At 72.6% G+C, this 41,111-nt stretch carries 34 protein-coding genes (1 of these 34 only partly in view); 15 read left to right on the top strand and 19 right to left on the bottom strand.

Annotation, left to right across the window (positions count from 1 at the left end; translation table 11 throughout):
* The 8 genes from ACZ69I_RS25700 to ACZ69I_RS25665 form a co-directional block, all read left to right on the top strand.
* On the top strand, window positions 1-390 hold a 390-nt coding region (locus ACZ69I_RS25700), incomplete at its 5' end, for an alpha-glucosidase C-terminal domain-containing protein (protein ID WP_470834881.1).
* Between the two features lie 13 nt (window positions 391-403).
* Window positions 404-1,744: a maltokinase N-terminal cap-like domain-containing protein gene (locus ACZ69I_RS25695; protein ID WP_470834879.1), complete on the top strand. Its 1,341-nt coding sequence runs from the start codon at window positions 404-406 to the stop codon at window positions 1,742-1,744.
* Window positions 1,745-1,939: 195 nt separating this feature from the next.
* Window positions 1,940-4,171, top strand: a complete 2,232-nt coding sequence (gene glgB / locus ACZ69I_RS25690; protein ID WP_470834893.1) for a 1,4-alpha-glucan branching enzyme — start codon at window positions 1,940-1,942, stop codon at window positions 4,169-4,171.
* Between the two features lie 59 nt (window positions 4,172-4,230).
* Window positions 4,231-4,764 (top strand): GNAT family N-acetyltransferase, encoded by a 534-nt coding sequence (locus ACZ69I_RS25685; RefSeq protein WP_467679708.1) that lies wholly within the window; start codon window positions 4,231-4,233, stop codon window positions 4,762-4,764.
* 112 nt (window positions 4,765-4,876) lie between these two features.
* Window positions 4,877-6,037, top strand: coding sequence for a baeRF2 domain-containing protein (locus ACZ69I_RS25680; protein ID WP_467679706.1), 1,161 nt, complete (start codon window positions 4,877-4,879; stop codon window positions 6,035-6,037).
* 374 nt (window positions 6,038-6,411) lie between these two features.
* Window positions 6,412-7,878, top strand: coding sequence for an aldehyde dehydrogenase family protein (locus ACZ69I_RS25675; protein WP_467679704.1), 1,467 nt, complete (start codon window positions 6,412-6,414; stop codon window positions 7,876-7,878).
* 29 nt (window positions 7,879-7,907) lie between these two features.
* Complete coding sequence (locus tag ACZ69I_RS25670; protein WP_467679702.1) at window positions 7,908-9,476, top strand: GMC family oxidoreductase; 1,569 nt, start codon at window positions 7,908-7,910, stop codon at window positions 9,474-9,476.
* Window positions 9,473-10,939, top strand: a complete 1,467-nt coding sequence (locus tag ACZ69I_RS25665; protein WP_467679700.1) for an APC family permease — start codon at window positions 9,473-9,475, stop codon at window positions 10,937-10,939. Before ACZ69I_RS25670 ends, ACZ69I_RS25665 begins: the two co-directional genes overlap by 4 nt.
* A 91-nt stretch (window positions 10,940-11,030) precedes the next feature.
* On the opposite strand, the gene ACZ69I_RS25660 is transcribed toward ACZ69I_RS25665, so the two are convergent.
* Window positions 11,031-12,167 (bottom strand): PQQ-dependent sugar dehydrogenase, encoded by a 1,137-nt coding sequence (locus tag ACZ69I_RS25660; protein ID WP_470834876.1) that lies wholly within the window; start codon window positions 12,165-12,167, stop codon window positions 11,031-11,033.
* Between the two features lie 308 nt (window positions 12,168-12,475).
* Here ACZ69I_RS25660 and ACZ69I_RS25655 point away from each other — a divergent pair, with 308 nt between their 5' ends.
* Entirely contained in the window at window positions 12,476-13,597 is a 1,122-nt protein-coding gene (locus tag ACZ69I_RS25655; RefSeq protein ID WP_470834875.1) for a serine hydrolase domain-containing protein, read from the top strand.
* A gap of 8 nt (window positions 13,598-13,605) precedes the next feature.
* On the opposite strand, the gene ACZ69I_RS25650 is transcribed toward ACZ69I_RS25655, so the two are convergent.
* Window positions 13,606-16,686, bottom strand: a complete 3,081-nt coding sequence (locus ACZ69I_RS25650; RefSeq protein WP_470834874.1) for a CHAT domain-containing protein — start codon at window positions 16,684-16,686, stop codon at window positions 13,606-13,608.
* Window positions 16,687-16,902: 216 nt separating this feature from the next.
* On the opposite strand from ACZ69I_RS25650, the gene ACZ69I_RS25645 reads away from it, so the two are divergent.
* Window positions 16,903-17,247: a hypothetical protein gene (locus ACZ69I_RS25645; protein ID WP_470834873.1), complete on the top strand. Its 345-nt coding sequence runs from the start codon at window positions 16,903-16,905 to the stop codon at window positions 17,245-17,247.
* A 2-nt stretch (window positions 17,248-17,249) separates the two neighbouring features.
* The gene (locus ACZ69I_RS25640) at window positions 17,250-18,209 is read left to right on the top strand and encodes a hypothetical protein (RefSeq protein WP_470834872.1); all 960 of its coding nucleotides are present in this window, start codon (window positions 17,250-17,252) and stop codon (window positions 18,207-18,209) included.
* A gap of 37 nt (window positions 18,210-18,246) precedes the next feature.
* On the opposite strand, the gene ACZ69I_RS25635 is transcribed toward ACZ69I_RS25640, so the two are convergent.
* Window positions 18,247-18,687: a DUF2000 family protein gene (locus ACZ69I_RS25635; RefSeq protein WP_470834871.1), complete on the bottom strand. Its 441-nt coding sequence runs from the start codon at window positions 18,685-18,687 to the stop codon at window positions 18,247-18,249.
* 49 nt (window positions 18,688-18,736) lie between these two features.
* On the opposite strand from ACZ69I_RS25635, the gene ACZ69I_RS25630 reads away from it, so the two are divergent.
* Both ACZ69I_RS25630 and ACZ69I_RS25625 read left to right on the top strand, forming a co-directional pair.
* On the top strand, window positions 18,737-19,579 hold the full coding sequence (locus tag ACZ69I_RS25630; RefSeq protein ID WP_470834869.1) for a helix-turn-helix transcriptional regulator: 843 nt from the start codon (window positions 18,737-18,739) through the stop codon (window positions 19,577-19,579).
* A gap of 288 nt (window positions 19,580-19,867) precedes the next feature.
* Complete coding sequence (locus ACZ69I_RS25625; RefSeq protein WP_467680082.1) at window positions 19,868-20,329, top strand: SPW repeat protein; 462 nt, start codon at window positions 19,868-19,870, stop codon at window positions 20,327-20,329.
* Window positions 20,330-20,375: 46 nt separating this feature from the next.
* Here the strand turns inward: ACZ69I_RS25625 and ACZ69I_RS25620 are convergent, their stop codons facing one another.
* From ACZ69I_RS25620 to cseB, 7 genes are all read right to left on the bottom strand, one after another.
* Window positions 20,376-21,434 (bottom strand): sulfotransferase, encoded by a 1,059-nt coding sequence (locus ACZ69I_RS25620; RefSeq protein WP_470834868.1) that lies wholly within the window; start codon window positions 21,432-21,434, stop codon window positions 20,376-20,378.
* 194 nt (window positions 21,435-21,628) lie between these two features.
* Entirely contained in the window at window positions 21,629-24,016 is a 2,388-nt protein-coding gene (locus ACZ69I_RS25615; protein WP_470834866.1) for a SpoIIE family protein phosphatase, read from the bottom strand.
* 148 nt (window positions 24,017-24,164) lie between these two features.
* Complete coding sequence (locus tag ACZ69I_RS25610; protein ID WP_470834865.1) at window positions 24,165-24,470, bottom strand: hypothetical protein; 306 nt, start codon at window positions 24,468-24,470, stop codon at window positions 24,165-24,167.
* 46 nt (window positions 24,471-24,516) lie between these two features.
* Window positions 24,517-27,078, bottom strand: a complete 2,562-nt coding sequence (locus ACZ69I_RS25605) for an ABC transporter permease (RefSeq protein WP_470834863.1) — start codon at window positions 27,076-27,078, stop codon at window positions 24,517-24,519.
* A 167-nt stretch (window positions 27,079-27,245) separates the two neighbouring features.
* Window positions 27,246-28,028, bottom strand: a complete 783-nt coding sequence (locus ACZ69I_RS25600) for an ABC transporter ATP-binding protein (RefSeq protein WP_470834862.1) — start codon at window positions 28,026-28,028, stop codon at window positions 27,246-27,248.
* 164 nt (window positions 28,029-28,192) lie between these two features.
* Entirely contained in the window at window positions 28,193-29,455 is a 1,263-nt protein-coding gene (locus ACZ69I_RS25595; RefSeq protein WP_470834861.1) for a sensor histidine kinase, read from the bottom strand.
* Window positions 29,456-29,459: 4 nt separating this feature from the next.
* Entirely contained in the window at window positions 29,460-30,140 is a 681-nt protein-coding gene (gene cseB, locus ACZ69I_RS25590; RefSeq protein WP_470834892.1) for a two-component system response regulator CseB, read from the bottom strand.
* 344 nt (window positions 30,141-30,484) lie between these two features.
* Here cseB and ACZ69I_RS25585 point away from each other — a divergent pair, with 344 nt between their 5' ends.
* Window positions 30,485-31,159 (top strand): maltokinase N-terminal cap-like domain-containing protein, encoded by a 675-nt coding sequence (locus tag ACZ69I_RS25585; RefSeq protein WP_470834860.1) that lies wholly within the window; start codon window positions 30,485-30,487, stop codon window positions 31,157-31,159.
* Here ACZ69I_RS25585 and ACZ69I_RS25580 read toward each other — a convergent pair.
* The 8 genes from ACZ69I_RS25580 to ACZ69I_RS25545 form a co-directional block, all read right to left on the bottom strand.
* A complete protein-coding gene (locus ACZ69I_RS25580) occupies window positions 31,156-32,001 on the bottom strand; it encodes a class II fructose-bisphosphate aldolase (protein WP_470834858.1) in 846 nt (281 codons plus the stop codon). The two genes, ACZ69I_RS25585 and ACZ69I_RS25580, sit on opposite strands and share 4 nt — an antisense overlap.
* A gap of 148 nt (window positions 32,002-32,149) precedes the next feature.
* A complete protein-coding gene (locus ACZ69I_RS25575; protein ID WP_470834857.1) occupies window positions 32,150-33,028 on the bottom strand; it encodes an SIS domain-containing protein in 879 nt (292 codons plus the stop codon).
* Between the two features lie 60 nt (window positions 33,029-33,088).
* Window positions 33,089-34,402, bottom strand: coding sequence for an alpha-galactosidase (gene melA, locus ACZ69I_RS25570; protein ID WP_470834856.1), 1,314 nt, complete (start codon window positions 34,400-34,402; stop codon window positions 33,089-33,091).
* Complete coding sequence (locus ACZ69I_RS25565; protein WP_470834854.1) at window positions 34,399-35,355, bottom strand: carbohydrate kinase family protein; 957 nt, start codon at window positions 35,353-35,355, stop codon at window positions 34,399-34,401. The genes melA and ACZ69I_RS25565 overlap by 4 nt, the downstream gene beginning before the upstream one ends.
* Window positions 35,356-35,389: 34 nt before the next feature.
* The gene (locus ACZ69I_RS25560) at window positions 35,390-36,277 is read right to left on the bottom strand and encodes a carbohydrate ABC transporter permease (RefSeq protein ID WP_470834852.1); all 888 of its coding nucleotides are present in this window, start codon (window positions 36,275-36,277) and stop codon (window positions 35,390-35,392) included.
* Complete coding sequence (locus tag ACZ69I_RS25555) at window positions 36,274-37,224, bottom strand: carbohydrate ABC transporter permease (protein ID WP_470834850.1); 951 nt, start codon at window positions 37,222-37,224, stop codon at window positions 36,274-36,276. The genes ACZ69I_RS25560 and ACZ69I_RS25555 overlap by 4 nt, the downstream gene beginning before the upstream one ends.
* 9 nt (window positions 37,225-37,233) lie before the next feature.
* On the bottom strand, window positions 37,234-38,562 hold the full coding sequence (locus ACZ69I_RS25550; RefSeq protein ID WP_470834849.1) for an ABC transporter substrate-binding protein: 1,329 nt from the start codon (window positions 38,560-38,562) through the stop codon (window positions 37,234-37,236).
* A gap of 83 nt (window positions 38,563-38,645) precedes the next feature.
* Window positions 38,646-39,464 (bottom strand): endo alpha-1,4 polygalactosaminidase, encoded by an 819-nt coding sequence (locus ACZ69I_RS25545; RefSeq protein ID WP_470834848.1) that lies wholly within the window; start codon window positions 39,462-39,464, stop codon window positions 38,646-38,648.
* A gap of 271 nt (window positions 39,465-39,735) precedes the next feature.
* Here ACZ69I_RS25545 and ACZ69I_RS25540 point away from each other — a divergent pair, with 271 nt between their 5' ends.
* Window positions 39,736-40,497, top strand: a complete 762-nt coding sequence (locus ACZ69I_RS25540) for a DeoR/GlpR family DNA-binding transcription regulator (protein ID WP_470834846.1) — start codon at window positions 39,736-39,738, stop codon at window positions 40,495-40,497.
* Between the two features lie 31 nt (window positions 40,498-40,528).
* Here the strand turns inward: ACZ69I_RS25540 and ACZ69I_RS25535 are convergent, their stop codons facing one another.
* Window positions 40,529-41,111 carry the 3' portion of a hypothetical protein gene (locus ACZ69I_RS25535; RefSeq protein WP_470834844.1) on the bottom strand. It continues 35 nt past the right edge of the window, so the window shows 583 of its 618 coding nt (coding positions 36-618); the start codon falls outside the window, past its right edge; its stop codon occupies window positions 40,529-40,531.

The following is a 41,111-nucleotide window of genomic DNA, read 5'->3' as shown; positions in this document are numbered from 1 at the left end:
ATGTCCTCCCCGTCCTCGCTGCTGCACTGGACGCGCCGCATGATCGAGATCCGCAAACAGAACCCCGCCTTCGGCCTCGGCTCCTACACCGAACTCCCCTCCTCCAACCCCGCCGTCCTCGCCTTCCTGCGCGAGGCCCCCGCGACCGAGGAGGACGGGGACGACGTGGTCCTCTGCGTCCACAACTTCTCCCGCTTCGCCCAGCCCACCGAACTCGACCTCCAGGCCTTCGACGGACGCCACCCCGTCGAACTCATCGGCGGCGTGCGGTTCCCGGCCATCGGGGAACTCCCTTACCTCCTCACCCTCGCGGGCCACGGCTTCTACTGGTTCCGCCTGCGCGACCACCTCCCCCCGCCCCGTCCGGTGGCTCCCGCCGTACGCCTCTGAAGGGACGTGCCGCATGCTCGAGACCGCACAGCTCTCGCCCGACAGCCTCAGCCCACCCCTGGTGCTGAGGTCGCTGGCCGGACTCCTTCGGGAGTGGCTCCCGAAGCAGCGGTGGTTCGCGGCCAAGGGGTGGCCCATCACGGACCTCTCCGTCGTGTCGATGACCACGCTGCACCCGGGATGCCTGCACCTGTTGATCAGCACCCGTCACGCCGGCACCTCGCCGCACTGCTACCAACTCGTGCTCGGCATTCGTCAGGAGCTGCCGCCGAGGCTCCACCACGCGGTCATCGGCAGGCCGACCGCGGGCCCGCTCGCGGGACTCAGCGTGTACGACGCCCTGCTGGACCCCCGGTCGGCGGGGCTGCTCATGGAACGGCTGCGGACTCCGGGCGAGGCGGGCCCCCTGCGCTTCGAGTGCGACGCGCGGACCGTGGTGCCCGCCGGGCTCACCCCCCGGCTGCTCGACGGCGAGCAGTCCAACACCTCGCTGGTGTACGGCAACCGCTTCATCCTGAAGCTCTTCCGCCGCATCCAGTACGGCACCAACCCGGACCTGGAGGTCCCGTGGGCGCTGTCCGGCGCGGGCTGCGCACGCGTGCCCGCACCCGTGGCCTGGTTCGGCACCACGCAGCCGCGCCGCACCACCCTGGGCGTCCTGCAGCCCTTCCTGCGCGACGCGACGGACGGCTGGACGCTGGCGCTGCAGTCCCTCGCGGCGGGCCACGACTTCACCGCCGAGTCGTACGAACTCGGGCGGGCCACCGCCGAGGTGCACCTGGCACTCGCCCAGGTCTTCCCGCCCCAGGCGCCCGACCGCCGCGCCGGGGCGGAACTCGCCGCCGCGATGACCGAACGCCTGGAGGCCGCCGCGGGCCAGGTTCCCGCACTCGCTCCGTACGTGCCCAGGCTGCGCGCGGCCTACGACGCCGTCGCCGCGGGCGGCCAGGAGCGGCCGGACCAGCGGATCCACGGCGACCTGCACCTGGGCCAGGTGCTGCGGGCCGGACAGCGGTGGTTCGTCATCGACTTCGAGGGCGAACCGGCCAGGCCGCTCACCGAACGCCGACAGCTCCAGGCTCCCGTACGCGACATCGCGGGCATGCTCCGCTCGTTCGACTACGCGGCCCACTCCGAGCGGCCCTGGCAGCCGCAGTGGGCGCGGAGCTGCCGGGAGGCGTACTGCGCGGGCTACGCCGCCGCGGCGGCCTGGGATCCGCGCGCGGAGCCCGCGCTGCTGCGCGCCCACGAGACGGACCGGGCGGTGTACGAGGCGCTGTACGAGGCCAGGCACCGCCCCGAGTGGCTGCCGGTGCCCATGGCGGCGCTCGCCCGGCTCGCGGAGGGCCCCTAGCCCACGCCCTCGGCCGCTACTGCTGAAACGTTCCTGCAAGACCGCGGCAACGCGCCCGCCCCTTCACCGGTCCACTCACCTTCACCGATCCACCCATCAGAGGAGAGCTCTTCCGTGGCCAGCATCGACACGTCCGCTCCCGATCCCGCGGCCGCCCTCCTCGAGCGTCCCCGCTCGCGCCCCGCCGACAGCGCTCTGCCGCCCGAGGCGCCGCTCGACGCGGAGGACCGCCACCGTCTCCTGTCCGGCACGCACCACGATCCGCACGCCGTCCTCGGCGCCCACCCGGTGCCCGGCGGCATCGCCTTCGTGGTCCTGCGCCCGTACGCCGAAGCGGTGCGGGTCGTCGTCGACGGGCGGAGCGTGCGGCTGAACGACGTGGGCGACGGGTTCCACTCCGGAGTCCTCCCCCTCACCCCGGGCGCCGCCGTGTCCGACGGGGAGCCCCTGCCCGCGTACGAGCTGCGCGTGACGTACGAAGGCCGGGAGACCGAGCTGCACGACCCCTACCGCTTCCTGCCCGCGCTGGGCGAACTCGATCTGCACCTCATCGGCGAGGGCCGCCACGAGCAGCTGTGGCAGGCGCTCGGGGCGCACCCGATGACCCACCAGGGCACGCGGGGCACCCGTTTCACGGTCTGGGCGCCCAACGCCAGGGGAGTGCGGGTGACCGGCGACTTCTGCCATTGGAACGGCGTCGCCCACCCCATGCGCTCCCTCGGCTCGACCGGCGTGTGGGAGCTGTTCGTGCCCGGGATCGACGAGGGCGCCCGCTACAAGTTCGACATCACGCGCCCCGACGGCACCCACACCGTGCGCGCGGACCCGATGGCCCGCCGTACCGAGGTGCCGCCCGCGACCGCCTCGGTCGTCGAGGTCTCGCGGTACGAGTGGCGGGACGAGGAGTGGATGCGGCGCCGCGGCGACGTGCCCGTGCACGAGGCGCCGTTCTCGGTCTACGAGGTGCACCTGGCGTCCTGGCGCCCGGGGCTGTCCTACCGACAGCTGGCCGAGCAACTACCGGCGTACGTGGCGGACTTGGGCTTCACCCACGTGGAGCTGATGCCGGTCGCCGAGCACCCCTTCGGCGGCTCCTGGGGCTACCAGGTCACCGGCTTCTACGCCCCGACGGCCCGCCTCGGCACGTCCGACGACTTCAGGCACCTCGTCGACGCGTTCCACCGGGCGGGGATCGGTGTCCTCATGGACTGGGTGCCCGCGCACTTCCCGCGCGACGACTGGGCGCTCGCCGCGTTCGACGGGGAGCACCTCTACGAACCGGCGGACCCGCGCCGCGCGGAACACCCCGACTGGGGGACGCTCACCTTCGACTACGGCCGCAAGGAGGTCCGCAACTTCCTCGTCGCCAACGCCACGTACTGGTGCGAGGAGTTCCACGTCGACGGGCTGCGGGTGGACGCCGTCGCCTCGATGCTCTACCTCGACTACTCCCGCGAAGAGGGCCGGTGGGCGCCCAACGCCCACGGCGGGCGGGAGAACGAGGACGCCGTCGCCTTCCTCCAGGAGATGAACGCCACGGTCTATCGCCGCTGCCCCGGGGTGGTCACCATCGCGGAGGAGTCGACCGCGTGGGACGGCGTCACCCGGGCCACCCACGAGACGGGTCCGGGCGGCTTCGGCGGCCTCGGCTTCGGCCTGAAGTGGAACATGGGCTGGTCGCACGACTCTCTGGAGTACATGGGGCACGAGCCCGTGCACCGCCAGTACCACCACTCGGACCTGACCTTCGCCATGGTCTACGCGTACAGCGAGAACTACCTCCTGCCGGTCTCGCACGACGAGGTCGTGCACGGCAAGCGCTCGCTGGTGTCGAAGATGCCCGGTGACTGGTGGCAGCAGCGCGCCGACCACCGCGCCTACCTCGCCTACATGTGGGCGCACCCCGGCAAGCAACTGCTCTTCATGGGGCAGGAGTTCGCGCAGGGCGCCGAGTGGTCGCAGGAGCACGGGCTGGACTGGGGGCTGCTGGACGAGGCCTGGCCGGCGTGGTCCGACCACCACGGTGTGCGGGAGCTGGTGCGGGACCTGAACCACCGCTACCTGGCCGCGCCCGCTCTGTGGGAGCAGGACACGACCCCGGCGGGGTTCTCGTGGGTCGTGGTGGACGCGGCGCAGGACAACGTCGTGGCGTTCCTGCGCCGGGCCAAGGACGGCGACCCGCTCCTCGCCGTGTGCAACTTCTCCCCGGTGGTCCGCCACGACTACCCGCTGACCGTGCCGGACCCGTCCGGCGCCTGGGAGGAGATCCTCAACACCGACGCGGCCCGGTACGGCGGCGGTGGCGTCGGCAACCCCGGCCCGCTGAAGCCCGAGCCCGCAGCGGACGGGGACGGCCCTGCCCGCCTGAGCGTGACTCTGCCGCCCCTGGCCACCCTGTGGCTGCGCCCGGCCGGCCGGACGCCATGAGCGCAGGCCACCACCGGTCTGATTACCACTGAGGCGCCCGCTTTCGGCAGGATGGGCACATGACCGAGATCCGCACGCCCCGCCTCCTCCTGCGCCGCTGGCACGACGACGACCTCGCGCCGATGGCGGAGATCAACGCGGACCCCCGCGTCATGCACTGGATCGACGACGGCTCGGTGCACGACCTGGAGCGCACGGCGGAGGAGATCGAGCGCTGGGAGGAGGAGTGGGACGACGAGGGCTTCGGCCTCTTCGCCGTCGAGCTCCTGGCCTCCGGCGAACTGGCCGGCTTCACGGGTCTGTCCGTGCCCGAGTTCCTTCCGGAGGTGGCGTCCGAGGTGGCGATCAGCTGGCGGCTCGGCTCCCAGTTCTGGGGCCAGGGGTACGCCTCCGAGGCCGCTCAGGCCACCCTGGAGTTCGCCCTCCAGGACCGCGGCCTCGACCGCGTCATCAGCGTCGACCGGCTGGACAACCAGGCCTCGGAGAACGTCATCCGCAAGCTCGGCATGGCACCGGAACGCGAGACGACGCACCCGGTGTACGGCTATGCGCTGCGTGTCCACGCCATCGACCTCACCGAGTACCAAGCCTGACCGCACACGGTGAAAGGCGGAATCCTCCTCGCGTGTTTGCCCGCGATCATTCGGGTACGCGCCCCTCGAACCGGGGTGAACCCGGATCAACTGGGATGAACGAGGAGGAAGCATGCAGCTGTCGTTCCTGGGACCACTCTTCGACCGTCCCGGCCCGTGGGCCACGGTCTACCTCGACCCCGGCCAGAACGACGAGGCGGGCGTCAAACGGCGTGAACTGTCCGTACGGGAAGTGTGCCGGACGCTGACGGAGCAGGGCGCGGACGCCGCCACGACGGAGGCGGTCGGCGACGTCCTGACCCGCACGCCCGCCGCGGAGTTCCCGGCCGGCCGCGTGGTCTTCGCCACCGGCGGGGAGGTGGTGCTCGGCCACCGTCTCTCGCGACCGCCGCAGGGCCAGATCGCGTCCTGGGCCCCGCTGCCCCGCCTGACGCCCCTGCTGGAGCTGGCCGGGCAGGACCCGGCCTGTCTCGTGGCGTACATCGACCGCACCGGCGCGGACTTCGAGCTCCGGTGCGCGGCCGGGCCGCAGGACGCCGGGGGAGTGGAGGGCAGGCAGCGGCCGGTCCACCGCACCGCCTCCGGGGACTGGTCCGAGCGGAGCTTCCAGCTCAAGGTGGAGAACACGTGGGAGCACAACGCGGGCGAGATCGCCGAGGCGCTGACCGCGGCGTACGAGAAGTCCGGTGCCGAGCTGGTGGTCCTCGTGGGCGACCCCCGCGAACGTCCCGCGGTGCACGCGAAGCTCCCCGACGCCGTCCGCGACGTGACCGTGGAGACCGAGCACGGCGGCCGGGCCGCCGGATCCGCCTCCCCGGCCCTGGAGGAAGCCATCGCGCAAGCCCGCCACCAGCACGCCGACCGCCGCGCCGAAGAGGCCCTTGAGCGGTTCCGCGCCGGACGCGTGGGCACCGACAGGCCGACGGACGCGGTCGAGGGCGTCCCGGCCGTGGTGGCGGCCGCCCGCGAGCACCGCATCGACACGCTGCTGGTCCGGCCCGACGGGCCGGATCTGAACCGCGAGGTCTGGGTGGGCCCCGAGCCCGACCAGGCCGCGGTGCGCCGCAACGACGCGCAGACGCTCGGCGGGACCGACCCGGTGTCCGTCCGCGCGGACGACGCGCTCCTGCGGTCGGCCGCGATGACAGGAGCCGACGTACGGATCGTCCCGGTCCCCGAGGAGCCCGCGTCCGACGGCCCGGGGCGCCACGAAGCGGCGGACACCGATCTCCCGGCGGGCGGCCTCGGCGCCCTGCTGCGCTGGACGTACTAGGAGGCGCCGCCGGACGGCAGGGAACGCCCGCCCACAGCAACCAGCTTTGCCCCAGGCGTCGTTGGGCCGCGCCACGGCTGCCACCGCCCATCGGCCCGCGGTGAGATGAGAGGCGGCGGCGCGGCAGGCCCTGAGCACGTACCCGCCCCGACGGTCCCGTCCGGACCGTCGGGGCGCGCGTGTGTGCGAACGGACGCCCACGGCTCTCGGGGAAGGCCCGGTCCTAGCCCAACCAGGTCACATCTGCCCCCAACCCTCGCCCGACCGGTGCGTCCCCATGGCCGGTGCGCGCCGATCGGACGATGTTGGTGCGCGGCGTACGTGCCGGTGGGTGACCTCGGCACCGGACAGGTACGAGAGCGAGGGAGCCCACGATGCCGGAACTGTTCGTCGACGGGGAGTGGACCGGAGCCGTCCGAGGCGCGCGGCGGGACGTGATCAATCCGTACGACGCCTCCGTCGTCCAGCCGGTCGACGAGGGCGACGAGGCGGACGTCGATCTCGCCGTACAGGCCGCTCGGCGCGCCTTCGACCGGGGTGAGTGGCCGGGCGCACCCACCCGGGAGCGCGCCGACGTGCTGCTCAGAGTGGCGCGGTTCCTGCTGCGGGACCAGGAGGAGATCGCCCACGTCGAGTCCCTGGACACCGGCAAGACGCTCGCGGAGGCGCGGATCGACGTCGAGGACGTCTCGAACGCCTTCCGCTACTTCGGCGAGATCGCCGACAAGGACGGCGGCCGGGTCGTGGACGTCGGCCCCGACGTGCTCAGCCGGGTCACCTACCACCCCGTCGGGGTCTGCGCGCTCATCGCGCCGTGGAACTACCCGCTGCTGCAGGCCTCCTGGAAGGTCGCCCCGGCCCTGGCCGCGGGCAACACCTTCGTGCTCAAGCCCAGCGAGATCACCCCGCTCTCCACGATCCACATGATGCGGCTCATCGCCGAGGCGGGCGCCCCGGCCGGGGTCGCCAACCTCGTGCTCGGCCCGGGCGGCACGGTGGGCGCGGCCATGTCCGCCCACCCCGAGGTGGACCTGGTCTCCTTCACCGGCGGCCTGGCCACCGGGCGCCGGATCATGGAGGCGGGCGCACCGGGCGTGAAGAACCTCGCCCTGGAGCTCGGCGGCAAGAACCCCAACGTGGTCTTCGCCGACTGCGACTTCGACGCCGCCGTCGACCACGCCCTGGAGGCATCGTTCCTGCACTCGGGCCAGGTCTGTTCGGCGGGCTCCCGGCTCCTCGTCGAGGACTCCCTGCACGACCGGTTCGTGGAGCGCCTCGCCGCCCGCGCGAGCACCATCCGGCTCGGCAGCGGGCTCGACGCGGCGACCGAGAGCGGGCCGCTCAGCTCCGCCGAGCACCGGGAGAAGGTCGAGAGCTACCTGGAGATCGCCGCCGAGGAGGGCGCCCGCCTCGTCTGCGGCGGCCGCCGCCCCGAGGACCCGGAACTGTCGCGCGGCTTCTTCCTGCTGCCCACCGTCTACGCCGACTGCGACCGCTCGATGCGCATCGTCCAGGAGGAGGTCTTCGGCCCGGTGGTCACGGTGGAACGTTTCCGTACCGAGGAAGAGGCCGTGGAGCTCGCCAACGACACGCGGTACGGCCTGGCCGGCGGCGTCTGGACCAACGACGCGAGCCGCGCCCAGCGCGTCGCGGCCGCGCTGCGCCACGGCACGGTCTGGATCAACGACTTCCACCCCTACGTGCCGCAGGCGGAGTGGGGCGGCTTCGGCCGCTCCGGCTTCGGCCGGGAGCTCGGACCCACCGGCCTGCGCGAGTACCAGGAGGCCAAGCACATCTACCAGAACCTGAGGCCGGCTCTCGGCGGCTGGTTCAAGGGCTGAGCGGGCAGGGCGAGAGAGAGGGCGACGGCATGGCCGACGAGACGACGACCTACGACTATTTGATCATCGGCGGCGGTACGGCGGGCTCCGTACTGGCCGCCCGGCTGAGCGAGGACCCGGCCTGCCGGGTGTGCGTGGTGGAGGGCGGACCTAGCGACGTCGGCGACGACCGCATCCTGCGCCTGCGCAACTGGATCAACCTGCTCGGCTCCGAGTTCGACTACGGCTACACCACCGAGGAGCAGCCGCGCGGCAACTCCCACATCCTGCACTCCCGGGCCCGCGTGCTCGGCGGCTGCTCCTCGCACAACACCCTGATCAGCTTCCTGCCGTTCCCGCAGGACCTCGACGAGTGGGTGGCGAGCGGCTGCGAGGGCTGGGGCCCCGAGACGATCCTGCCGTACCGGACACGGCTGCAGAACAACATCGTCCCCGTCGGCGCCGCCGACCGCAACGCCATCGCCGAGGACTTCGTGACGGCGGCGACCACCTGCCTCGGCGTCCCGGTCGTCGAGGACTTCAACGCCCGCCCCTTCACCGACGGCGCCGGTTTCTTCTCCCTCGCGTACGACCCGGAGACCAACAAGCGCTCGTCCGCGTCGGTCGCCTATCTCCACCCCATCATGAACCGCCCGAACCTGACGCTGCGTCTGGAGACGTGGGCCTACCGGCTGTTGCCCGACAGCGAGGGCCGGTTCACCCGTGTGGAGGTCCGCAACCCCGACGGCTCGGTGTCGATTCTGGAGGCCGAGGCGGAGGTGCTGCTGTGCGCCGGGGCCATCGACACGCCGCGGCTGCTCCTGCTCTCCGGCATCGGGCCCGCCGAGCAACTGCGCGACCTGGGCATCGAGGTCCGCGCCGATCTGCCCGGGGTCGGCGAGAACCTGCTCGACCACCCGGAGTCGGTGATCGTGTGGGAGACCAGCGGTCCGCTGCCGCCCAACTCCGCCATGGACTCCGACGCCGGTCTCTTCCTGCGCCGCGACGCGGCGGGCGGCCCGCGCCCCGACCTGATGTTCCACTTCTACCAAGTGCCGTTCACCGTCAATACGGAACGCCTCGGCTACCCGGTGCCCGAGCACGGCGTCTGCATGACACCGAACGTGCCGCGCGCCCGCTCCGTCGGCCGCATGTGGCTGCGCAGCGCGGACCCGACCGTCAAACCCGCCCTGGACTTCCGCTACTTCACCGATCCGGAGGGCCACGACGAGCGCACGATCGTCGACGGTCTGCGCATCGCCCGTGAGGTGGCGGCCACCGCCCCGTTCAGCGACTGGCTGCTGCGCGAGGTGGCGCCGGGGCCGGACGTACAGTCGGACGAGGACCTGTCGGAGTACGGCCGCCGCGCCGCGCACACCGTCTACCACCCGGCGGGCACCTGCCGGATGGGCGCCGAGGACGACCCGATGGCGGTGGTCGACCCGCAGCTGCGGCTGCGCGGACACGACGGCCTGCGCATCGTGGACGCGTCCATCTTCCCCACCATGCCGTCCATCAACCCGATGGTCACGGTGCTGCTCGCCGCCGAGCGCGCGGCCGATCTCATCACCGCCCGGCCGGGCCCCGGGCCCGTGGGCACGGAAGGGGGCAACCAGTGACCGTTCCCGGCACACCGGACGGCACCGCGGACGCCGCGCCGGGCGAACAGGAATCGGAGTTCCGCAAGGAGATGGGGCCCTGGGCGAACTTCGCCCTCGGGTTCACCTACCTCTCGCCGGTGGTGAGCACGTACACCCTCTTCGGTACGGCTCTCGCCGACGGCGGCCCCCCGATGATCTGGGCCTTCGTCATGGCGGGCTGCGGCCAGTTCCTCGTCGCGCTGGTCTTCGGCGAGGTCGTCGCGCAGTATCCGGTCGCGGGCGGTGTCTACCCGTGGGCCAGGCGGCTCTGGGGCAAGCGCTGGGCGTGGATGACGGGCTGGGTCTACATGTGGGCGCTGCTCGTCACGATCACGAGCGTCGCGTACGGAGCGGGGCCCTACATCGCCATCCTGCTCGGTTTCCGCCCCACCGTGCACACCACCGTGCTGTGCACGGTCGCGTTGATCGTCATCGCCGTGCTCATCAACTACGCGGGCACCAAGGCCCTTTCGTGGGCGGCCCTGATCGGCTTCGGCGCGGAGCTGCTCGGCGCGATCGTCGTCGGCATCATCCTGCTGACCACGCACCGCTTCCACGGCCTCGGCGTCCTCTTCGACGACTACGGCGCGGCCGGCGACAGCTCCTACCTGCCCGTCTTCCTCGGCGCGGCGATCATCGGCTTCTACCAGTACTACGGCTTCGAGGCCTGCGGAGACGTCGCCGAAGAGGTCAAGCACCCCGGCAAGGTGATCCCCAAGGCGATGCGCCGCACCATCTACGTCGGCGGGATCGCGGCGACGTTCACCTGTCTGACGCTGCTGCTCGCGGTCGTCGACTACAAGGCGGTCATCTCCGGCGAGGACCCCGACCCGGTGGTCCGGGTCCTCTTCGACGCCCTCGGCGAGGCGGGCGCGCGGACCGTGATGGCCGTCGTCCTCATCTCCTTCCTGTCCTGCACGATCAGCCTTCAGGCCGCCGCGGGCCGACTGATCTACTCGTACGCCCGGGACGAGATGATCATCGGCCACCGGATGCTGCGGAAGTTCTCCGAGGCCCGCGCGGTGCCGCCGTACGCGCTCCTTGTCGCCGCGGTCCTGCCGACGCTGATCGCCTTCGGCTCGCTGATCTCGGCGGACGCCCTGACCAAGATCGTCTCCTTCGCGATCCTCGGCATCTACGCCGCCTTCCAGATGGTCGTCCTCGCCGCACTGCGGGCCCGCCTCAAGGGCTGGAAGCCGAGCGGCGAGTACCGCCTCGGCCGGTGGGGCCTGGCGGTCAACATCGGCGCGCTGGCCTACGGGATCTTCGCCATCGTCAACATCGCCTGGCCCCGCACCCCCGACGTCCCCTGGTACGACAACTGGATCGTGCTGCTCAGCGGCGGCGTCGTGGTGGGCGCGGGCCTCGTGTACATGTTCACCACCCACCACTACGGCCGCGGCGACGCGCCTTCGGGGAACGCGGTGCCGGACGAGGGGTGACCGGGCTCGCCCCGGCGAACGGCCGCGGAGCGTCGTCCGCGGCCGCGATCGGCCGGAGAAAGGAGAACTGCCTCAGGGCATGGCGAAATCGTCACGCCGGGTCGATGCGGGAGATGACGCCGCCGATGTCGAGCACGTACAGCTCGCCGCCGCGGCCCTGCACGAACGAGATGACCTCGCCGCCGTTGACGCCGAGATCGCTCACGCCGGTCACCTTGCCGTGCTTCATCCGCAGGGCGCGGACGGTGCCGTCGCAGTAGTCGCTGAACAGATACTGGCCCCGAAGGGCCGGGATCGCCCTGCCCCGGTAGACGTATCCGCCGGTCACCGAGCAGCCGAGTCCTGTGCGGTCGTACTCGTGGACCGGAGGCACGTGGTTCGCGGGCTCGGTGCCCTCGCGGAAGGGGTGGGTGCCCTCCATCCGGGACCAGCCGTAGTTCTCACCGCCCCGGCTCCTCGCGGGCGCCCAGTCGATCTCCTGCCAGGAGCTCTGGCCGACGTCGCCGATCAGCAGGTCGCCCGTGCCCGCGTCGAAGGAGAACCGCCACGGGTTGCGCAGCCCGTACGCCCAGATCTCGCCCCTCGCCCTGGGGTTGCCCACGAAGGGGTTGTCCTTCGGGATCGCGTACGGCTTGCCGCCGCGCGGGTCGATGCGCAGCAACTTGCCGAGCAGGGTGTCGAGGTTCTGCCCGTTGCCGTGCGGGTCGCCGCCCGAGCCGCCGTCGCCGAGCGCGATGTAGAGGTAGCCGTCGGGGCCGAACCTGATGTCGCCGCCGTTGTGGTTGGAGTAGGGCTGCGTCTGGGTGAGTACGGTGCGCCGGGTCTTCGGCTGGATCTTGCCGCCCCGTACGGCGAACTCGTCGATGGTGCTGGTGCCTTCGAGGTTCGTGAACGAGATGTAGAAGTGCGCGTACTTCTTGTCGAACGCGATGCCCAGCAGGCCGCGTTCGCCGTCGGTGGTGGTCTCGCCGGTGATGTCGAGCACGGGCTCGCTGAGCCCCTGCTTGCCCAACAGCCTGACGGTTCCGGCTCGTTCGGCTATCCAGACCGTGCCGCCGGGACCCGTGGTACCGGCGATCGGGTTCTGGGCCATGGCCACCTGGCTGAGCGTGACCTTCGGTTCCTGGCGTGAGGCCGCGGGCTCGTCGGCGGAGGCCGTGGTCAGGGCGAGGGAGGCGATCAGGCAGAGGGAGCCGATGATCGCCGAGCTTCTGGTGCGAACTTTCACCGTGATCCTCCTGGAGGCGGCGAATGGGGGAGGTCACCCGGCTGCTGGGGGCAGGGGGGAAGGGGTGTCGCCCGCGCCGGCGCGCAACCTGGGTGGGGGGATGGCGTGCTACTGGCTGCGGATGAGAATACTGGGACAGGCCTGATTGGCGTAGACCAAGGCGCCATGCATCTGCGCCAGTTCAGCCTCGGCCCCGGATCTCCGTACACTGCCTGCGTCAAATGATCATGCTTTGCCGCTTGGGGGTTGGGAACCGCATGTCCTTTCGCGCATCTCGCAGAGAACGCAACGTCCTCCGGAGTCTTGCCGTGACTCTCGGCGCCGCGCTGGCGCTCACCGGCGCCGCCGGTACCGGAACCGCGGCCGAGGCGCCCGGCGAACACGGCGCCACCCAGCGAGCCCTGGACGCGCTGGAGCGGTCCGGCATACCGGGCGTGGCCGCCGAGGTGAGCGGGCCGCGGGGCAAGTGGTTCGGATCCGCGGGCCACGCCGACACCGCGACCGGGCGCAAGCGGACCGCCGCGGACCATCTGCGCGCGGGCAGCAACACCAAGTCCCTCGTCTCCGTGGTGCTTCTGCAGCTGGAGGCCGAGAAGAAGCTCAGCCTGGACGACTCCGTCGAGCGCTGGCTGCCCGGCGTCCTGAAGGTCAACGGCTACGACGGCACCAAGGTGGCGGTACGTCAACTCCTGAACCACACCAGCGGCGTGCACGACATGGTGTCCACTCCGGAGTGGCGCGAGCACATGAACGGCCCGGGCTTCCTGGCCCACCGCTACGACGCCTGGACGCCCCGGCAGATCGTCGACCTGGCCCTCACGTACAAGCCCGACTTCGAGCCCGGCACCGGCTGGAACTACTCCAACACCAACTTCGTGCTCGCGGGCATGATCATCGAGAAGGTCACGGGCAACTCCTACGCCCACGAGGCCGAGCGGCGCATCATCAAGCGCCTGAAACTGCGCGAGACCACCTTCCCCGGCACCGACCCGAAGATGCCCGCGCCCCACGCGATCGGCTATTCCAAGCTGTACGCGGCGCATCCCGGCCCCGAGATCTACGACGCCACGGAGTACAACCCGGCGTGGTCCGGTGCGACCGGCGAGGTCATCAGTACCACGGGCGACCTCAACCGCTACTACAGCGCCCTCCTGAAGGGGCAACTCCTGCCGCCCGCCCAGCAGAAGGAGCTTCTGGACACGGTCGAGACGGGGACGACCTTCGCCTACGGAGCCGGGCTGATCGTCCGCACGCTGTCGTGCGGAGTGCGTGTCCACGGTCACGACGGCATCGTCTGGGGCTCCCTGACCAGCACGGCGACCACGGCGGACGGCAAGCACACCCTGACCTTCCACCTCAACGGCGACTGGTTTGAGGACGGCAAGCTCTACGACGACGTCTTCGAGGCGGAGTTCTGCGGCAAGGGCTGAGCGGTGGCCTACGCGCCGGTGTGGAGGTGGGCGGCCCACAGTGACGGGGTTCTCGGGTAGCGGTCGCGTACCGCCCGGGTGGCGTGGTGCAGGGCGGCGGCCGACCGGTCGGGGGTGAGCGTCCCCGCCGGGCCGCCGCCCAGGTAGGTGTAGAACGCCTCGGCGACCGTCACGGCCAGCCGGTCGTCGATGGGCCACAGGGTGCCCACGACGTGGCGGAAGCCCGCGAGCTGGAACGCACTGGAGAGGTGGATTCCCTCGTCCAGCAGGTCGGCCCGGCCGGGGTCCGCGGTGCTGCACGCGGAGAGGTAGGCCAGCTGGGCGCGGCCCAGATCGACCCCGGCGAGGGCCGCGACGGTCAGGGGCGTCGTGGCGTGGTCGTGCAGGAACAACCGGCTCCGGGAAGGGTCGGTGCGATCGCCGACACCGTGGCAGGCGAAGTGGGCGATGGCGCACTCCGGCAGGTGGTGGAGGACGCGGGCCAGGGTGGGGGCGGCGTGACTGCCCGGCGGGTGGGGCGTTGCGTCGTCCGGGACGGGCTCCGGGACGGGCTCGGGGACGGTTTCGGGGCTGGGGTCGGGGCCCGTCCCGGGGCCCGTCCCGGGGCCGGGCCCTGTCCCGAGGCCTGGATTTGATGCGAGTTCTGGCCCCGGTTCGGGTTCGGTCAGCACGACCGGGTCGGGCAGGAGGGACCGTAGCCGGTCGGCCTCTTCCGCGACGTGCCGCAACCGGCCGAGGCCGGGTGTGGTCGGCATGGCGACGATCAGGGACCGCGGTCCCTCGTCGCTCAGGGGGCGGGGCCGCCTGGCGTAGCGCAGGGCGCGGACGGTGGGGGTGTACGAAGAGACCGCCCGGTCCAGGACGGTACGGCGGCGCGGGCCGGGCCCGGGGTCGGTATGGAAGCCCGCGGCGTGCAGGGGCAACAGGCCGAGGATGCCGCCCGAGGCCCACCACAGTCGGGGCAGGGGCCCGGAGCCCTCGTCCGGCGTCGCCGCGTCGGCGCGGGGGAGCGCGTCGCCCAGGGCGGTGAGGACGGGCTCGGCGGCGGCCTCCCAGAGCCACTCCAGGACCTGGCACAGCGTCTGCTGCGCCGAGACCCGGTCGCCGTCGGGCGCTGTCGTCTCCTCCAGCGCCCGGTAGAACGCGTTCACCTGGTCGTAGACGGCTTCCTCGGTCAGCCGGGGCAGCGGGCAGGAGGTGATGCCCGCACGGGTGAGGAGGAGTGCGTCGCTGCGGTAGCGGCTGATGTTGAACGTCACCACCGGGCCGTGCGCCGCTTCGGCCAGGAGGTCGTCGAGCGTCGGCGGCAGGCCGAAGGACGCGAACCCCTCGCAGAGTCGGATGCGCATCAGGACGAGGTCCAACTCCCGGGCCACATCGTGGCGTTCCCGCCCTCCCGTCTGATCCGGCTCTCTGTCCAGCTGGTCGCGGAGGCGGCAGAAGCGCTCGGCGAGTTCGGGGTGCGCGTCCCGCAGATCGGTCAGATCGCCGCGGGTCTCCAGCGCCTGGGAGAAGAGCACGGCGCGGCCGGCCTCCGCGAGGCGCAGCGCCCGCCCGGGCCGTGCGTGGGCCGGCACGGTGGGGTCGGCCAGGGCCAGCGAGGCCGCTTCGGCGGCGAGACCGGCGGCGAGATTCCCGAGGACGTACTGCTGGTCGCCGCGCCCCAGTCGGCGAGGAGCCAGCTCGGGCAGCAGCAACACCGCCGCCTCCAGGAGGCGGGCGGCGAGGGCGGGGTCCGTGGCCGCGGACCAGCGGGCCGCCTCCCGCGCGGTCATGATGCGCAGCCGGGGCGGAGCGGTCGCGTCCTCAACCGTGTGCTTCCACAGGGCGAGTTGCTCCCGCCGGTCCTCCGGCGCCGCGTCGTCGCGCCCCGACCGTTTCCGCAGGGCGTCGCCGAGGACGGCCCGGTACGTGGCGCGGAGGGGATAGTCGTCGGGCGTGCTGCGCAGAGTGGCGCGGAGCGTCTCCACGGCCTCGTCCAGATCCGCCGCCGCCTCCGTACGCTCGAACCGCTGGAGCAGCGCGGCGCCGAGCCCGAACAGGAGCATCGCCCGGTCCGTGGCCGGGTAGTTCTCGGGGGTGAGGCGCACGGCGGCCCGGGCCGTCTCCACCCCTTCGTCCAGGTCCTCCGGCGCCCCCGTCTGCCGAAAGCGCGTGAACAGGACGAAGCTGAGGGTGGACAGCCCCTGGGCGCGGTCGTGCGGGTCCACGGGGGTCGCCCGGATGGCCGCGCGGGCCAGCTCCAGCGCCTGGTCGAGGTCCTCCGGATCTCCCGCGCGCTCGAACCGGGTACGGAGGACGCCGCCGAGGACGGACTGGAACTTGGTCCGGAAGGGGTGGTCCGCGGGGACGGACCCAGCGGCGGCGCGGAGCACTTCCGCCTCCTCGTCCAGATCCGCGAGCGTCGCCGTACGCTCGAACCGCACGCCCAGGGCGAGGCCGAGGTGATACAGCCGGTTCACGCGCCCGGGGTCGCCGTCCGGGGTGGCCCGGACGGCGGCACGGAGCGTTTCCACCGCCTCGTCCAGGTCCGCTGTCGTCCCGGTGCGCTCGCACCGTGCTCGCAGGACGAGGCCGAGATTGGACAGGTAGAGGGGCCGCTCGGGGGCATGGTCGGGCACGGCCCGGACGGCGGCACGGGTCACGCGCACCGCCTCGTCCAGGTCGGCGGTGTCCAGTGTGTGGGTGGACCGCATCACCAGTGCCATGCCCAGGTTGGAGAGCAGGGCGGGGCGGGCGGGGTGATCCTCGGCGAGGTCGCCCACGATGGTCTCGCACAACTCCACGGCCCTCGTCTGCGTCGTCGGATCCATGGTGGCCTGCGCGTGGCCAAGCACTTTCATGAGCCAGTGGACCGCGAGTTGCCGGTCGCCTCCGGCCTGCTCCGGCGGAAGGTGTTGGGTGCGAAGGTGATGCAGTCGCCCCAGGGCGTAGTGGGCCTCCGGATCGTTCACGCCGTCGCACAGGTTCGCCAGGGACCACGCTTCGGTGAACACTTCCGGCTCCAGCACGGCGGCGCCGTCCCCGGTGGCGCTCACGCGTTCCATCCGGCTCCGGACCGCGGCCAGCAGCACCTCGCGCTCTCCCATGGATCCCCCTCGGCTGCAGGTCGGTCGATTACCCTGCCTCCGACGCCAGTTGATGCCCCGCTCGCCTCGGCCGGATTCAGAGAGCCATGCTCGCACGGACCGCGTCCGCGGAGGGGCCGGTCGATACGGTTGCGTCGGACATCGTGGGTGGGCTGCGGGCGGGGGTGTGCGGTGGGGGACCGGGGCGATGGCGAAGCCGTTGAGTGGCGTGCGGAAGTGGCGTACGTGTGCGGGCAGTTGAGCCGTATCCGTGCGGATCTGGAGGCCCACGGAGGCGACGGCGCCGCTCCCTTGGAGGGCCTCGTGGCGGCGCTCGCTGCCGGGACGGACCCCGCCCCCCACCTCGACGCCCTGCACGAGGCGCTGCTGGCCGCGGGCGACGCGTCCGGTATCCGAGGGCGGCCCAGAGGGCTCGACCCGATCGGGACCACGCCGTCGCTCCCCGGTGAATGGGTGCTGCTGTGCCCGTCGGGCCAGTGCTCCCGCTACTCCTGGCCCGACGGCCGCGACGTGCCGGACTGCCGCATCGGCGAACGCCCCCTGCGCAGAGTGCGCCTGTAGTGATGAACGGGTTCCTCGGTGCCCTCGGCCAGAAGCTCGCCGAGCGCTGGCTGACGCTGCTGGTCCTGCCGGGTGCTCTCTTCCTGTGCGCCGCCACCGTCGCCCGTACGCTCGGCCAGGCGCACGCGCTGGACCGCGGCCGCCTCGTCGACCGGATCACCGACTGGGCCCAGGAGCCCGCCATGACCAGCGTCGGCGGCCAAGTCGTGCTGCTCGGTGCGGTACTCGCGCTCGCGGCGGTGGCCGGTCTGGCCGCCCAGTGGCTGGGGTCCCCGCTCCTGCGCGCGGTACTCGCCGCCGACTGGCGTACCTGGCCACGCCCGCTGCGGCAGTGGACGCAGGTCCGCGTCACGCGCCGCCGGGCCCGCTGGAGCCTCGCGGCGGAGGCCTACCGAAACCAACTCGACGCGGACGCCCGCTGGTTGGCCATGCGGCAGACCCGGGCCGATGCGACGCCGCGCCGCGTCGCGTACCGGGCGATGAGCGGCATCGCCGCCGAAGAACCCGACCGTCCCACGTGGAGCGGCGACCGCATCCACGCCGTCGCCGTCCGCCTGGAGCGCGATCACCAGCTGGATCTGCCCAGCCTCTGGCCCTACTTGTGGCTCACCTTCCCCGACACGGTCCGCGCCGAGATCACCGCGGCGGAGCAGGCCCTCACCCGCGCGGCGACGCTGGGCGGCTGGACGCTCCTGTACGCCCCGCTGGCGATCCGGTGGTGGCCCGCGGCGCTGCTCACCGCCGCCCTCGCCGTGACGGTCCGGCACCGCCTGCGCGCCGCCGTGGAGGTCTACGCCCAGCTCCAGGAGGCGGCCGCCCGCCTGCACTCACCCGAGGTCGTGGCTCGGCTCACGGAGCTCGACGCGGGGGCGGGGCCGCCCGTCGCCCCCGGACCGGCTGCCGCGGTCGGTCCGGGCGAGCCTCGGCCCCGGCGCGAGCGGCGTACGGAAGAGCGTCCATGACCCTCGCTAGGGCTCGGCCGTCGTGGGCGGCCCTGCCTCAGGGGTGCATGCGGGCACCCTTCATCACCTTGTCGACCGCGTTGCGCGGCCCGTACACGGCGACGCCGACCAGGTCCAGCTGGTCGCCCGGCACGGCCCGTACCGCCGCCCGGTTGTCACCGTCGTTGCCGGTGGCGAAGAGGTCGGAGGTGAAGACCGCCCGGGGGAGCGCGCGGCCCAGCGCGCGGCCGTGCGCCGCCGTCACCGCCTCCTTCGTTCCCTCGAAGACCATCACCGGCTGCCGGAACATCGGCAGGTACGGGGTGCCGTCGGCGTCGGCGTACGGCTCACCGATCACCTCCGGGTCCTGCGTGCCGAGGCCGCTGACCAGGAACGCGGTGACGTTCAGCCGCTGCCAGGTCTCCAGGTCCTCCCGCAGGATCACTGCGATCTTGGTGTCGAAACGTACGGGCGCGCTCTGCGTGGTGTCGGTGGTCATGCGACAAGGCTGCCGACCACCCGGCCGCCCGGTCTTGTACGTTCTTGGCATGCCGTCCCCGCAGGAGGTCTCCGCGTGGCGCCCGCAGGTGCCGGGCGTCGTGGAGGTCTTCCACGCGCACTTCACCGAGCACGCGTACCCGATGCACGTCCACGACGTGTGGACGCTGCTCATCGTCGACGACGGCGCCGTCCGCTACGACCTGGGCCGCCGCGAACGCGGCACCCCGCGGGACACCGTGTCGGTGCTGCCGCCCCAGGTGCCGCACAACGGCTCACCGGCCACCGCGCACGGCTTCCGCAAGCGGGTGCTGTACCTGGACGCACCCCTCCTCGACGACAGTCTCATCGGCCCGGCGGTGGACGATCCCGACATCACCGACCCGCTCCTGCGTCGGCGTATCGGACAGCTCCACGCGTCCCTGGCGCGGCGCGGCGACGAGCTGGAGGCCGAGAGCCGCCTCGCCCTGGTCGGCGAGCGGCTCCGCGGCCACCTCCGGCCCCGGCTCGCCGCGGCCCGCCCGGAGCAGGGCCGCGGCGTGGCTCACAGCTTGCGGGAGCTCCTCGACGAGCGGCTGCTGAGCGGTGTGACCCTGCACGAGGCCGCCCAGCGCGTGCACGCCCACCCCACCCACCTGGTCCGGGCGTTCAGCGCCGCCTTCGGCATCGCCCCGCACCAGTACCTGATGGCCCGCAGGGTCGAGCGCGCCCGCCGACTGCTCCTCGACGGCACACCGCCCACCGAGGTCGCGACCGAGGTCGGCTTCTACGACCAGGCGCATCTGACCCGGCACTTCAAACGGGTCGTGGGCGTTCCGCCCGGCCGCTACGCCGGCAAGCGCACCGGAAGAGAGACCGGAATAGTCCCCTCCGCCGTACGACAAGACGGGTGAGGGCGAGTATTCTCGGGGTAGGTAGGAGCCGACGCCGCAGCGGGCTCCGAAGAGCAGTGCCCTCTCAAGGCCCGTCGCCCGCAACGGACGACGCGAGCCCCCTCCGGCCGAGCGGGACGGACCGCCCCGGATCGGCCCGGAAACCCGGCAGCCACCTGTCTGCTGCCGCCGCCCCGAGTCCTGGTTCGGCCGCGTGACGACGTTCGGTGTGCGCGGCCCTGTCCGCACCCAAGAACCACCCAACTGGAGGTGGACGCAGTGGCAACGTCTCCCATGTCCCCGTCCTCCATGGAAACGCACCCGGACATCGCCGACATACGCGCGCGGCACGAGAGCGCCGAACGCGCGGCGAGTTCTCCGAAAGTGCAGGCCATCGACACGCTGGCCTTCCTGACGGGGCTCTACCTGGCCGCCTCGCCCTGGATAACGGGGTTCGACGGCCTGACCCGCCTCACGGTCACCAACCTGATCGTCGGCATCGCCTACGCGCTCCTGATGAGCGGCGGCTTCGGCCGTGCCTACGACCGCACGCACAGCATGGCGTGGGCCGCCTGCGCGCTGGGCGTGTGGACGATCGTGGCCCCGTGGGTCGTGGCGGGTGACGTCAGCACCACGAGGACCGTGGTCAGCAACGTCATCACCGGTTGTGTCGCTCTCCTGCTCGCCCTGGCCGCCAGCGCGGCCGCCCGGCAGGGAGAGCCCGGCGCGAGCCGCGGCAAGGGAGGTATGTACCGAGCAGGTCCCGCCTGACCGGCCGAACCGGAACGGGCCCCGCGGCGCCGCGGGGCCCGTCCTCTCATGGCGCCCGGTGCCCGTGGCGCGGCGTCCGCGCCAGCGCGCGGGTGCCCGCGGCGCAGCTCTCCCGCAGGTCCGCGAGTTCAGCGGCGGTCAGCTGCTTGGCCGCGGAGCCGCGGCGGCCGCCGTCGAGCAGTTCACACGCGCCGTCCAGCCACCGCGGGGACGGCTCGATCCCGACGAACGCGGCGAGGCGGGTGAGTTCGTCCCGGGGTGCGTCGAGGAGGTCCTCGTAGCCGAGTGACATGCGCTGCGCGACCGGCAGCCCGTCGATGAACCGCGCCCCCTGGACCACGAGTTCGGACCAGAGGGTGCCGAAACGGCGCAGGGGGAACTCCCGGTCCCGAACGAGGGCGGGGTCGAAGCGCTCGCCGAGCACGGGCGCCAACTCCGGTGGCAGCGAACGGATCCGGTCGGCCGTCAGGTCGGCGAAGTCCTCGACGCCGGTCCGTTCCCTGATCTCGCGCATCAACGTGATCACGCGGTATCCGGGGTGACGGCTCATGGACAGGGCGCAGTCGGGTCCGTCACGGAAGAGGTGGACGAACTTCGCGTACGGGAAGGCGGCCCGCAGCCCCGGCGCCCACCCCGTCGAATATCCGGAGCGCTCCACGACGGCGGTGCGCCCGAAGCGCGCGCAGAGCAGCTCGAAGAGGGCTTCATGGTGGTGGACCGCGGTCCGGACGGGCCAGTCGAGGACCGCGGCACGGATCTCGTCGAGCAGGCCGTCGGGATCGTCGGTGAGGTGGGGCAGCACCATGAGGGAGAGCGCGGGGATGCCGGTGGTCTCCGCCGCGTACCGGCCGGGGGCGCGCGTGTAGAGGAACTCGGGCATCGGCAGCCCGCTGCGGAGCATTCCGGCGAAGTACGACGTGGGCTGGTAAAGGGCGTCCCAGAACTCCGCGCCCGACAACTGACCTTCGGGGAAGGCCACTTCACCGACGGAGGCCATGTACTCGTTGAGGCTCAGTACGTCGGGGTGGGTGTTGAGGATGCGGGACAGCGCGGTGGAGCCGCTGCGGCCCGTACCGATGACGAAGGTCAAGCTGCGCAAGGTCACTCTCCGGGAGCACGGACGGGAATTCCAGGGCTCCGGGCACCTCAGCACACTCGGGCGGAGGGCGCCAGACGGCAGGGGCGCCCGCCCGCGGCCCCGGCCCCCGGGGCGCGGCGGACCTGCGGTGCGGGGCACCTGTCGGGGACTGTCGGTGATGGAGGCGTTCGCCGACGCGTGAGCCCGGCCGCCGTCGGCGGTCACAGTCCGCCCCGTGCCGTCGCGGGGAAGGCCTGCTCGGTCCAGATGGTCTTGCCGGAGCGCATGTAGCGCGTGCCCCACCTCTGGACGAGCTGCGCGACGATGAAGAGGCCGCGGCCGCCCTCGTCCTCCTCGCCGCTGTGCCGCAGGTGCGGTGAGGTGTGGCCCGTGTCGGCGACCTCGCACAGGAGCGTGCGGTCACGGATCAGGCGCACCTGGACCGGTCCTTCCGCGTACCTGACCGCGTTGGTGACCAGTTCGCTGACGACGAGCTCGGTCGTGAACGACAGCTCTTCGAGGCCCCAGCGGCACAACTGCCCGGTGGTCAGGTCCCGGGCCCGGCCCACGGCGACCGGCTCCGCGGGCAGCTCCCACTCGGCGACCTGGGAGGTGTCCAGCTCCCGGGTGCGTACGAGCAGCAGAGCCGTGTCGTCGGCCGTCGAACCGCCCGGCACGAGCTCCGCCACGGCCCGGTCGCACAGCTCTTCCAGGGACGCGTCGCGGTCGCTCAGCACGCGTCCCATCGTGTCGAGTCCGTGGTCGATGTCGCGGTCGCGCGCCTCGACCAGACCGTCCGTGAAGAGAGCGAGGAGACTGCCCACCGGCAGCTCGATCTCCAGGGACTCGAAGGGCAGGCCACCGAGGCCCAGCGGCGGCCCGGCCGGCAGGTCGGGGAAGGACACCTGCCCGTCGGGATCGACGACCGCCGGAGGCAGATGCCCGGCCCTGGCCATGACGCAGCGCCGCGAGACCGGGTCGTAGACCGCGTAGAGGCAGGTCGCTCCGGTGGTCACATCGGCGTACGCACCGTCGGGCGCCCCCTCTTCGTTCCACTGTTCCTCCCCCGTCTGCGCCACCAGATCGTCGAGCCGCGAAAGGAGCTCGACGGGGTCCAGGTCCATCTGGGCGAACGCGCGAACGGTCGTGCGCAGCCGGCCCATCGTGGCGGCGGCCTGCAGACCGTGGCCGACCACGTCGCCGACCACGAGCCCGACCCGGGTCCCGGACAGCGGGATGACGTCGAACCAGTCACCGCCCACCCCCGTCACGTCGTCCGTGGGCAGATAGCGGTGGGCCACGTCGACCGCCGACTGCTCCGGCACCTGCCGGGGCAGCAACTGGCGCTGCAGGACCAGGGAGGCGGTGCGTTCACGGGTGAAGCGGCGCGCGTTGTCGACGGACACGGCGGTCCGGGCGGCCAACTCGTCGGCCAGCGCCACCTCGCCGCTGTCGAAGGTGGCCGCGGGCCCGCGCAGGAAGGTGACGAGTCCCAGGACGCTGTTCCCGGCCCGCAGCGGAACGACCAGGGTGGCGTCCTGGAGGACGAGCCCGCCCGAGGAGAGGCTGCGGTCCTGCGGCGACCCGGGCGGGTACCGCACCGGCGGGTGCTCCTGACCCGGTGCCTCCTGGGTCTCATCGGCCGGGCTGCGGGCGACCCGGACCAGGGACATCGAGGCCGCCCCGCTGGTGGCCGGCACCTCGCCCTCCAGTACCGCCCGCGCCAGGTCGACCGTGACGGAGACGGCGAACTCCGGCACGGCCACCTCGGTGATCTTCTCGGCCGTGGCGAGGACGTCGAGGGCGGTCCCGATGCCTCGGCCCGCCTCGACGAGCAGGGCGAGGCGTCGCTGGGCCCGGTAGCGGTCGGTGATGTCGAAGGCGTCCTCGCACACGCCGAAGACATGGCCGTCGGCGTCCTGGAGCCGGTAGTAGGCGCAGGACCAGAGGTGGTCCGTGTCCGGGTCGCTGGGCGGCCGCCCCTCGAAGTGCAGGTCCAGGAACGGCTCGCCGGTGTCGAGTACGTGGCGCATGACCGCGTCGAGCGTGGGCGGGTGCCCCCTGGTCACGAACCTGCCCTCCGAGTACAGCTCATCGGCCCGGGAGCCGCGGAACTCGGCGAGAGGGCGTCCCATGTCCTGCTCGTACGCGGCGTTGCACCAGGTCAGGCGCAGATCGGTGTCGTAGATGGCGAGGCCGACGGGCGACTGGGTGGTCAGCCCGTGCAACAGCGCCTGCCGGGCTTCCCACCAGCGCAGATCCGCCAGTTCCGTCGCGACGAGAACGCGCAGCGGAGCGTCGGTGCCCGCCAGTGGGCACACCGCGACGGCCACGATCAGCTCGCGCCCGTCCCGGTGCCGGACCACGCGGATCTCGTCGCCCCGGAACCCGGGAGGGAGAGGGGGGACGGCGGGCGCCGTGCCGGGCGGGGAAAGGAGCGTGGACAGACGACGGCCGACGATCTCCCGCTCCGGGTATCCGAGGAGCTGCGTCGCGGCGGCGCTCCACCCGACGATCGTGTCCCGGGCGTCGACGATCGCCGTGGCCGCCCTGGTGATGTCGAGGGGGCCACGGAAGTCGACACTCCGCTCCGCGTTCCAGGCCGTCATGGCGCCACACCAGCCGCGTTCATTGCCTACAGAATCCGCCGTCCTGGGTGCGGGCACAACCGCGGCGCGCCCAATCGCCGCCGCTCGGGAGGACGGGCCGCCGCGTCGGGGCACGCTACCGCTCGGCGGGCCCGCTCCGTGAGGGGTCCTACTCCTCCTCCAGCTGCCGTAGGCAGTCCTGCCACCGCCTGCGTCGCTCGGCGAGCCCCTGGTCCCACCACGCGGCGCCGCGTTCCCCTAGCCCCGTCTTCGCCAGCTGCACGCGGGCCCGTGCGGCCTTCCGGGCCGCTTCGTCGTCACCCGCGGCGGCCACGGCACGGCGGGCCGCCATCAGGTGGTGGACGAGGCGCTCTTTGACGTCGTCGGGCACGCGGGGGTCGGTGGCCCGCCAGCGTCTCCCCTTGATGACGATGAAGTGGCCGTCCTCGGTGTATTCACGGTTCTCTGCCGCCATGGGGCCATCATGACCACCTCCATCACGTCACGCAGTCCTCCGCCTGTCAGGCCTCCGCCACGGCCTCCAGCGGTCGCAGACCCGCCGCCCGGCGGGCCGGAACCGCGGCCGCGAGCGCGCCGATGGCGAGGGACGCCAGGCATACGAGCAGCAGCGTTCCCCACGGGATCGACAGCGCGTACCGCTCCATGGCGCCGTTGGCCAGCGCGCCGACCGCCCACGCTCCGAACACCCCGCACACCAGGCCGAGGAGCGTGCCGAAGGCGGCCACGGTGAGTGCTTCCAGGCGGATCATGCGCCGGATTCCGGAGCGGTTCATGCCGATGGCGCGGAGCACACCGATCTCGCGGGTGCGTTCCGCGACCGACATGGCCAGGGTGTTGACGATGCCGAGTGCGGAGATCACGACACCGATGGCGAGGAGCCCGTACATCAGCGTCAGAAGGTTGCCCACGGCGCCGGCCGCCTCGCGCACGAGCTGCTCGCGGTCCTGCACCTTCAGGAGCGGACTGTCGCCCACGGCCGCACGCAGTCGTTCCTCGTTCCGTGCGGTCGCGCCGTCGTCGGTGCGTACGAGGATGCGCTGCACGGAGCCGGGCTTGAAGCTGTGGTGCCGCACCTCGTCGCGGGCGCCCAGCGCGTCCTGCGCGGTGGGGTTGTCCCGGTAGACGGCGACGACGGTGTACTGCGTGATCTGCTGGGCGCGGCCCATCGACGCGGCGAGCCTGTCGCCCACGCCCACGCCTTCTTCCCGGGCCAGGCTGCTGGAGAGGGCGATCCGGCCCGGCCCGAGGTCGTCGAGCGAGCCGTCGGCGAAGTCGAGCTTCATGGTGGCGGCGGCCGGCCGCGGGTCGACGCCGGAGAGCGCCCGGACGCGGCCGCCCACGACCAGGGTGGAGTCCGAGACCGCGGCGGCGGTGCGTACTCCGGAAACGTCGGCCACTCGCCGCACGGCGGCCCTGTCGATGCCGGTCGTGGGGGAGCGGGTGCCGATCACGTAGTCGGCGCCGAGTCCTGCCGCGGTCTGGCGGTCCAGGGCCTGGGCGGTGGAGTTGCCGATGACGGCGAGCCCGGCGACCAGCGCCGTACTGATCATCAAGGTGGCGGCGGTGGCCGCGGTGCGCCGCGGGTCGCGCAGCGCGTTCTCCCGCGCCAGACGGCCGATGACGCCGAAGCGTCCGGTGAGGCGTCCGGCGAGCCGGATCACGGGAGCGGCGAGCAGCGGCGAAAGGACGATCACGGCCACCACCAGGACGGCGCAGCCGAGCATCGCGCTGCGCAGGTTCTCCTCCGAGGCGTCATCGGCCCCGGTGAGCGACACGAGGAGACCGCCGCCGACCACGAGGAGGGCGAGCCCCAGCACGCCGCGGCGGCGGGTCCGTGCGGCCGAGGGCGGTTGTTCGGCCACCCGCAGCGCCTCGAGCGGAGCGATCCTGGCCGCCCTGCGCGCGGGCAGCCACGCGGCGAGAACGGTGACGCCCACCCCCACGCCGAGGGCCGCGAGGACGGGCCGCACGCCGATCACCAGTGGTCCGTCGGGCAGGGGGTCGCCGGTGGTGCTCAGGATGTCGGGCAGTACGGCGGCGAAACCCAGGCCGAGCAGGAATCCGGCCGCCGACGCGGCGAGACCGATCAGCAGGGCCTCCAGGAGGACCGAGCGGACCACTTGGCGGCGCCCCGCGCCGATCGCCCGCAGCAGCGCGATCTCCCGGGTGCGCCGGGACACGAGCATGGTGAAGGTGTTGACGACGAGGAACGAGCCGATGAACAGCGAGACCCCGGCGAAGACCAGGGGCATCTTCCGGTAGCCGCGGGTCATGGTGTCGACGTTCGTCGCCTGCTGCTCGGCCTGCGCGCTGCCTGTGGTCGCCTGGGCCCGGTCGGCCGGGAGGACGTCCTCGACGCGGCGGGAGAGTTCGGACTCGTCGGTGCCCTGCGCGGCGGACACGTCGATGCCGGTGTAGTGGCCGGGGGAGGCGTACAGCCGCTGGGCGCTCGCCTTGTCGAACAGGACGAGGGTGCCGCCGGCCGTCACCCGCGTGTCCTTGGTGGTGACGATGCCGACAAGTCGCTTCTTCATGACGGGGCCGTCGGTGGCCACCGTGACGATGTCACCGATGCGGAGTTGCCCGGCGGACGCGGTCCCGCCGTCCACGGCCAACTCCCGCCCGTTGCGCGGGGCGTGGCCCTCGGCCAGGGGGTAGCGGCTGTCCTTGCCGCCCTTGTCCGGTACGTACGCGGAGCCCAGGTTGGCCCACGCCTCGTCGGCCCGCAGCGGCGTGCCGTCCGCCGCGTTCAGGACGGCCGAACCGTCGGCCGTCGGGCGCACCGCGGCGGCACCGGGGACGCCCGCCAGCTTCTTCACCAGGGCGTCGTCCAGTGCGGAGGAACGCTCGTCGACGGAGGTGCCCGGAGGCGGGTCCTTCGGGGTCACGCTGACGGCGATGCCGGCGAAGTTCTGCGACGCCGCGGCGCGGTAGGCCGCGGCGGAGGAGTCGGCGAAGACGAGGGTGCCGCTGACGAACGCGACACCCAGACAGACCGCGAGGACGGTCATGGCCAGACGGGCCTTGTGCGCGAGGACGGTGCGCAGAGCGGTACGGAGCATACGGAACATACGGGGCGGTTCCTGGGAGGGAGGGCTCGACGGGCGCGAGGGAGCGAGTGAGCGAGGCGGGTGAGGGGGGCTGGTGAGGTGCGGGGGCGGTCGCCCTGGGTGCCGGTGGGGCCGTCGGGTGCGTCGGTGGGGCGGCCCGGCAGAAGAGGCGCGGTCCGTCAGCTGGTGCGAGGGCCGGTGCCGAGCGTCTTCATCAGCTCCAGGACCCGCTCCGGCGTCGGCTGCTCCATCTCGTCGACGAGCCGGCCGTCGGTCAGGAAGACCACGCGGTCCGCGTAACCGGCGGCGACCGGGTCATGAGTGACCATGACGACGGTCCGGCCCAGCTCCCGTACCGACTCGCGCAGGAAGCCGAGCACCTCGGCGCCGGCGCGCGAGTCGAGATTGCCGGTGGGCTCGTCGCCGAACACGATCCCCGGCCGGGAGGCCAGGGCGCGGGCCACCGCCACGCGCTGCTGCTGCCCGCCGGACAGTTGCCCGGGGCGGTGGCCGAGGCGTTCGGCGAGACCGACCATGGCCACCACGCGCCGCAGCCACTCCTCGTCGGGGCGGCGACCCGCGATGCTCAGCGGCAGCGTGATGTTCTCGATCGCGGTCAGGGTCGGCAGCAGGTTGAACGCCTGGAAGATGAAGCCGATCCGGTCCCGGCGCAGCTCCGTCAGCTGCCGGTCGTTCAGCGTGCCGAGCTCGGTCGTGCCGATGCGTACGGAGCCGGAGCTGAAGGAGTCGAGTCCGGCGGCGCAGTGCATCAGGGTGGACTTGCCGGAGCCCGAAGGGCCCATGATCGCGGTGAACTCGCCCTCCCGGAAGGAGATGCTGACCCGGTCCAGGGCGACGACGCGGGTGTCGCCACTGCCGTAGGACTTCGACAGGTCGGTGGTGGAAGCCGCGATTCCGGTCGTCGCGTGCAGTGCGTGCTGGGCAAAGGGGCCGGGGCTCACAGGGGGACTCCTCGTCGGTGCGGTGGGTGCACGTCGAAGGGTGTCCGGGGAACGTATCGGTGCCTGGGCGGTGATGTATCAGTGGCCGCTCTGCTGTGCGGCGGCCGTGCGCCGAGCGTGCGTGCCGGGCGTCGGGGCGCAGGCGGGGGTTCGCAGACGGGCTCTCAGTCCGGCAGGCGCAGGGTGGCGACCGCGCCGCCGTCCGGGGCGTTGTCCAGGCGCAGTCCGGCGCCGAGCAGCCGTGCCTGGCCCAGCGCGATGGTCAGGCCGAGGCCGTGTCCCGAGCCGCGCTCCGCCGCGCCCGTGTGGAAGCGCCGCGGGCCGTCGCGGAGCACATCAGGGGGAAAGCCGGGGCCGTGGTCGCGTACGACGACGGTGCGGCCCTCGACGCTCACCCGCACCGGCGCCGCGCCGTGCCGGTGGGCGTTGACGACGAGGTTGCCGACGATGCGTTCGAGGCGGCGGGGGTCGGTCTCCACGGTTTGCGCGGCCTCGTCCCCCTGTCCCGCGACGACCGTGACCTCGGTGTCGAGGCCCGTGCGCACCACCGCTTCGGAGACGACCGCCCCGAGCGGGACATGGGCACGGACCGGCTGTTCGGCCCCCGCGTCGAGGCGGGAGATCTCGAGGAGGTCCTCGACCAGGCCGCGCAGCTCACGCACGCGGGCCCGCAGCAGGTCCTCGGTCTCGCCCTCGGGCAGCAGGTCGGCGGCGGCCAGCAGACCGCCGACCGGCGTACGCAGTTCGTGGGCCACGTCCGCGGTGAAACGTCGCTCGGAGCGGAGCTGCCGGGCGAGGCTGTCGGCCATGAGGTCGACGGTGGCGGCGATGTCGTCCACCTCGTCGCGGCCCTGAGCGGGTCCGGTCCTGGCGTCCAGATCCCCCGCGGAAATCCGGCCCGCCGTCTCGGAGACGCGCCGCAGCCGTCGGCCGAGCAGCCCGGCCCCGTACACCGCCACGGGGACGGCCGCCGCCAGCGCCACCAGCGAGGCCACCGCCATGACCACGTCGAGCCGGCGCAGCTCGTGCAGCTCCGGGCTCATGTTGATCCGCACGGCAAGCACCCGGCTGCCCGGACCGCCGACCCGCTGGGCGCCCCAGTAGCTGGGCCCGAGGTTGTCCTCGACGCGTCCGTCGTACGCCGTGTGGCGCTCGCCGTCGGCCGGACGGCGCAGCGCGGTGGGCAGGTCGTCCGGATCCAGCTCGGCACCGTCTGCCAGGGTTCCGGTGCGCCGGTAGGTGTCCATCGCGGAATAGACGGTGTTGAAGGCGTTCGCGTCGGCCCGGGCGCGGATGTCCCGCGCGGTCCACCCGTGCACCAGCACGCCCACCACCGCCGCGACGAGGCAGGCCGTGGCCGCGGCCAGCGCCGCGATCTTCCAGCGCAGGGCCACCCGGACCGGCCGCGATCGGCGGAACGACGGCACGGTCTCAGCGCCTGAGCTTGTAGCCGAAGCCGCGGACCGTCTCGATGCGGTCCCGCCCCAGCTTGCCGCGCAGCCGCTGCACACACAGGTCCACGACCCGGCTGTCGCCGTCCCAGCCGTAGTCCCAGACGTTGCGCAGCAGGGTGTGCCGCTCCAGCACGATCCCCGGGTGGGCGGCGAACTCGAGGAGCAGCTTCAGTTCGGTGGGAGTGAGCGCCACCGGACGCCCGGACACGGTGACCTCCAGGCCTCCCGTGTCGATGCTCAGGTCCCCGAAGACCAGCACTCTCTCCTCGGACGGCGGCGGCCCGTCGCCCGCGGCCGGGCCGGGACCTTGGGCGGTTGCCGGGGCGGGGGCGTACGTCGCTCGGCGCAGCAGGGAGCGGATGCGAGCCACCAGGACGTAGGTGTCCACGGGCTTGACCACGTAGTCGTCCGCCCCGGCCTCCAGACCGGCGACGACATCGAGTCCGTCGCCGCGCGCGGACATCATCAGGACCGGCACCAGGCTGGTCTCGCGGACTCTGCGGCACAGCCCGATTCCGTCGAGCCCGGGCAGCATGACGTCCAGAATCAGCAGGTCGAACTGCCCGTCCCGGAAGAGTTCGAGCCCCGCGAGGCCGTCTGCCGCGACTTCGACCCCGTACCCGTAGCGCTCCAGGGCGACGGCGAACGACCGGCGCATCAGGTCGTCGTCCTCCACCAGCAGCACGCGGACGGACTGCGGGGAAGCCGGAGCCGGGGTGGACGACGACACGGGTGGCTCACTCCTGCGCGGAAGGGGTGGGGGGGGCGGGCCGGACGACCTGAAAGGAACGATGACGACCTCAGACGACCTCAAAGGAACGATATGGCAGACCACGGGCGCGGCACCGTGCGCCGGGCCCGGAGCGCCCGATCGATGGGTGACCAAGCGCTCCCCGATACCCATTGGATACAAAGCGCCCCAGGGACCTCCCTCTCCGCCCCCACCCCGCTGGTGACAAGGTATGGGGGCCCGCACCCGCTCGACGGAAGAGAGCCCTCGGCATGGCCGTCATCCACCGCACCTCTGTCGAACCGAGCAAGCTGGAACTGCTCGGCTCCTGGCTGCCCGCCCGCCCGTGGTACCGCGGCGCAGGCGAACCGCGACTGGTCACGTCCGGCGGCTTCCGGCTCGACGACCCGGCGGGAGAGGTGGGCATGGAGTTCATCGTGGTCACCGATACGTCCGGCGCCGAGGCGACCGCGTATCTGGTGCCGCTCACCTATCGCGGCGCCCCGCTGGACGGCGCGGAGCACGCCCTCGTGGGCACGATGGAGCACGGCGTACTGGGCCGGCGCTGGGCCTACGACGGCTACCACGACCCGGTGCTGGTCGACCAGTTGCTCGCGCTGCTCCAGGGTCGGGTGCGAGCCCAGGACCAGAACACCAGCGATGTCCCCGACCGTGAGGTCACCTCTTCCTGCACCGGTGAGGGCCGCCAGGCCGCCTCGGTCCCGCCTCTTCCCGCCCTTCCCGCGACCGACGACCAGGAAGGCACGTCGCTGGCCCTCCCGCACGGCGTACTCCACCTGTGCCGGGTCCTGCGCCCCACCCGGAACGGTGACCCCGTGCCGCCCCAGGGAGCGGCCGGGCAGATCGCCGGTTCCTGGCAGGAGCCCGACGGCGCCCGCGCGCGGGGACTGTTCGCCGTCCTGCGCACGGGCGCCCCGAGGCCCTAGGACGGCACGGCCGCCGGAACCGCGGAGGCGAAGAGCCCCAGCAGCCGGGCGACCTCGGCGGCCATCGCCTCGCGGCCCCGGCTCACGTAGCGCCGCGGGTCGACGACAGGACCGGCGTCGAGGACGCCGCGCACGGCCTCGGTGAAGACCGCGTTGAGATGCGTCGAGATGTTGATCTTGCGGATACCGGCGGCCGCCGCCGCGGCCAAGGTCGCGTCGTCGGCGCCCGACGAACCGTGCAGGACGAGCGGCACCGGCACCGCGGCACGCAGCCGCTTCACGAGTTCCAGGTCGAGGCGGGCGGTGCGTTCCGTCATGTGGTGCGAGGTGCCGACCGCCACCGCGAGGGCGTCCACGCCGGTGTCCGTCACGAACCGGGCGGCCTCGGCGGGGTCCGTGCGCACCCCGGGCGCGTGCGCGCCGTCCTTGCCGCCGATCTCGCCGAGCTCCGCCTCCAGGAACACGCCGTGCTCCCGGCAGTGCCCCGCGATCCGGCGGGTGTGGGCGACGTTCTCCTGCCAGGGCAGGGCGGCGCCGTCGTACATCACGGACGTGAAGCCGAGGGCGACCGCCTCCTCGATCAGCTCGGGGCGGGTGGCGTGGTCCAGGTGGAGGGCCGCGGGGACGCACGAGGCCGCGAGAGCGGTACGGGCCGCTGCCGCCAGGGGGGCCAGGGAGCCGTGGTGGGCGACGGCGTTCTCGCTGATCTGCACGATCACCGGAAGCCGCGCGCGCTCGGCTCCGATGAGGATGGCCTCCAGCTGCTCGATGAGGGCGACGTTGAAGGCGCCCACCGCCGCGGAGGTGGTGTGGAGCATGTCGTACGGAGTGACCAGAGGCATGGCTGAGTTCCAGGGTCGGTGGCCGACCGGACGGGCCGGTCGGCCGGGGACGGAGTCCGGGGCCAGGAGGGGGAAGGCGCCGGGGAAGGAGGCGGGGACCGCCGAGTCGGGGGAGAGAGGGCGGTCCCCGCCCGTCATGGGGGCCGCCTCAGGTGAGGACGACGGACCGGGTCAGGTGGGCGGGGCTGTCGGGGTCGCGCCCCGCGTCCTCGGCGAGCCGCACGGCCACGCGCTGGGCGAGCACGAGCTCCGCGAGCGGGTCGAGGCCCGGCCGGCGCAGGAAGGCACCCGTGGCCTCGATCCGCTCGGCCAGCTCCTCGGGCAGCGGGGAGAGGCTCCACACGGCCCGCCCGGGACCCGCCACGGCGATGGGCCCGTGCCGGTACTCCGGGACCAGGTAGGACTCCGTCCAGTGGGCGGCGGCCTCGCGCACCTTGAGGGCGGCCTCGTGCGCGAGGCCCGCGTGCCAGCCCTCGCCGAGGAACGTGATCTGCTCGGCGGCGAGCACCCCCGGGTCGAGCGGGGCTTCGAGCGCGGTGACGACGTCGGCCCGTGCCTGCTCGACGGAGTGGCCCAAGTGGGCCAGGAGCAGGACGAGTTGCGTGGTCGGGTAGCGGGTCTGGACGACGGACCGCTCGTCGGCCTCCGCCAGCGCGATCACGTCGTGGGCGGCGCGGGCGGCCGGAGAGCCGGGCACCGCGGTGATGGTGGTGACGCGGGCGGCCGGGTCGGCGGCGGCCAGCGCGGTGAGGATCTCGGTGGTGGTGCCGGATCGGGTCAGGGCGATGATCCGGTCGTAGCGGCGGTGCAGCCGGGCCGCCGACGCGGGGAAGGCGTCGGTGGGCCCGTGCCCGGTCTCCTCGCGCAGGTGGGCGTAGGCCTGGGCCATGAAGAGCGAGGTGCCGCAGCCGATCACCGCGACGTGTTCGCCCTTGGCGGGCAGCGCCGGGGCGACGTCGGGGAGCAGGCCGAGCACGCTCTCCCAGCACTGTGGCTGCGTGGCGATCTCTTGGCTGGTGAGGGACATGTGCGGGGGTTCCTGTTCTCGGTCGGGGAGCGGTGCGGCGGGTGCCGGGGGATGGGAAGGTCAGTCGTCGGCCGACGTGACCCGCAGCGACGGCTGCAGGAGGTCGGCGTGGGCGCGGACCATGTCGTCGCAGAGGCGCCAGATCTGATCCACGGTCAGGGCGGCGGCGGTGGCCGGGTCGGTCATGGCCGCGTGCCGGATGTGCCGCGGCTCGTCGTCGACGGCGGCGCGTACGACGAGGTCGTTCATGCTCAGATACGTGCGGTTGAGGGCCGCCAGCTGCGGCGGCAGGGCTCCGGCGCGGGTCGGCTGGACGCCCGCCGCGTCGACCAGGCAGGGCACCTCGACCACGCCGTGGGCCGGGAGGTTGTCGATCAGGCCGCGGTTGGGCACGTTGCCGTAGACCGTGCGCGGGGTGCCGGTGACCATGCTGTGGATGATCTGCGGGGCGTACTCCATGGTGCCCTCGACGGTGAGCGGGTCCCCGGCGGCGAGGGCGTCGCGGGTCTGGCGGTACTCGGCGACGTTCTCGTCGACGATGCCGAGGTAGGCGCCGACCGGGAGGCGCAGCCGGTCGATCTCGCTGTCGTGGTGCAGGTACCAGGGCACGTACTCCGAGGAGTGCTCACTGGTCTCGGTCGGGTAGTAGCCGAGCCGCCGGTACATGTCGACCCGCACCCGGCGCCGCAACTGCTCGTCCCGCGCGACGAGTTCGTCGAGGCGGGGGTAGAGGTCGGTGCCCCGGTGCTCGAAACGCAGCACCCATGCCTGGTGGTTGACTCCTGCGGCCCGATAGGTGATCTCCTCGTAGGGGACGCCCACGAGCTTGGCCAGGTCCTGCATGGTCCAGTACACCGAGTGGCACAGGCCGACCACCTTGGTCAGGCCGGTGGCCTCGGTGAGGTACTGGACGTTCATGGCCATCGGGTTGGTGTAGTTGAGCAGCCAGGCGTCGGGGCAGAGCTCCGCGATGTCCTCGCCGAGGCGCTTGAGGAACGGGAAGGTGCGCAGGGCGCGGAAGATGCCGCCGATGCCGAGGGTGTCGCCGATGGTCTGGCGCAGCCCGTGGCGGGCCGGCACGTCGAAGTCGGTGCGGGTGGACTCGCCCATGCCGATCTGCACGATGTTGATGATGAAGTCGGCGCCCGCCAGGGAGGCGCGGCGGTCGGCGTGGGCGGTGATGCGGGCGTCGGCGCCCCGCTCGCGCGCTATGTAGCGGGCCGCGGCCTCGGCGGTGGCCAGCCGCTCGGCGTCGATGTCGTGCAGCGCGATGTGCGCGTTCTTCAGCTCGGGGAAGGCGAAGAGGTCGGCGAGCAGCCCCTGGGTGAAGACGACGCTTCCGGCGCCGATGAAGACGATCTTGGGCTGGGTCATGATGCGTGCGCTCCGGTGCGAGAGAGGGTGTGGGTGAGGGCTTCGTCCCAGGTGGGCTGGGCGGCGGTGCCTCCGTGGGCCCGCGTGGACAGGGCTCCGCACACAGCCGCGAACCGCAGCGCCTGGTGCGGGGGCTGGTGTCGGAGCGTGGCGGCGACGAATCCGGCGTCGAAGCTGTCCCCGGCGCCGACCGCGTCGAGGGGCGTCACCGCGATGCTGTCCGCGCGGGTCAGCGTGCGGCCGTCGTGGCTCAGGGCGCCCTGGGGGCCGTTCTTGACGACGACGAGGGGGACGCGCTCGGCGAGGCGCGCGGCGGCCGCCTCGGGGGAGTCCTCGCCCCCTGCGAGGTGCATCGCTTCCCGGGCGTTGGGCAGCAGGATGTCGGTCTCGGCGAGGGCCGCGTCGAGGGCGGGCCCGGCCCAGCGCCCCGACGGGTCGTCCTGGGTGTCGAGTGACGTCGTGGCGCCGTGCGCGCGGGCGGTGCGCAGCAGCTCCGGCAGGTCCTCGGCGAGCCTGGGCTGCAGGAAGTACGAGGCCGCGTGGACGTGCCGACTGGCTGCCAGCAGGTCGGCGGGGACGTCACGGCCGCAGGTCGCGGTGAGGGTGCCGGGCGCGGTCAGGACGGCCCGGTCGTCGCCCCGGGTGAGGACGACGGTCAGCGGCGTCGCGCGGTCGGGGTCGAGGGCCAGGGCCCGGGTGTCGACGCCGTGGGCGGTCAGGGCGTCGCGGACGTAGCGGCCGGCGTCGTCGTCGCCGACGCGCCCGGCGAAGGCCACGCGCAGGCCGAGGCGCGCGGCGCCGCAGGCCATGATGGCGGCGGAGCCGCCGATGACGAGGGCGCCGGACGCGGTGAGCTGTTCGCGCTGGCCGAAGGCGAGCGGTTCGGTGAGCGGGCCGAGGACGACATCGGGGTTGGCGTCCCCGATGACGAGCAGGTCGTACGCGGTGGGCATCGCGGTCCTTTGAACGGGTGCGGGCGGCGGGCGGTCAGCCCTTGAGGCCGCTGGAGGTGACGGAGCGGATGAAGGCCTTCTGGGCGAAGAGGAACGCGACGAGCACCGGAAGGACCGTCAGGACGTTGCCCGCCATCACCGCGGACCAGCGGGTGTGGTGCTGGCCCTGGAAGGTGGTCAGGCCGAGTTGCAGCGTGTACTGGGTGTCGTGGTTGATGGCGATCAGCGGCCAGGTCAGGTCGTTCCACGTGGTCAGGAAGGTCAGCACGGCGACCGTGGCAAGGGCGGGCCGCGCGAGGGGCAGGATGACGGAGACGATGACCCGCAGCCGGGAGCAGCCGTCGATCCAGGCGGCCTCCTCCAACTCCCGGGGCAGGGACAGGAAGAACTGCCGCAGCAGGAACACGGCGAACGGCGTGACGAGCGCGGGCACGATGAGCGCGCCGAGCGTGTCGATGAGGCCGAGCTTCTTCATGACCAGGAAGGTCGGGATCATCGTGAGCTGGAACGGGATCGCCATCGTCGCCAGCATCAGCACGAGCAGCAGCCGCGACCCGGCGAACCGCATCCGGGCGAACGCGTAGCCGCCGAGCACGCCGAACACCAGGTTGGAGGTGACGGCGACGGCGGAGACGATCACCGAGTTCAGCAGCCAGCGGGGGAACATGGCGTTGCCGAGGACATAGCCGTACCCGCCGAGGTCGATCCTCGACGGCCAGAGCGCCGGCGGGAAGCGATTGATCTCGGCGTTGCTCATCAGCGAACTGAGTACCAGCCACACCAGCGGCACCGCGAACAGCGCGGCCAGCGGCGCCAGCAGCAGGTGCCAGGCGCTGAACGGGAGCCGGAAGGGGCGCCGGGCGCTCGGCACCGCCGTCGGACGGGAGGCGACCCGGGACGGCTCGGTCGTGGTCGCGGTCATGAGGCGGCTGCTTTCGTACGAGGGGTGCGCTCGCGCCGGACCACGCGCAGCAGCACGGCCACGACCATCAGCGCGAGGGCGAGGACGTAGGCGGCGGCCGCTCCGTACCCGGCGGTGAACTCCTTGAAGGCCTGCTCCCAGATGAAGTAGACGATCACGGTGGTCGAGCCGAGGGGCCCGCCCTTGGTGGTCACGTAGACGAGGTCGAAGACCTGGAGGGACTGGATGGTCTGCCAGAGCAGCAGGAACACGCTGACCGGGGTGAGCGCGGGCAGCGTCACGTGCCGCAGGACCCGCGCCCGGCCCGCGCCGTCCAGGCGCGCCGCCTCCACCAGGGAGTGGTCGACGTCCTGCAGCGCCGCGAGGTAGATGACGGTGCACAGCCCCGTACCGCTCCACAGGGTGATGACGACCAGGACGCCCAGGGCCTGCGAGGGGTCGGTGAGGAAGCCCTGCGGCGAGATGCCCAGGCGGTGCAGGAGGGAGTTGGCCGCGCCGAACTCCGGGTCGAGGATGAAGGAGAACAGCACGCCCTGTGCGGTGGCGGAGATGACGAAGGGGATGAAGAACAGCGTCCGGTAGAGACCGACGAAGCGGATGCGCCGGTTCAGCACGAGGGCCAGGGCGAGCCCGATGGCGATGCTCGACGGCACGTACAGGACCGTGTAGAGCACGGTGTTCCGCACGGCCTGGTGGAAGTTCGGGTCCTGGCGCAGGGCGTGGTAGTTGTCGAGGCCCACCCAGCGGCTGGGCGTGACGAGGTCGTTGGCCTGGAAGGACAGCAGCAGCGACCAGATCACCGGCAGCACGCTCAGGCCGAGGATGACGAGCACGGCGGGCGAGACGAACGCCCAGGCGGTGGCCGCCTCCCTGCGGCGCCGGCGGCGCAGGGCGCGCGGCTCCGGCGGGTTCTGCGACAGGGTCAGCGGGGTGGGAAGTCGGGGCATGTCAGGTCCTCAACGCGGTATCAGCAGGGCGGCGTTGGACTCCTCGGCACAGGAGCGCACCGCGTCGGCGGGGCTCTTGCGGCCGAGCAGCACGGCGACGATGGCTTGTCCCAGGGCGCGCGAGACACGCGGGTAGGCCGGGTGCACGGGGCGTACGCGCGCGGAGGTGACCGCCTCGGTGAACACGGACAGGCCGCGGGTACGGGTGGCGTGCTCGCGCCAGGCCGGGCGGTCCTCGCTGCGGCGGCTGAGCGGCAGGCTGCCCGCCTCCACGTCCCACCGGCTGTCCTGGGCGGGTTGGGTCAGCCACGTGACGAAGGTGCGCGCGGCCCGCACGCGGGCCTCGCCGTTGTCGAACAGCGTCCAGGTGTCGGGGCCGGAGATGGTGATGGGGCGGCGGCTGAAGCTGGGCAGGGGCACGACGTGGTAGTCGACCTTCGCCTGTTGGATGTCCGGCAGCTGCCAGGGGGCGGTCGCCACCATGCCCATCCGGCCGGAGAGGAAGACCTGGTACATCTGCTCGCTGCCCGGCTTGGGGTCGATGTAGACGCTTTCGTCGCGCACCAGGTCCTGAACGACCTCCAGGGCGCGTACGCCCTGCGTCTCGAAGCCGATGCTCCGCCCGTCCCCGGCGATGACGTCGCCGCCCAGGTCCCAGATCAGCGGCCACAGCCGCCACACGGTGTCCTCGTCGCCGGTGCCGGGCCAGCCGGTGCCGAACCGCCCCTCGGCCGCGTCGGTGAGGCGGCGCGCGGTGTCGGTGAACTCCCGCCAGGTCCAGCCCGCCTCGGGCAGGGCGACCCCGGCCTCGGCGAACACCTTCTTGTTGCAGACCACGGCGAGGGCGTCCAGGAGCGCGGGCATCGCGCGGACCCGGCCGTTGACGGTGACGGCCTCGCGGGCCGGCGCGTGGTAGTTGCGCCACGGCGTCGGACCCCGTCGCACGTGCTCGGTCAGGTCGACCACCTGTGGGCTGCGGGCCACGCTCGCGAGGTCGGAGCCGAAGATGTACGCGATGTCGGGGTAGGCGCCGGAGGCGAGCGCGGCGGTGACCTTCTGCAGCATGGCGTCGGACAGCACGCCGCCGCCCATGTCGACGCGGATGTCCGGGTGGGTGCGCTCGAACTCGGCGGCCAGACTCCTGATGACCTTCGCGGCGGTGTCGTTCTGGCCGTGCCACATCTGGATCGTGACGCGGCCGTCGGAGCCGACCCCGTCGGCGATGCCCGTACCGCAGCCGGTCAGGGCGCCACCGGCCACCGCGAGCGCACTGGCACCGCCGGCGCGCAGCACACCGCGCCGCGACGGTGGGCCCGGCGCTCGGGGGACTGCTGTCATCACTACCTCCAGGGGCGGGAGAGGGAAGAGGAGCCGCGGGCGTGGGGCGCCGGGTCCCGGGTGTCCGGAACCCGGCGTCCCGCTCAGCAGGTCCTGCGGAGGTATCCGCTGCTGCCGACGGGCGAGACCCCGACGTCACGGCGGACGATGCTCAGCCGCTCACCCCAGCCGGCACAGGCCTTGCGCAGACCGTCCGCCGAGTACTCGACGACCAGGACGCGATCGCCGAACGCCGCCGTGTACGTCCCGCACTCGTCCCACTCCCCGCACTCCTCGGCGACGGCGAAGTCCAGTCCGGTCTCCTTGCGGTCGGCGGCCAGTTCGGGCGTGTTCTTCTGCGCGATGGCGAGGCCCTTGTCGTGGGCGTGCGCGGACAGGAGCGAGACGAAGGCCTTGGCCTGGCTCGCCTTCAGGTGGTCGGGAAAGCGGGTGTAGGTGTCGTAGTTATCGGGCTCGACGGCCTGGAAGCCCTTGTCGGCGCAGGAGTCGATCCACCCGTTGACCTTGGCGGCGATCCGCTTGCGCTTCCCCGCGGTACGGATGTCGAGGACGGCTTCGCCCCAGTCGCCGTCGTAGACGACGTCACCGTTCGCGTCCCGGAGGAGCAGGTCGGAGTCCCACTCCTGCTCCGCGCCCGGCTGGGCCTGGAAGGCGTTGACGTAGCAGAGGTTGTACAGGCCGCGGGCGGGGCCGGCGCCGCGGTCACGGCTGACGGTCCGCACTCCGGCGGGCGGGGTGTAGGCGCCGCCGATCTGGTAGTCGAACCCGGCGTGCGGCGACGGCAGTCGGACGGTGGACGGACCCGCCGAGGCGGTGGAGGGGGCGAGCAGGCAGGCCGCCGCGGTGGCCGAGAGGGCCGCGGCCGCCGTCATGCACCTGCGCACAACACGATTGAGGCTCATCGGTGAGCTCCAGCTGTGGAGGGCACGTCCCCGCCTCGGAACCCGCGAAGGGCCCTGGCGACTCAGTCCGGGCTTGTGGCGGGGGCCAACTACCGGCTGGGCGTACCTCTGCGCCGAGTGCTCGACACCGGCGTTGCCAGGGAGTAAATCGAGCGCGTTCGGCCATGTCAAGAGATCGGTTTTGACCGAACTGCCGTGGAACCGCGCATCAGTACGCGCATTCTGTGCCCGAACCGTGAGCGAACGTGCTCGTCAGGGCTATGCTCACCGCGTGCTCAGAAGCGACCGCCACGCGCGGATACTCGACCACGTCGCCGTGCACGGCAGCGCCGACGTGACACAGCTCGCGCGGCTGCTCGGCGTCTCGCAGGCCACGGTGCGGCGCGATCTGCGGCACCTGAGCGAGCAACGGCTCCTCGACCGTACGCACGGCGGTGCGCTCCCCAGCGGGCTGAGCATCGAAGTGCCGCTCCAGCACCGCGCGGACCAGCGCTCCCCGCAGAAGCGGGCCATCGCGAGAGCCGCCGCCGCCCTCGTGCCCGAGGGGGCCGTGGTCGGTCTGACCGGCGGCACCACCACCACGGAGGTGGCCCGCATCCTCGCCGACCGGGGGCCGGTCACGATCGTCACCAACGCCGTCAACATCGCGGCGAACCTGGTGCTGCGCCCCACCGTCACGCTCATCGTGATCGGCGGCACCGCCCGCAGCCAGAGTTACGAACTCGTGGGCCCCATCGCAGAGAAGACCCTCGCCGACCACCACACGGACATCGCCTTCCTCGGCGTGGACGGCATCAGCGCCGCCCACGGCTGCACCACGCACGACCAGTTGGAGGCGGCCACCGACCGCGCCTTCGCCTTCCACGGCAGCCGTACCGTGGTGGTCGCCGACCACTCCAAGATCGGCAGGACCACCTTCGCCAAGATCTGCCCGACGAGCGACGTGCACACCCTCATCACCGACTCCGAGGCGCCCGCGGGGGAGTTGTCGGCCGTGGGCGACCTCGGGGTACGGGTCACCGTGGTCGGCTGAGGCGCGGCCGGCCACGGCGTGGGCGGGGGTGTCAGCCCAGGCGGGTGAGGCGCGTCGTGGTGTGCAGCCCGAAGCCGTTGTCCTCCGAGGACGTCAGGGTCCGGGGGACCTTGCCGCCGGACGGGCAGTTCTGGGCGGCGAGCTCGAAGACGTAGCGGTACTTGCCGACCGAGTCGAGCTTTTCGATGTGCTTGAACTCGCCGTTCACGATCTCCCGGGCCTCGTGGAGAACGGGCTCGTGCATCTTGGCGTTGAACTCGACCTTGGGGGAGCGCGTGAGGTCGAGCGTGTATCCGCTTCGGCTCCTGACCTTTCCGTCCGTCGTGGTGCTCGCCCAGTAGTCGCCCTTGGCGTCCTTGCTGAACCTGACCTCGAGCTGGGCCTCGGCGGTGACGCGCGGGGCGGTCTTGAGCGGTGCGAGGGGGGTGTCGGGGCGGGACTGGGTGAGGCCGGAGTGGAGGGGCGCCGGCGTTCCTGTCGTCCTGGTGGTGCCGCGGTAGGTGCTGCCCACGTAGGCGTCGCGGGTGCCGCCGCAGGCCGACGGGGCCTGCGCCTCCGCCAGGCTCGCGCCGGGCAGCGCGACGAGCAGTGGGGCCGCCAGGATCGCCGGGGCC

The organism is Streptomyces sp. NPDC036815, assembly GCF_055609205.1.
This window is presented reverse-complemented; position numbering and strand designations above follow the sequence as displayed.

Bases quoted from the DNA above. Each gene is read 5' to 3' on its own strand.
- ACZ69I_RS25625 (WP_467680082.1), top strand. From the start codon at position 19,868: ATGGAAACGCACCCGGACATCGCCGACATACGCGCGCGGCACGAGAGC.
- ACZ69I_RS25630 (WP_470834869.1), top strand. From the start codon at position 18,737: ATGCCGTCCCCGCAGGAGGTCTCCGCGTGGCGCCCGCAGGTGCCGGGC.
- ACZ69I_RS25635 (WP_470834871.1), bottom strand. From the start codon at position 18,687: ATGACCACCGACACCACGCAGAGCGCGCCCGTACGTTTCGACACCAAG.
- ACZ69I_RS25695 (WP_470834879.1), top strand. From the start codon at position 404: ATGCTCGAGACCGCACAGCTCTCGCCCGACAGCCTCAGCCCACCCCTG.
- ACZ69I_RS25580 (WP_470834858.1), bottom strand. From the start codon at position 32,001: ATGCCTCTGGTCACTCCGTACGACATGCTCCACACCACCTCCGCGGCG.
- ACZ69I_RS25670 (WP_467679702.1), top strand. From the start codon at position 7,908: ATGGCCGACGAGACGACGACCTACGACTATTTGATCATCGGCGGCGGT.
- ACZ69I_RS25640 (WP_470834872.1), top strand. From the start codon at position 17,250: ATGAACGGGTTCCTCGGTGCCCTCGGCCAGAAGCTCGCCGAGCGCTGG.
- ACZ69I_RS25680 (WP_467679706.1), top strand. From the start codon at position 4,877: ATGCAGCTGTCGTTCCTGGGACCACTCTTCGACCGTCCCGGCCCGTGG.
- ACZ69I_RS25615 (WP_470834866.1), bottom strand. From the start codon at position 24,016: ATGACGGCCTGGAACGCGGAGCGGAGTGTCGACTTCCGTGGCCCCCTC.
- ACZ69I_RS25685 (WP_467679708.1), top strand. From the start codon at position 4,231: ATGACCGAGATCCGCACGCCCCGCCTCCTCCTGCGCCGCTGGCACGAC.
- ACZ69I_RS25550 (WP_470834849.1), bottom strand. From the start codon at position 38,562: ATGACAGCAGTCCCCCGAGCGCCGGGCCCACCGTCGCGGCGCGGTGTG.
- ACZ69I_RS25555 (WP_470834850.1), bottom strand. From the start codon at position 37,224: ATGCCCCGACTTCCCACCCCGCTGACCCTGTCGCAGAACCCGCCGGAG.
- ACZ69I_RS25610 (WP_470834865.1), bottom strand. From the start codon at position 24,470: ATGGCGGCAGAGAACCGTGAATACACCGAGGACGGCCACTTCATCGTC.
- ACZ69I_RS25585 (WP_470834860.1), top strand. From the start codon at position 30,485: ATGGCCGTCATCCACCGCACCTCTGTCGAACCGAGCAAGCTGGAACTG.
- ACZ69I_RS25675 (WP_467679704.1), top strand. From the start codon at position 6,412: ATGCCGGAACTGTTCGTCGACGGGGAGTGGACCGGAGCCGTCCGAGGC.
- ACZ69I_RS25605 (WP_470834863.1), bottom strand. From the start codon at position 27,078: ATGCTCCGTACCGCTCTGCGCACCGTCCTCGCGCACAAGGCCCGTCTG.
- melA (WP_470834856.1), bottom strand. From the start codon at position 34,402: ATGACCCAGCCCAAGATCGTCTTCATCGGCGCCGGAAGCGTCGTCTTC.
- cseB (WP_470834892.1), bottom strand. From the start codon at position 30,140: ATGCGCCGGTCGTTCGCCGTCGCCCTGGAGCGCTACGGGTACGGGGTC.
- ACZ69I_RS25575 (WP_470834857.1), bottom strand. From the start codon at position 33,028: ATGTCCCTCACCAGCCAAGAGATCGCCACGCAGCCACAGTGCTGGGAG.
- ACZ69I_RS25560 (WP_470834852.1), bottom strand. From the start codon at position 36,277: ATGACCGCGACCACGACCGAGCCGTCCCGGGTCGCCTCCCGTCCGACG.
- ACZ69I_RS25565 (WP_470834854.1), bottom strand. From the start codon at position 35,355: ATGCCCACCGCGTACGACCTGCTCGTCATCGGGGACGCCAACCCCGAT.
- ACZ69I_RS25545 (WP_470834848.1), bottom strand. From the start codon at position 39,464: ATGAGCCTCAATCGTGTTGTGCGCAGGTGCATGACGGCGGCCGCGGCC.
- ACZ69I_RS25650 (WP_470834874.1), bottom strand. From the start codon at position 16,686: ATGGGAGAGCGCGAGGTGCTGCTGGCCGCGGTCCGGAGCCGGATGGAA.